We start from the raw sequence: 57,671 nt of genomic DNA, 5'->3' as shown, positions 1-57,671 counted from the left end.
CACCGGCAAGCGGCTGAAATCCTGGGGCTTCAACACCGTCGGCGCCTGGAGCGACGACAGCATGAACCGCGTCAAGCTGCCGTACACGCGCATCGCCCACGTGAGCGGCCCGTTCGCCCGCCTCAGCGACGGTAACGACTGGTGGCAGGGCATTCCCGATGCCTTCGACCCCGCCTTCGGCCATGCCCTGGAAGCCACGCTGAAGAAGGAAACGGCCTCCAGCCAGGACGACCCCTATCTGATCGGCTGGTTCGTGGACAACGAACTGGGCTGGGGCAACGGCTCGGCCCCCGATCCGCTGGCCCGCTACGCACTGGCCTACTCGGCCCTGAAGATGGATGCCGCGCAGCCCCAGGCACACGCCAAGCGCGCCCTGGTGAAGCTGCTGCGTGAACGCTATAACGACGACGTGCAGGAACTGGCCCGCGTCTGGCAGCGGCCGCTGTCGGACTGGAAGGCCCTGGAAGCCGCCTGGCCTGCCGAGCGCCTGCCCGACGGCAGGAATCCGCAGGTGGCCGCCGACCTCTCGGCCTTCCTGCGCCTGCACGCCGAGACCTACTATTCGCAAGTGGCCCAGGCCCTGAAGAAACACGACCCGCACCACCTGTACCTGGGCAGCCGCTTCGCCGGCCGCACGCCGGAATCCATCGCTGCGTGCGCCCGCTGGTGTGACGTGGTGAGCTTCAATCTCTACATCCCGTCGCTGCGCGAAGGCTTCGAGGCTGAGGAATTCGCCCGCATCGACAAGCCGGCGCTGCTCACCGAGTTCCATTTCGGCTCCAGCGACCGGGGGCCGTTCTGGCCCGGGGTGATGGTGGTGAACACCGAGGCCGAACGCGGTCCGGCCTACCGGAAGATGCTGGAGTCGGTGCTGGCCAACCGGCAGTTCGTGGGCGCGCACTGGTTCCAATATCTGGATCAGCCGGTGACGGGCCGCTGGCTGGATGGCGAGAATGGCCACCTGGGGCTGGTGGGCATCACGGACGTGCCATGGCACGATTTCGTGCTGTCGGTGGCGCGGACGAACCGGGATGTGCTGGGGCAGCTGCGGCGGGAGGCGGCGTCCGTCTCTACGTCGGGCAAGTCCAGCGACTGAACAGGAAGGGGAGTGCCTGACAGAAGACGGCTTCGTTGAAAGCCTGTGCCTGATGGAAGACGACTTCGTTGAAAGGCATGTGCCTGATGGAAGACGGCTTCGATGGGGGGCGCCCCGTGACCGGGTACCCTCCTCGGCTCATGCTGTCCGCTTCGCTTCCAGAAATCGCCTGTGGGGGCACCCGCTCCCGGTGCGCTTCGGTTCGTGTCGGTTGCCGCTCTGTTTGGGTTGTCTTTGTTGGAGGGCATGCGCCTTTGAGAAGACGGTTTCGACAAGAGCCCCCAGGCTCTCGCCCCCCGCAAGCCGAGAGGCCAAGGGGGCGGAGGTATCTGCCGACGAATCCATTACCGCTTGCGGTTGTGAGGAGGTAGATGCCGCAGTCCCCTTGGCCGGTCGTGGCATGGAAGGGTTGCTACACGAAGACTCCCCTTTCCACCTCCCCTGGCCGCTCGCGGCGTACCAAAGCTTCTATACGAAGACGCTCCCCTTCACCCCACCCGGAAACTGTTAGAATCAAGGGTTACCCTGAACAACATTTCAACACACTCAGATGGATGCCGAGCGCTTGAATCAGCTTGAGGCCCGCCTGGAGAACCTCGGCCAGCGGCTGGAGGATCTCAGGGGGTATCTTTGACTTCGACGAAAAGAAAAATCGCCTGACCGAAGTCAACTCCGCCCTGGAAGCCCCCGACATCTGGAACGATGCCGCTGCGGCGCTGGAACTGGGCAAGGAAAAACGCGCGCTCGACAACGTGGTGGGCACCATCGAGCAGCTCACCGGGTCACTGTCCGATACCCGCGACCTGTATGAAATGGCGGTGGCCGAGAACGACGATGCCACGCTGGAAGAGCTGGAGCGCGAATCGCTTGGTATCGAGAAGGGTGTGGAGGGGCTGGAATTCCGGCGGATGTTCTCCAACCCGGCTGACCCCGGCCCCTGCTTCCTGGAGATCCAGGCGGGCGCCGGTGGTACCGAGGCCTGCGACTGGGCGGCCATGCTGCTGCGTCAGTACCTGCGCTACTGCGAGCGGCGCGGCTTCACCACCACCCTGCTGGAAGAAAGCGAGGGTGACGTGGCCGGCATCAAGGGCGCCACGCTGAAGGTGGAAGGCGAATACGCCTACGGCTATCTGCGTACCGAGACGGGCATTCACCGGCTGGTGCGCAAGTCGCCGTTCGATTCCAGCGGCGGACGGCACACGTCGTTTGCCTCGGTCTATGTCTACCCCGAGGTCGATGATTCGATCGAGGTCGACATCAACCCGGCTGACCTGCGCATCGACGTGTACCGTGCCTCGGGTGCGGGTGGTCAGCACGTGAACAAGACCGAATCGGCCGTGCGTATCACCCACCTGCCCACCAATACCGTGGTGCAGTGCCAGAACGACCGTTCCCAGCACCGCAACCGCGACGAGGCCATGAAGATGCTGCGCGCGCGACTCTTCGAGCTGGAGCTGCGCAAGCGCCAGGCCGAACAGGACAAGGTGGAAGCCTCCAAGACCGACATCGGCTGGGGCCACCAGATCCGTTCCTATGTGCTGGACCAGTCCCGCATCAAGGATCTGCGCACCAACTTCGAGACCAGCAACACCAAGGCGGTGCTCGACGGCGACCTGGACGACTTCATCGCCGAGAGCCTGAAGCAGGGCGTCTGACCCCGTCCGGCCACCGGATGCCTCTCACCCGCGCATCCGGTGCTCCATCGCCTGCCAGGTTGCCAGGAACGCCTGCAGCTTTCCACGTTCTGCCCCGAAGGCTCCGCACCCGCTCCGGTCCAGCCTTCGTTCATCTTTTACTTGATCCCTTTTTCATCATGTCCGACACCCGCCCGCAGGAAGCCGCTCCGGCAGCCGGCAGCGACACCGAGCTGCCCATCGACGAGAACCAGATCATTGCCGAGCGGCGCGCCAAGCTGGCGGCGCTGCGTGAAGCAGTGGCCGTGCCCTTCCCCAACGATTTCGTGCCGGCCGACCGGGCAGGTGCCCTGCTGGCCGCACACGACGGCAAGACCCGCGAGGAACTGGAAGCCGAGAACATCTCGGTATCCGTGGCGGGCCGGATGGTTCTGAAGCGCGTGCAGGGCAAGGCAAGCTTTGCCACGCTGCAGGACGCCACGGGCCGCATCCAGCTCTGGATGAACGATGACGGCGTGGGCGCCGAAGCGCATGATGCCTTCAAGCATTGGGACCTGGGCGACATCGTGGCCGCCGAGGGCACGCTCTTCAAGACCAAGAAGGGCGAGCTTTCCATTCGCTGCAACATGGTGAGGCTGCTCACCAAATCGCTGCGACCGCTGCCTGACAAGTTCCACGGCCTGGCCGACCAGGAAATGCGTTACCGTCAGCGCTATGTGGACCTGATGAGCAACGAGTCCACGCGCCAGACCTTCATCATCCGCAGCAAGGCCATCGCCGCCATCCGCCAGTTCATGGTGGACAACGGCTGCCTGGAAGTGGAAACGCCGATGCTGCAGCCCATTCCCGGCGGTGCCACTGCGCGCCCCTTCCAGACGCACCACAACGCGCTGGATCAGGCCATGTTCCTGCGCATCGCGCCCGAGCTGTACCTGAAGCGCCTGATCGTGGGCGGCTTCGAGCGCGTGTTCGAGATCAACCGCAACTTCCGCAACGAGGGACTGAGCCCGCGGCACAACCCCGAATTCACGATGATGGAGTTCTACGCGGCCTACACCGACTGCCGCTGGATGATGGACTACACCGAGCAGGTGATCCGCCACGCTGCGCAGGCCGCGCGCGGCAGCACCGTGCTGGAGTATCAGGGCCGTCCGGTGGACCTGTCCAAGCCGTTTGCACGGCTCACCATCGTGGAAGCCATCCGCACCCACGCGCCCGAGCTGCCGGCCGAGAAGCTGGATGACGCCGCCTGGCTGCGTGCCGAGCTGGCCAAGCATGGCGTGGAGCCCCCCGCCAACGCCGGCGTGGGCGCCCTGCAGCTGGCACTCTTCGAGGAAGTGGCCGAAAGCAAGCTCTGGGATCCGACCTTCATCATCGACTACCCGGCCGAAGTCTCGCCGCTGGCCCGCTCGTCGGACCATGACCCCGAAATCACCGAGCGCTTCGAGCTGTTCATGACCGGCCGCGAATTCGCCAACGGCTTCTCCGAGCTGAACGACCCCGAAGACCAGGCCGAACGCTTCCGCAAGCAGGTGGAAGCCAAGGAAGCTGGCGACGATGAGGCCATGTATTACGATGCCGACTACATCCGCGCACTGGAATACGGCATGCCTCCCACCGGCGGCGTGGGCATCGGGATCGACCGCCTGATGATGCTGCTGACCGACAGCCCCACTATCCGGGACGTGATCCTGTTCCCGGCGCTGAAGCGCGAGCAATGAAGGTCCGAGGGCTTGCACGTCGACCCGTGCAAGCCTGAGACTGCACCTTCGGCCGGGACCGGCGGCAGGCGCCGTTCACTCCCGGTCGAAGCCCCCGCATGATGGGGCGCGACACCACACACGCGGTCGCTCCGGTGTTATCGTTGCACGAAGACACCGACCAGATGCAGCGATGAACGAAGGGACAAGACACCGGGCGGCCTGCCTGTGGGCACGCACCGGGCCAGAGGGAAAACTGCTGTTGGCGGCCATGCTGGCCGCATTCATGACCGGTTGCGCCGGCGTGCACGATGACGCGCCGGTCGTCCGTCAGGTGCGCCCCGGTGATTATCGCGCTGCCACCACCGCCCGGCCCGCGCGGCCGTCGCGTCCTGCCCCAGCATACTGTGTGTTCACGCCCAGCCACGGCATGGCCAGCGGCGAGACGGTTCCGCCCTCGTATGCCTGCATCCGGCTCAGCCAGCGTCAGTATGCGGCAGGCCACTGCGCCGAGGTGGCCGGCTATGAGCGCGACGATGGCATCTTCATGCCTGGCCATACGCGCTGTCTGGTGGACCCGCTGACGCCCGGGCTGTCGGATCAACCCCCCATGGCCTCGGGTGGCACCTCGGCCCCTGTGCCCGGGTCTGCGCCCCTACCGCCTCCCATGCCGGGTGGGCCGGCGTCTGCGTCAAGCGCCCTGCCCTCGACGGCTTCCGGCAGGACACTGCCTTCTGCCACGACCGTGCCCCAGACAGGGACCCCGGCACGAAGCTCCGCCGAAGCGGCCCACTCCGTCGTCCGCCGTCGGGGTAATGAACTGATCCTGCCGACCGGCGATCCGACAGGCATCGACCAGGGCAACGGCACCTTTGTGAGCCCGATCCAGGCCCCGGGGGATGTCAGCAATCGGGCGTATTGAGGGGTGCCGAGATATGCCTATCGATCCTGGAGGACACGTAATGCACGTTGTACCGTTCCATGATGCCCGTCACCGACTGGCATTGCTGATGGATCAGGTTGTAACCGAGAGTACGGCTACGCTCATTGTCCGCAATGGTGGCAATGCGGTTCTGATGTCCGAGTCTGCCTACAACGGCCTGCAAGAAACCCTGTATCTGTTCAGCAGCCCCAAAAATGCCGCACGGCTTCTGGAAACCGTGGCCCTGGATCGCAAGATGCAGGAAACCGAAAGGATCCCCTGACAGCCTCGCCCATTGACCCGGGCTCACGGGCCTCAGTGATCTTCCTTCGCGTGGTTGATCGTGTATTTGGGGATCTCGATCACCAGCTTGGTGTCGTCTTCCAGCTTCACCTGGCACGACAGGCGTGATTCGGGCTCCAGGCCCCAGGCCATATCCAGCAGGTCTTCCTCCACGTCGGAGGCTTCGTTCACGTCGTCATAGCCTTCGCGCACGACGACGTGGCAGGTGGTACAGGCGCAGGACATGGCACAGGCGTGCTCGATCTCGATGTGCTGATCGAGCAGTGCCTGGCAGAGGGAGATGCCTGCCGGGGCCTCGAAGGTGGCGCCTTCGGGGCACAGTTCTTCGTGTGGCAGGACCGTGATGGTGGCCAAATCGTTCTCCTTGGCGGGTTCAGGAAGTGAGGCCGTCGATGGTCTTGCCGGCCAGGGCACGCTGGATGGCCTGATCCATCCGCAGTGCGGCGAAGTGTTCGGTGACTTTCTGCAGATTCATCCGGGCGTCCAGAAGGCGGTCACGCACGGCCAGAAGAGTAGCCTCCTCGGGTGAGCCGTCCAAGGCCTGGGCCTCGTCCAGCACCTTCTGCAGGCTGGCCATGGCGTCGTCGATCTGCTGGCGCTCGGCGGCGTCCAGCAGCCCACCGTCCTCGGCCAGCGCGTTGTGCGTCATCTCGCGCAGCTGCGCGGCCTCGATCTGATGTTCACGCAGGGCGCGCCACTGCATGTCCTCGCGAGCGCTGGTGATGGACTCCTTCAGCAGCCGCTCGATCTCGGTGTCTTCCAGGCCGTAGCTGGGCTTGACGGTGACGGAGGCGGCCACGCCAGTGCTCTGCTCGGTCGCCGAGACCGACAGCAGCCCGTCGGCATCCACCTGGAAGGTGACGCGGATGCGGGCAGCGCCCGCCACCATCGGTGGAATGCCGCGCAGCTCGAAGCGGGCCAGCGAGCGGCAATCCTTCACGAGTTCGCGTTCGCCCTGCACCACATGGATGGCCATGGCGGACTGACCATCCTTGTAGGTGGTGAAGTCCTGGGCGCGCGCCAGCGGGATGGGCGAGTTGCGCGGGATGATCTTCTCGACCATGCCGCCCATGGTCTCCAGGCCCAGCGAGAGCGGGGTCACGTCCAGCAGCAGCCAGTCGTCCTCGCCGTCGCGGCGCTGACCGATGAGCTGGGCGGCCTGCATGGCAGCGCCCAGCGCCACCACCTGGTCGGGGTCCAGACCGGTATAGGGCGGCTTGCCGAAGTGGCTGGCCACGGCCTGGCGAATGACGGGCATGCGGGTGGCACCGCCCACCAGCACCACGCCGTCGATGGCCTGGGCCGACAGACCGGCATCGGCCACGGCGGTGTCGGCGATCTTGAGCGTGCGCGCCACCAGCGGCTGCACCAGTTCCTCGAAGCGCGTGCGCGTCAGGGTGGAAACGAGCGTGGCACCGCCATTCTTCTCGCTGGAATTACCTGCGCTGGCCCCGGACACGTCATGACCGTCCTGGCCCGCGACCTGAATGGCCCCTTGGCCGGCGTCAGCGTCAAAGCGCATCGTCACCGTTTCGGCATCGGTCAGGGCCTCGCGGGCCTGACGGGCCATCAGCAGCAACGCGCGCCAGCGTTCGGGGTGTTCTGCCGCCAGTCGGGCCGGTTCGCCCAGGTTGTGCTCGCGGGCAAAGTCGGCGGCAATCCGCGCATCGAAGTCGTCACCGCCCAGGGCCACGTCACCCGCCGTGGACTGCACCTCGAAGACGCCCCGGGTCAGCTTGAGCACCGACACGTCGAAGGTGCCACCGCCCAGATCGAAGATGGCGTAGGTGCCCTGCTCGCCTTCGTCCAGACCGTAGGAGACGGCGGCGGCGGTGGGCTCGTTGATGAGGCGCAGCACATTCAGCCCGGCCAGCCGGGCCGCATCCTTGGTGGCCTGGCGCTGGGCATCGTCGAAATAGGCAGGCACGGTGATGACGGCACCCGCCAGCGCGTCCTCGTCGATGTCGAGCGTAGCCAGTGCGCGGTCACGCAGCACCTTCAGGATCTCGGCCGACACTTCCACGGGCGAGACGGCCCCGGCCGCGGTGGCCACGGCCACGGCGCGGTCGTTGCCGGCGGCGGAGGCATCCGCGGCTGCGTCCGAACCCGCAGCCACCACCCGCAGCGGCAGCCCCTGCGCCTGGGCATCGGCCAGACCGCGCCCCATCAGGCGCTTGACCGAGCTGATGACGTTGCCCGTGTCGGACAGCAGCGCCTGCTGGGCGGCGTGGCCCACCACGGGCGCAGCACCGGCGCGGTAATGCACGACCGACGGCAGCAGCTTCCGGCCCTGCTCGTCAGGCAGCGCGTCGGGCATGCCCGAACGGCAGACAGCCACTAGCGAATTGGAGGTTCCCAGATCGATACCGATAGCATACCGGCGCTGGTGAGGATCAGGACTCATGCCAGGTTCGGAAATCTGCAGCAGCGCCATAGAAGATGTAGAAAGAAGAATAGTGGTTGAAACGAAAGCGCACCGGACCAAGAAACGGCCTCACCTGAAGGCTGGCCGGCTCACACCACACTGCGGCGTTCTGCCCGCCACTTACGTGGCCACCATGCTGTGCTCAGGACAGGCGAAAGACGGCCTCAGGGAGACAGGGCTCGCCCCGGAAGGCTGCCCGAAGGCCGGGCCTCAGCCCTGCCCCATCTGTCGTACCACGTCGGCAAGGTTCGTGCGCAGCCGCTCGAAGAACATCAGCTGCCGTACCTGCATGGCCGCGGCCGGGTAGTCGCCCTGTTCGTCGATCAGCGTTGCGATGCTATCGATGACGCGATTGCGCTCGGCCTCCAGGCGTGCCTGCAGACGGTGTGCCGCCTCAAGGTCGCCCATGTCGCGCACTTCATCGATGTCCTCGCGCCAGGCCATCTGCTCGACCAGGAAGGCCGACGGCATGGCCGTGTTGCGCTCGGCGTCCACCGATGCTCCGTGACGTTCGCACAGGTAGGCCGCCCGCTGGCACGGATCGGACAGGACCCGGAACGCCTCATTGCCCTGGGCTGCCAGCTGCAGCGCCAGCCGCCGGTCATGGTCCGAGCCGCCGACGTGCCGGTCAGGATGCACGACGGCCTGGAAACGGTGATGGCGTGCTTCCAGGTCGGCCGGATCGAGCGCGAAGCGCTCGGGCAGACCCAGCAGCTCGAACAGCGAACGGTCAAAGGCAGATCGGGCCGTCATGTCGGTCAGTGCGTGGAGTGTCGAGAGGGATCAGATGTTGAACGACTCGCCGCAGCCGCATTCATTGCGCACGTTGGGGTTGTTGAACTTGAAGCCCTCGTTCAGTCCCTCGCGCACGAAATCCAGCTCGGTGCCGTCGATGTAGGCCAGGCTCTTGGGATCAATGAAGACCCGCACGCCATGGCTCTCGAACACCAGGTCGGATTCCTGCTGGCTGTCGGCGTACTCGAGCTTGTAGGACAGGCCCGAGCAACCGGAGGTCTTCACCCCCAGGCGCAGACCGATGCCCTTGCCCCGACGGGCAATGTAACGGTCGATGTGCCGGGCTGCTGCTTCGGTCAATGTCACGGCCATGATCTTGGCTCTCCTGCTCAGACGGATTCGGTGCAACGCGAATGGGGAACGCCCGTCCGTGCGGACGGACGCAGGTCGGGGGAAATCAGGCCTGGGTTCCCGCGGCCTTGTCGCCCCCCAGCTCGGGATGCTTGCTGCGGTAGTCCTCGACGGCCGCCTTGATGGCGTCCTCGGCCAGAATGGAACAGTGGATCTTGACCGGCGGCAGCGCCAGCTCCTCGGCGATGGCCGTGTTGCGGATGGCCAGCGCCTCGTCCAGTGACTTGCCCTTGACCCATTCGGTGACCAGCGACGACGACGCGATGGCCGAGCCGCAACCATAGGTCTTGAACTTGGCGTCCTCGATCACGCCGTTGGCGCCCACCTTGATCTGCAGCTTCATCACGTCGCCGCAGGCAGGCGCGCCCACCATGCCGGTGCCCACCGAGGCATCGGCCTTGTCCATGGAACCCACGTTGCGGGGGTTCTCGTAGTGATCCACAACCTTGTCGCTATAAGCCATTTCAATCTCTCCTGGATGCGCCCGCCGTCAGGGTGGGCCGCAAAGACATGTATCGGGTGTCGGTGGCGCGTGGGGTGCCAAGGAGGCGTCCGCAGTCCTCGAACATCAGCTGCGCCGGGAATCAGGGGGTCAGTGGGCGGCCCACTTGACGGTGTTGAGGTCGATTCCTTCCTGCACCATCTCCCACAATGGGGACATGGAGCGCAGCTTTTCAACCTGGGTCTTCATCACGCCGATGGTGAAATCGATTTCCTGCTCGGTGGTGAAGCGGCCGATGGTGAAGCGGATGGAACTGTGTGCCAGCTCGTCGCTGCGGCCCAGGGCACGCAGCACGTAGGACGGCTCCAGGCTGGCCGAGGTACAGGCCGAACCGGAAGACACCGCGATCTCCTTGATGGCCATGATCAGCGACTCACCCTCGACATAGTTGAAGCTCATGTTGAGGTTCTGCGCGACCCGGTGTTCCAGGCTGCCGTTCACGTAGGTCTCGGGGATGGCAGACAGCCCTTCCAGCAGACGGTTGCGCAGCGCCAGCGCGTGGGCGTTGTCCTTGGCCATTTCCAGGCGGGCAATGCGGTAGGCCTCGCCCATGCCGACGATCTGGTGGGTGGGCAGCGTGCCCGAACGCATGCCGCGCTCGTGCCCACCACCATGCGTCTGCGCCTCGATGCGCACGCGGGGCTTGCGCCGCACGAACAGCGCACCCACGCCCTTGGGACCGTAGGTCTTGTGCGCCGAGAAGCTCATCAGGTCGACCTTCAGCTTCTGCAGGTCGATCTCGACCTTGCCGGTGGCCTGGGCCGAATCGACGTGGAAGAGGATCTTGCGCTCACGCAGCATCTCGCCGATGGCGGGGATGTCCTGGATGACGCCGATCTCGTTGTTGACGTACATGACCGAGACCAGGATGGTGTCGGGCCGGATGGCGGCCTCCAGGTCCTTCAGGTCGATCAGGCCGTCTTCCTGCACATCCAGCAGCGTCACCTCGAAGCCCTGGCGCTCCAGCTCGCGCATGGTGTCGAGCGTGGCCTTGTGCTCGGTCTTGACGGAGATGAGGTGGCGACCGCGCTCCTTGTAGAAGTGGGCGGCACCCTTGAGCGCGAGGTTGATCGACTCGGTGGCACCCGAAGTCCAGACCAGCTCGCGCGGATCACAGTTGACCAGCGCCGCGACTTCGGCACGCGCTTCCTCCACGGCCTTCTCGGCCTCCCAGCCATAGGCGTGGCTGCGCGAGGCGGGGTTGCCGAAGAGTTCGCAGAGATAGGGAATCATCTTTTCCGCGACGCGGGGATCAACCGGGGTCGTGGCGGAATAATCGAGATAGATCGGTCGGGTCATCGAAGTGGGGCAGCGTGGCTGCGCGATGAAGTCTGTGGGAAAGAGTGGTGAATTCAAGGGAAAAAGCGTCAGAGCGTCAGTGAGGGATCAGGCAGGGAAAGATACCGGCATCCGATCCCGGGATGCCTGGCCCCACGGGCAGCTCGACATGTCCGGCTGGCCGCGGCCAGGCCGGCGACCAACGGAAGACGAGACGACAGCAGGATTCCGGAAATCAGGGACAGCGCGAAACCCGTTCAGGCCCGGGTGCCGTTGCTGTCGATGCTCTGCAGAGAGGACGTGGGCAGTTCAAGCGCTGCCTTGTGCTCGCGGGTGATGGAGATCTGACGGGTGGCGGGCTGCTGCTCGCGCATGCGCTGCTGCTCGACCAGATCCTGCAGGCTGACCGAATCCAGGTAGTCGATCATCCGCTTGTTGAGCGAGGTCCAGAGCTCATGTGTCATGCAGGGGCCGTCCTCGAAGCAGTCCTGCTTGCCGCCGCACTGCGTGGCATCCAGCGGCTCGTCCACCGCAAAGATGATGGACGAGACGTTGATGTCCTGGCTGGGACGGGCCAGAGAATAACCACCCCCAGGGCCCCGGGTGCTTTCGACCAGCTGATGGCGGCGCAGCTTGCCGAAGAGCTGTTCGAGATAGGACAGGGAAATCTTCTGCCGCTGGCTGATGCCCGCCAGCGTGACCGGCCCATTGTGCTCGCGCAGGGCCAGGTCGATCATGGCGGTCACGGCAAAGCGGCCCTTGGTGGTCAACCTCATGACAACACTCCGATGTCAGGAATCCGAGTACGGAGTATACCTGATTACCCGAGTTTATTAGTCGAGAAAGTGTGAACCGAATAATTCAAGGCGTGAATAGCAGAAGATAGGCGCGGAAGGTCATGCGTTATCCGAATGATGACCCGTCCGGACGAATGATACCCCAAACCCGGCACTCATTCCGTCCGGACAGCTGGTATGGCGCCTTCAGGCGGCCGCCACCTGCGTGGCGCGACGCCGCACGATCTCCAGCAGGCCCGAACAGGCGTCCTCGACATAGTCCAGCGCCTGCTCGAAGGCCTGGCTGCCGCCCTGGTAGGGATCGGGCACGGTGGCCGATTCGTGGTCACCGGCAAAGCGCATCAGCATCTGCAGCTTGTGATGGAAGCGCTTGGGTGCCTGATTCTGCAGCAGGCTCAGGTTCTCCCAGTCCATCACCAGGATCATGTCGTAGTTCTCGAAGTCTTCCATCGTGATCTGGCGGGCGCGCAGATCGGCAATGTCATAGCCGCGCCGCGACATGGCCATCTGGGCACGCGGATCAGCCGGCTCGCCCTGATGGAAGGCATGGGTCCCGGCCGAGCCGACGCCGACCACCGATTCCAGCCCTGCCTGACGGACCTGATGGCGAAACACCCCATGCGCCATCGGCGACCGACAGATGTTGCCCATACAGACGAACAGCACTCGAGTGGCCATCGCCATGGCCAGTGGTTCTCTCTTTCCCATTTTGACTACCTGATATCTATCTGGATGAAATGTTGGTGTTCTGGTCGCTATTCAAGGCCCGGCCTCGCGGCCGACACCGGGATTCCTGATGTTTCCGCGGGCGGGCATCGTCCGGAAGCCCGGATCATGAGGGTTGGCCTCCGGAGCCGAACAGCAGTTGCTTGAGGGCCGCCAGCTCGTCGCGTACCTGGGCGGCCTTCTCGAAATCGAGGTTGCGGGCATAGGTGGCCATCTGCTTTTCCAGCCGGCGGATCTCGCGCGAGACCTGGGCCTCGTTGCGGGTGTCGATGCCCTGCAGCTTCTCGGCCGTGCGCTCGAGCAGGGCATCGTCCACGCCACCGAGGCCATGGCCGGGCGCGGCGCCCGGGGCAGCCGGCCGCGACTCGGTACCGGAGAGGTCGTAAACACCATCGATGAGCTCGCGCACCTGCTTGACCACGCCACGCGGCACGATGCCGTGCTCGGCATTGAAGTCGAGCTGCTTCTGGCGGCGGCGCGCCGTCTCGTCGATGGCACGCTGCATGGAGCGGGTGATCTGGTCGGCGTACAGGATGGCCTTGCCTTCCAGGTTGCGGGCCGCACGCCCGATGGTCTGGATCAGGCTGCGCTCGGAGCGCAGGAAGCCCTCCTTGTCACCATCCAGGATGGCCACCAGCGACACCTCGGGAATGTCCAGGCCCTCGCGCAGCAGGTTGATGCCCACCAGCACGTCGAAGACGCCCAGGCGCAGGTCACGGATGATCTCGACGCGCTCGACCGTGTCGATGTCGGAATGCAGGTAGCGCACCCGCACCTGGTGATCGGCCAGGAAGTCGGTGAGATCCTCGGCCATGCGCTTGGTGAGCGTGGTGACCAGCACCCGATGCCCCCGGGCCACCCGGGCCGTGATCTCGGAGAGCACGTCGTCGACCTGGGTGGTGGCCGGCCGTACCTCCACCTCGGGGTCGACCAGGCCAGTGGGACGCACCACCTGCTCGACCACCTGGCCGGCGTGGGTGGCCTCATAGTCGGACGGCGTGGCCGAGACGAAGATGCACTGGCGCACCTTCGACTCGAATTCCTCGAAGGTGAGCGGCCGGTTGTCCAGCGCCGAAGGCAGCCGGAAGCCGTACTGCACCAGCGTGTCCTTGCGGGCGCGGTCGCCACGATACATGCCGCCCAGCTGGCCGATGGTGACGTGGCTCTCGTCGATGAACATCAGCGCATCGGGCGGCAGGTAATCGATGAGCGTGGGCGGCGGCTCGCCAGGCCGTGCACCCGACAGGTGCCGCGAGTAGTTCTCGATGCCCTTGCAGAAGCCCAGCTCCTGCAGCATCTCCAGATCGAAGAGCGTGCGCTGCTCCAGGCGCTGCGCCTCGACGAGCTTGCCCTCAGCGTGGAAGAACGCCAGCCGGTCCTTCAGCTCGGCCTTGATGGTGTCGAGTGCGCGCACGATGGTGGCGCGCGGCGTGACGTAGTGCGAGGCCGCATAGACGACGAAGCGCGGGATCTGCTGGCGGATGCGCCCGGTGAGCGGGTCGAAGAGCTGCAGCATCTCCACCTCGTCGTCGAACATCTCGACGCGCAGCGCCAGCTCGGCGTTCTCGGACGGGAACACGTCGATGGTGTCGCCGCGCACACGGAAGGTGCCGCGCGCGAAGTCGGTGTCGTTGCGCTTGTACTGCATGGCCACCAGCTGCTTGAGCAGGTCGCGCTGTGCGAGACGATCACCCTTGCGCAGCACCAGTCGCATCTCGAAATAGTCGGCCGGGTTGCCGATACCGTAGATGCACGAGACGCTGCCGACGATGACGGTGTCACGCCGCTCCAGCAGCGACTTGGTGGCCGACAGGCGCAACTGCTCGATGTGCTCGTTGATGGCGGAATCCTTCTCGATGAAGAGATCACGCTGGGGCACATAGGCTTCCGGCTGATAGTAGTCGTAGTACGAGACGAAGTACTCGACGGCATTTTCCGGAAAGAAGTCGCGCATCTCGGCGTAGAGCTGCGCCGCCAGGGTCTTGTTGGGTGCCAGCACCAGCGCCGGCCGCCCCAGCCGGGCGATGACGTTGGCCATGGTGTAGGTCTTGCCCGAGCCCGTCACGCCCAGCAGCGTCTGGAACGAAAGGCCGTCCTCCACGCCCTCGACCAGCGCGTCGATGGCGCCGGGCTGATCGCCTGCCGGCGGAAAGGGCTGATGCAACCGGTAGGGACTGCCAGGATAGGTGACGACCCGCGGACCGGGCGCAGCGGGTGCGGCCGATGACGCAGGCGCCTTTTCAGCCGCCTTGCGCTTGCCTGCCCTGCCCTGTGCTTGACCGGTCTCTGACAACATGCCTTCCGTCCGTCCTGTGCCATCCGGGCCATGCCCGGAACGCCTTTCCTTCGCCGTTCGTGCCCTGCTTTCCTGCAACGCCGTCGCTATCGCTGGCGCTGACCAGGCCAGGGACCCAGAAGTGTATGGAAATGTAAGCGCATCCTTGCATCCTTTGACAGGCTGGACGCGACATGCGTCATGCTGCCCTGCAGCATGACATCCGGCCGCCCCGAAAGCCGCGCGCAAGCGGGCTTTGGGCCTGGCCATGCACGTGCCGGGCATGGCTGTCAAAAGACGCAAGTCGGGCATTATGGACCGCTCATCGGGAAAAAAAAAGACTTTTCGGCAGTAACCGACAGTTGCCTTGCGTGACCTTTCCGGGGGCTCCGTGTCGGTGCAATCAGGCCTGAAAAACGCCCTTCGACGCGCAGGAAGATGCGTCGCAACACAGGCACTTCATCGGATTTCTCAAGTCATGAAGCCAGCCTGATCGTAAACAATTGCAACACACCTTTCCGTACACCGTGATCCGGCATGGAGGCATCACGCGTGAGCCATGCGCCGTCGCCGACCATGGCGATAGAATCGACAACATCGGCCGGGCACGCCGGCCCGGCTGGACGTCGGCACCCCGGGCCATTTGCGCAGGCGCATCCCCGGTCCGGCGTCCGTTCGCCCCAACCCTTTCCGGCCGCGGCGTCCCGGTGCCGGAAAGCCATCCAGGAGTGCCGCGCCGTGGCCAGTTCGCTGTTTTCCTCCGTCCCCCTCGCTCCCCGGGATCCCATCCTGGGCGTGACCGAAGCCTTCAATGCCGACACCCGACCCACCAAGGTCAACCTGGGCGTGGGCGTCTATTACGACGAGAACGGCAAGCTGCCGCTGCTGGACTGCGTGCGCCAGGCCGAAGACCAACTCAATGCCACCCATGCCCCCCGGGGCTACCTGCCCATCGACGGCATCCCCGCCTATGACCAGGCCGTGCAGAAGCTGCTGCTGGGCAAGGACTCGCCCGTCATCGCCGACAAGCGTGCCATCACCGCACAGGCCCTGGGCGGCACTGGCGGCCTGAAGATCGGCGCCGACCTGCTGCGTCGCTTCAGCCCCGAGGGCACCACCGTCTACATCAGCGATCCCAGCTGGGAAAACCACCGCGCCATCTTCGAGGCGGCCGGTTTCAAGGTGGAGACCTACCCTTACTATGATGCCGCCACCCACGGCGTGAACTTCCAGGGCATGCTGGACTGCATCAAGGCAGCCCGCCCGGGCTCGGTGTTCGTGCTGCATGCCTGCTGCCACAACCCCACCGGCGTGGACCTGGATGGCGCCCAGTGGGATCAGGTGCTGGCCGCGCTGCAATCGGCCGGCCAGGTGCCCTTCCTGGACATTGCCTATCAGGGCTTCGGTGACGGCATCGAGGAAGATGGCGCCGTCGTGCGCAAGTTCGCCGCCTCGTCCATCACCTTCCTGGTCTCCAGCTCGTTCTCCAAGTCGTTCTCCATGTACGGCGAGCGTGTGGGCGCCCTGACCGTCGTGCTGCCCAGCGCCGACGAGGCCACCCGGGTCCAGAGCCAGCTCAAGCGCGTCATCCGCTCCAACTACTCCAATCCGCCCACGCACGGCGCCCAGGTGGTCCAGCGCGTGCTCAACGACGAAGCCCTGCGCCAGGGCTGGGAAGCCGAGCTGGGTGCGATGCGCGTGCGCATCAAGGCCATGCGCAAGGCGCTGGTCGCCGGGCTGGCCGCAGCCGGCATCCAGCGTGACTTCTCCTTCATCGAGAAGCAGCGCGGCATGTTCTCGTACTCGGGTCTGACGGCCCCGCAGGTGGAGGCCCTCAAGGCCGACCACGGTATCTACGCCGTCAGCAGCGGCCGCATCTGCGTGGCTGCCCTCAACCAGAAGAACATCGAGCATGTGGCCAAGGCCATCGCCCAGGTCCTGAAGCAAGGCGCCTGATCGTTCCCGGTTGTCCAGTCCTTCACGCCGGAACGTGTTTTTTTGCAACTGTCGCGTGAAGGACTTGCTTTTTTCAAAAACCCACCTATAATCACGTCTTCACTTCCCCGATAGCTCAGTCGGTAGAGCGACGGACTGTTAATCCGCAGGTCCCTGGTTCGAGCCCAGGTCGGGGAGCCAGATTCAAGGCGTTGTCATCAAGAGATGACAACGCCTTTTTCGTTTCTGGTGCCATCAAGTACAACGGGGGGTATCCCACGCTGCGCCGACATGTTCGCAAGGCCCCTGTGCATCCGGTCTCTCGTGGGCCAGCAAAGGCCATCAGAGCGTGCCGTCGCCAGGATTCCACATGCCCTCTCCTGCATGCCTGAAGAAATCATGACCAGCTGTGGCTTGGCTGCCAGTCATGGGGAATTTTCGTAACATCAGGATATCGCCACCCATGAAGCAGGAGACCCTCTCATGTCGCATCCCCGCGCCGGCAAACCGGCTCTGCCCGAAGACCTGATCGACGTGGCCAGCCTGGTCACCGCCTACTACACCCGCAAGCCCGATCCTGCCGTGGTGGAACAGCAGGTGGCCTTCGGCACATCCGGCCACCGCGGCACCAGCTTCAAGACCTCCTTCAACGAGGATCACATCCTCGCCACCACGCAGGCCATCTGCGACTATCGCCAGGCCCAGGGCTTTGACGGCCCGCTCTTCATCGGCCGCGACACCCACGGCCTGTCGGAACCGGCCTGGGCCAGTGCCCTGGAAGTGCTGGTGGCCAATGGTGTGGACGTGTGTGTCGATGCCGCCGACCGCTACACCCCCACCCCGGCCGTCTCGCATGCCATTCTCACCGCCAACCGGGGCAAGATCGGTGGCGTGAACGATCTGCCGGCCCACAAGGGTCTGGCCGACGGCATCGTGGTCACCCCGTCGCACAACCCGCCCACCGACGGCGGCTTCAAGTACAACCCGCCGCATGGCGGCCCGGCCGACACCGATGCCACCAAGTGGATCGCCGCACGCGCCAACGAATACATCAAGGCCGGCCTGAAAGGCGTCAAGCGCGTGCCCTTCGAGCGCGCCCGCAAGCAGGCCCGCCCCTATGACTACCTGGGCACCTACGTGAACGACCTGCCCAACGTGCTGGACCTGGACGCCATCCGCGGCGCCGGCGTGCGCATCGGCGCCGATCCGCTGGGCGGTGCGTCGGTCGACTACTGGGGCGCCATCGCCGAACGCCACAAGCTGAACCTCACCGTCGTCAACCCGTTGGTGGACCCCACCTGGCGCTTCATGACGTTGGACTGGGACGGCAAGATCCGCATGGACTGCAGCTCGCCCAGCGCCATGGCCAGCCTGGTGGCGCAGAAGGACAAGTACGACATCGCCTCCGGCAATGACGCCGACGCCGACCGGCACGGCATCGTCACACCGGATGCCGGGCTCATGAACCCCAACCACTACCTGGCCGTAGCCATCCAGTACCTGTTTGGCGCCCGCCAGCAGTGGCCCAAGGGCGGCTTCATCGGCAAGACCCTGGTCAGCAGCTCGATGATCGACCGCGTGGCCCAGTCGCTGGGGCGCCGGCTGGTCGAGGTGCCCGTGGGCTTCAAGTGGTTCGTACCGGGTCTCCTGGACGGCAGTGGCCCCTTCGGCGGCGAAGAATCGGCCGGAGCCTCCTTCCTGCGCCACGACGCCACCGTCTGGAGCACCGACAAGGACGGCATCATCCTGGCGCTGCTGGCCTCCGAGATCCTGGCCCGTACCGGCAAGAGCCCCAGCCAGCACTATGCCGAACTCACCGCCCGCTTCGGCAACCCCGCCTATGCGCGCGTCGATGCCCCGGCCAACCGCGAGCAGAAGGCGAAGCTGTCCGCCCTGGCGCCCGAGAACGTCAAGGCTGCCACGCTGGCCGGTGAGCCCATCGTGGCCAAGCTCACCGAAGCCCCGGGCAACGGTGCGAAGATCGGCGGCCTGAAAGTGGTCACCGAGAACGCCTGGTTCGCCGCACGGCCCTCGGGTACCGAGGACGTCTACAAGATCTACGCCGAGTCCTTCAAGGGTCCCGAGCACCTGGCACAGGTGCAGGCCGAAGCCCGCGAAGTCGTGTCTGCCGCCCTGCAGGGCTGAGGAAAGAGCATGAGTCAAGAAGAACTGGTCGTCTACAAGCGCATGCCGGTGTGGCAGCACGACACCGTGCCCGGTGGTTTCCTGAAGAGGCACAACACCAAGGAAGGCACCTGGGCGCAGCTGAAGATCCTCAAGGGCTCGCTGCAGTTCGCGCTGATGGACGAACATGGCAATGTCACCGCCGAAGCGACCTACGACACCGAGCACCAGCCGCCGCGCATCGAGCCGCAGGCATGGCACCAGATCGTCTCGATGAGCCCGGACATCCAGTGCCAGCTGGACTTCCTGTGCCGCCCGGCCGACTACTTCACCAAGAAGTACGACATGACCGCCACCCATTCCGAAGTGGTGGAGGCTGCCGAACAGGTGCCGGTGGGCCGGGCGCTGGACATCGGCTGCGGCGGCGGCCGCAATGCCCTGTATCTCGCCCGGCGCGGCTTTGCCGTGGACGCCTGGGACTGGAACGGCGGCAGTCTGGCCAACCTGCAGCACATCGCCGACGCCGAGGGACTCAAGGACATCCGCCTCGCCGAGGTGGATCTGAACCAGGTGGAATCCCTGGAATTCGACGGTCCCTACCAGTTCATCCTGTCCACCGTGGTGCTGATGTTCCTTCATCCGGCCGTCATCGTGCCGCTGATGACCCGCATGCAGCAGGAGACCGCTCCCGGCGGCTACAACCTGATCGTCAGCGTCATGGACAGTGACGACTATCCGTGCCGGGTTCCCTTCCCGTTCCGCTTCCAGTCCGGCGAGCTGAAAGCCTTCTACGCCGACGCCGGCTGGGAAGTGCTGAAGTACAACGAGAACCCCGGCAAGCTGCACCGCACCGACGAGAACGGCAACCGCATCGAGATGCGCTTTGCCACCTTGCTGGCGCGCAAGCCGGACTGACGATTCTCCGGAACACCTCCCGCCCCCCGGAAGGGGATGGCGGATCTCCAGGGCCCGGGCGGTGCAAGCCGCTCGGGCCCTGCCTTCTTCAGACGAGCAGGCCGCCCACCAGCACGGCACACAACAGGGCCTGCAGTCGTGCCGTGTCCTTGAGCTGCTGGTTCAGCGCCCGGCCCTCGCGCTGCCCGAAGCGGCGTATCAGCATGATGGCCATCGGCACCAGCAGCAGCGGCACGACGCCCAGCCAGGGTTTCCCCAGGGCCATCGTCAACGGCAGCAGGATGGCGAAGGGCAGCAGCAGAAACACCGCATACAGCTGCTGTGCCCGCTGCCGACCCAGCAGGCAGGCCAGCGTGGTGCGCCCGGCCCGCCGGTCCTGCAACAGATCGCGCGTGTTGTTGACCAGCAGCACCGCCGCCGCGTACAGGCCAGGCACCACCCCGAAGACCAGCGCCAGCACCGAGAAGCGCCCTGTCTGCAGGAAGCAGCTGCCTGCCACCGCCACCAGCCCGAAAAAGAGCAGCACGCAGGACTCCCCCCACGGCGTGTGCGACAGCGGCCTGGGCCCGGCCGAATACAGCCAGCCCGCCAGCAGCGAGGCCAGCCCGATGAGCAGGATCACCCCGCCGTTCCACCAGGTCAGCAACAGGCCACCGGCCAGCGCCAGCGCGAAGCACAGCCTTGCTGCCCGCCGCACCTCTGCCACCGAGGCAAGCCCGCTGCCCACCAGCCGCACCGGTCCCAGCCGATCGGCACCGTCGGCGCCCCGTGCCCCGTCTCCGGCATCGTTGAACAGGTTGGTTCCGGCCTGGATGCACAGCACGCAGAACGCCGCCACCAGGAACGACGCCGGATCGAAGGAGCCTCCCAGGCGTACCCCCAGCGCCGTGCCCAGCAGTACGGGTACCAGAGACAGGCCCAGCGTGGGTGGACGGACCCCCAGCCACCAGCGGCGCCAGCCCGAGGGCGGATCAGTCGTATTCATCGTCAAGAGGTCCTCGGGTTCGTTGTGCTGTCCAGGGCCTGCCACAGCGCCTGCTGGCTGGCCGGAGTGCGCACCCCCAGCCGCACCCAACCGGGCAGCCCGAAAGAACCGGCATCACGCAGCTTGATCCCCCGCGTTCTCAGTCCTGCCAGCCAGCCCGGCAGCTCAGGCAGCGGCACCGGTGGTCGGGCACAGCAGAAGCTGGCCAAGCTGGGCATCAGCTGCCAGCCCCGCTGCAGCAGCCCGGCCTCCAGCGTCGCCTTCCAGCCTTGCAGCGTCTTGCGGCTCTCGGCCAGCCATTGCTGCACACCGGGCTCCATCCAGGCCTCCAGCATCGCCTGCCCATGCCCCCCCAGGGGCCACGACGGTGCCAGCCGCGCCAGACGCACGGCAAGATCAGGCAAGCCCCGCACCTCCGGCAGCACCAGATAGGCCCCACGCACCCCCGTCAGCCCCAGTGCCTTGTTCGGTGAAAAGAGCCGACACGCACGCGCAGCCAGCACCTTGGGCAAGGCGTCAGCGCCATAGGGCGGCCCGGAGCGAGCGTCCCCATCCAGCCGCAGCGGCGCATAGGCCATGTCCAGCACCACCACATCCTTCGGGGTCAGAGCCCCGACCAGACCTGTCAGCGCAGGCGGCATGTCCCCCTGCGGGCTGGCCGGCCAGGTGACCCAGACAAGCCGCGCTTGCCGTTCGGACGGCCGGGATGGCACGCCCGCGGCGAAGGCCTGCGAGACATGGCTGCGGTCCTCGGCTTCCCAGGCCTCGACCGTCAGCCCCCAGGCCTCGGCGGCACGGCGATAGTCGCCATAGGCATGGCGCGGCACCCAGACGGAAGCCATCTCAGGCAGTACCGCCGCCGTGAGCCGCATGATGAGTTCGCTCGCACTGGCTCCCATGACGATGCGCGCAGGTGTCACGTCATCCCAGCGGGCCAGTTGCGTGCGCAGCGACACATAGGCCGGGTCCGGATAGGTATCAGGCACCAGGCACTGCAGCCGGTGCAGCACAGCCGGACATGGGCCGGCTGCGTTGGCATTGGTGGAGAAATCATGCAGCGGCACGCCGTCTGCGTCAGGTCCCCCGTGGTTGTATGCGCCGCAAATCTCCATGGCAAAAGATTATGCCCTGAATGAGCCGGACACGTCTGCGACGGCAGCCGCCGGAGTCTGACATTCGGGCACGCACGCGCCCAGCACATGGCAGGCCGCCGCATCCCCCGAGCCGCCGCACCGAAGCCGCTCCTGCGGCGGGCGCCATCCGCCAGGTCTCCACGCCCGAAGAACGCAGAAACTCAGCTTCGAAGCGCCTGACTGCTTCGGAAGGCAACCATCATGCCCAAGGCTCCACCAGGGCAACGGCGCCGGCACACAGCGCCACCGCCAGCCAGGCCGCCCGACGGGCTCGGCGCAGCGCCTGCCACGTGTGGGAAGCCTGCGGAGCCAGCGCCTGAGCATTGAGCCGGTAGACCCCCGGCTTGCCCAAACTGACGCCCAGGCGCAGCGCCATGGCTCCCATGGGCCAGCCCCCGTTGGGCGATGGGGTCAGCGCAGCCTGCGCCGGCAGCGCCTGCCAGAGCATTCGACGAGCCCCCAGCATCAGCAGCCCGGCCGTGAGCCGGGCGGGCAGCCAGTTCAGTACATCGTCAGCGCGTGCCGCCCATTTGCCGGCCCATTGCCAGTGACGGCCACCATGCGCGCCCGGATAGCCCCACATCGCATCGGCCGTGTTGGCAAAGCGATAGAGCGCAGCCCCCGGCAGACCCAGCAGCGCAAACCACAACAGCGGCGCCACCAGCGAATCACTCAGGTTCTCAGCCAGCGTCTCGATGGCGGATTCGCGCACACCGGCTTCATCAAGCTGCTGCACATCCCGGCTGACCAGATGCGCCAGCTGTTCCCGCCCGGCCTGCAGCCCCTGCCCCAGCGCCGCTTCCACCTGGGCCACCAGGTCGCGCAACATGGTCCAGGCAAACAGCGGCTTCAGGCACAGCGCCAGCAGCGGCACGGCCAGCCAGACAGGCAACTGTCCCAGCGCCCCCTGCACGCCCCAGGCCAGCGACGTGGTCACGGCAGCACCCAGCAGCCAGGCCAGCGCCCCCAGGCGGAACTGGCGACGGGCATCCTGAACGGTCGTGGTCCCGCCCGTTTCCGACAGACTGAACCGCTCTTTTCCGGCGATTCGGGACGCATTCGCATGCCTGGTCTCCCGCAAAGGTGCCGCATCCACGACGACCGATGGCGCGATCCGCTCGCCCGCCCACTGCAGATACTGCCCCATCCACACCACCGGATGCAGGCGGACGGGCGGCTCCCCGAAAGCCACATCCAGCCCGAAGGCCAGCAGCGGCACGGCGGCAGGTGCCCAGGCAGCAATCTCGATCATGGTGTGCAGGCTTCAGCGAAGCGCCCTCAGCCCTCGCTGCCTTCCTCGGCAGGCGGCTTGCGACGCGATTTCGAGACCTCGGGTTGCGGCAGCGGCTCAGCCAGTTTCTGCCGAATATAGTCAGCCGGCAAACGATAGTGCTCCGCCAGAGCCTCTGCGGTTTCCCCGCCAGCGTGCGCCGCATGCAGCGCATGCAGCCAGCCGTCCAGCCCGGTGGACAGCGAACGGCCCGAGCGCTCGCCCCCCTTCAGACCGTGGTCGCCCGTCACGTCGTACTTGTTGGCATAACCGCGTGGCGTGATCATCAGGCCATGGCGCATGAAGGTGTTGCTGTTGCCGATCAGGACCGTGGACAGCATGCCGATGTCGGCCTCGGCCATCTTTGCCAGCGTGGTAAGCACGATGTTCTGGCGACGGCGGTAAGCACTCTTGACGATGGCCACCGGTGTTTCCGGATCACGATACCGCAGGAAAAGCTGCTGCGCCTCGACGATCTGCCGGGTACGCCGCCCGCTCTTGGGGTTGTAGAGTGCCACCACGAAGTCCGCCGCTGCCGCCGCATCCAGACGACGGGCAATGGTGGGCCACGGCGTGAGCAGGTCCGAGAGCGAGATCGAGCAGAAATCATGGGTGAGCGGCGCCCCCACCAGGGCGGCACAGCTGTTGATTGCCGAGGCTCCGGGAATGATCTCGACCTCGATGCCGTCACCGACGATGCGCTGCTCGTTGCCCGCCTCGTCGGTCTCGACGGTGACTTCGGGTGGCGTCCAGCCAGCCTGCATCAGCACCTCGAAGGTAGGGCCTCCCATGCCGTAGACACCGGCATCACCCGACGAGATCAGCGCGACCTTCTTGCCCTCGCGAGCCCGGGCCAGCGCCTCGATGGCACGATCCAGCTCCTCGGTCATGCTCTTGCGGATGATTTCCTTGCCATCCAGCAGGTCGGCCACCAGCTTGATGTAGGTCACGTAGCCGATCACCGTGTCGGCCTCGACAATGGCTGCGCGGGCGCGGGCCGTCATGTGTTCGGCGCTGCCCGGGCCAATGCCGACCAGCATGATCTTTCCATGGGACATGAAGGGAATCACTCCAGAATGCTCTGCCGCAGCAGAATGTTGATCGAACGAAGGGGGCCAGAGCGTGTCATGAACGCGCTGGTCCCCGCACACTGGCCCCGGCCCTGTGCCGACCGGGCATACCGCGCAGCCAGGGCCGGCCGCCCTGGCCATCGGGGCAACACGGGCCTGCGGGCATCACGCCTGCTGGCCGTGCACGTTGCCCAGCCATTTTTCATCGAAGGACAGCTGCTGCCATCTGGCGGGTTGCAGTTTGCCCGACTGCAGCCTGCGGCCCAGCAGCACCAGGCTGATGGTCAGCACCGGTTCGAGCACCACCAGCAGCACATAGGAGGCAGCAAACCGGGCCCAGTCGGCCAGCGGTGCGGGATCGGTGCTGATGGACAGCCAGAAGCCCACCATCAGGGTGACGCCCGTGTAGTAGAAGGCATCGAGCGTGACGAGGTTGGTGAGTCTGAGTTTCTGCAGGTGCCGGCCATAGGTGGCATGCACCACCACCAGTGGCACCCCCAGGCTCAGGAAATTCACCGCCAGATGGAGCATGTCCTGCGGCTCGAAAAAGAATGCCTGCAGGAACAGCCCCAGCATGAAACCGAACAGCGTGGGAATGTACCCAAACAGCAGATAGATGGGAATGGCCCCCACCAGATGAAGTTCCGACGGGCCGACCGGCAGGTGCCAGAGCTGCATCAGAATCGAGAAGAATACGGCGGCCAGTGCGGTGCGCAGCCAGTTGGCGGGGTTGGTCAGCAACGGTTTGGCGTGGACGGCCAGCAGGCCGGTGGCGGCCACGGCGGCCATCACCAGTTTGTCCTGTGGCAGGATGCCGATTTCGATATGCATGCTTCTTCCTCCTGTCCCTTGCGGGACGTTTTTACCGGGCCGGATTGCCTGGGTATTTCGATGGTGTCATGGTGCTCGCCGGTGGCGTGTTTCGTTCATGGACAGGACAGCGCAGGATGCTGCAGCCTGGTCGCTGCAGGATGTCGCCGGGGTTCATGTATGGCGACCGGTCTCCGGGAGGAGCCGGGCCATTTCGTCGGCTCGCGCTACCGACACGGTGGCATTGCGGCCATCGGGGCCGCGCAGCTTGTGCTTTTCGATCAGCAGCGCAGACATCGGGGCGGGCACCGGCAGGGAAACGGAACGCTGTGAAACCGGTACGGGCGCCTCCTGGGGTGCGTGGGACGGCGGGACAGGGACCCTTGCCGGCGCATGGTCCGGTACGGCATGGGCAAGCGCCTGCGCAACATCCCCCGCAACCAGCAACGCGGCGGCCTCGCTGACCGACGGCGTGCCGGTATATTTGCGCACCGTCTCGCTGGGGTTGGGCACCGGAACCTGTGCCAGCCAGGTGGCGGGGTAGAAATGGATGGTGTGCCCCCGCTGGCGCTGCAGTTCCTGCATGGCGACTTCGTCGGCCTTCAGGTCGATGCTGGCCACGGCCCGCACGTCGGCCCACGACGCCTGCAGCTGGGCCAGTGCCTCGTCGATCACCTGCGCCAGCGTGGCATAGGGGGTGTTGCGGTCGCAGCCGATACCGAGGACCAGATCCCGGCTGCCCGCCAGGCCGGAGGCCGGCACAGGTATCTGCGTTTCTGCCGTGCCAGGCCGGTTGTGTGGCGTCGTCGTGTTCACGATGCGGTCGTGCTCCCTGCCATGGCCGGGGTCGGGCGTTCATCGGCGCCCTGCCCCGCGGGCGGACGGTAGACGATCAGATGTTCGGGCCACTGGCGCCACAGGTCTTCATCGAGGGGGCGATGGGTGATCAGCAGCAGCGCGCGGTGATGGCCGGGACGCACCTCCGTCATGTCATTCAGCACCTCGATGTGGCGGGGCAGCGGTGTGCTGCGCGTCCACCAGTGACGGCTGCCGGCCTCCTGCACCAGGGCGATGGGCTCCTCGTTGACCACGGCAGCCGCCACGCGGATCAGGTTGATTTTCGGGGCCTCCACCTGCCAGCCCAGCGCCCGGCCCAGAATGTCGACGGCCAGCGAGCCCCGCGCATCGGAGGCGGTGGTCAGCACCGGCGTGGCACCCAGCAGACGGGCCACCTGCTCCGCCCACACATTGGCGCCCCCCACATGGCCCGAGAGCAGCGGCACCACGAAGCGCGCGGCATCGTCCACGGCAATCACGCCGGGATCGGTTTCCTTGCCCTGCAGGTGAGGCGCCACGAGGCGGATGATGGCCCCCACCGACACGAAGCACACGAGCTGGTCGTACTGCCGGAATATTTCGCCCATCTGTTCCTTCACACCACCAGAATAAATGCGTTTATCATTCGGCAGCGAATCGAATGTGGCAGCAAATTTCTGCGAGGTGCACAGGGTGGCCTCGGGCAGTTGTGCAGCCAGCCGGGCAGCCTGTTCCGCGCCGCCCTTCGTGATGGCGATGAGGATGACACGTGGCGCAGAGACCGCATCTGCAGTGGCAGTGCCCGATGGGGTTGCGGCTTGCTGTGCGGTGCTGGCGTGGGCGACGCGGGACGCGCCGGTCGCCGTGGACGCAGCCTGTTCGGCCTCCGTCTGCATCGGGCCCTTTTTCAGGCAGCCACGCAGACGCTCGCCGCGCACACGGTGATGGGAGCGCACGATCATCAGCGACAGATAGCTGACCTTTTCGCCCCGCAGCTGGCGCAGCGCCTCGCCACTGACGACACGCTCGCCTTCCACGCCGGCCTTTTCGATGAAATGGGCGTCGGCCAGCAGATGGCGACTGTCCAGCCAGTCGATGATGTCGTCGAGCTGCGGCTTGATTTTCATCAGCACCAGCGTGTCGAACTCCGGCAGCAGCCGGTCGAGCATCGTCACACCATAGGCGGCGGGTACCACGGCAATGGTGTCATCCTGTTCGCCCAGCGTGGTGCCGGCTACCGACGCTGCACCGGTATAGGAATTGACGCCGGCAATGATCGGCGTTTCGATGCGTTCATCCACACTGCGCACGGTGCGTGCCAGATGGCTGAAGGTGGAATAGGTGCTGGCATCGCCTTCCACCAGAAACAGCACGTCCTCGCCGGCCTGCAGCCAGGGCAGCACGGTGTCGGCAGCCTTGAGCCAGGCACGACCCAGTTTTTCGGCATCGTAGGTCATCGGAAACACGATGGCCTCGACATGGGAGACGGGTTCGATGCCGGCCCGCTGCACGATGCCATGGGCGTAGCCATCGCTCTTGCCGCTGCGCACCGGATAGACCCAGCGGGTGTCGCGGCGTTGCAGCTGCGTCCAGGCTGCGCGGGTGATCAGGTCCGGATCGCCGGGGCCAAGGGAAACGCCAATGAGTTTTCCGGGGGAGGGTTGCATGGAGGCTTGGTGGGTCGAAAACGGTGAAAGAAAAAAGGTACGTCCTGCCAGGGTATGTCCTTCGGGATTTCGGTAGCCACGTTCATGGCGCGCGCGGCGGATTCATTCGTCCCCGGTCTGCTGCCAGCAGGCCGACACCAGCCAGACCGGGTTTTCGGCAGCCAGCCGGTTCATGTGCAGAATGGGTTTGCTGCGGGCAGCCTGCAGCTGCAGCACGTCCCAGTGCAACGTCCCGGTGCCCGGCCGCGATGCCGGATGGATGTCCAGGGTGGCGCTGTATGCTTCTGAAACAGACGGCGACGAGGCAAGAGCCGGTTCGTGTGCGGGGGAAGTCTGACTTCCCGCCCGGGCGGGACTGGCGGCATCCGCTGCAGGCTTCTCTGCATCTGCCGAAGTTTTCTCTGCATCTGCCGCCGTTTTCCCTGCATCCCCAGCCAGCGCCTTCAGGGTTTCCAGCGCCGTGGCCAGATTTTCCAGCGTGACGAAATTCATCACCAGATGCCCGCCGGGACGCAGGCGGCGCAGGATCAGCCGGATCAGCTCGGCCAGCTCGCCGCCACTGCCGCCCACGAACACGGCATCCGGGTCGGGCCAGGCCTGCATGCCGGACGGTGCCCTGTCGTGCACCAGCGTGTAGTTGGCCACGCCGAAGGCATCGTGGTTCTGGCGGATGATGTCCACATCGGCTGCGTTCTTTTCGATGGCAAATACGTGACCATGCCGGCAGAGCCGTGCGGCTTCCAGCCCCACCGAGCCACTGCCGGCACCGATGTCCCAGACGATGCTGTCGGTGCGCAGCTGCAGGCGGGCCAGTGACACGGCACGCACCTCCTGCTTGGTGATCAGCCCGCCGGTGCCATCGCCCTTCGGGCGACGCTGGGCGTAGGTGTCGTCGTTCAGACCCAGCAGCACCGGATTGTCACGCGGCTGGATGCGCCACAGCACCACGACGTTGAGCGGGGCGAAGGTCATGGTGGCGGCCGTGTCGATATCGAGCAGCGGATGAATGCGCTCTTCCGGCTGCAGCAGGTTCTCGGCCACGGCCATCTGCATGGCGCCGGCCAGTCCTTCGATTTGCAGCAGCTGCGCAATGCGGGCCGGTGTATTGCCGGGACTGGTCAGAATGACCAGGCGGTCGTGCGCGTGCACGGCCTGCGCCAGCGCATGCAGACCATGGTCGGGGCCCGCGCCCCGCTGCCAGGGGCCGGCATCCTTTGCATGCACCGAAAAAAGTTTTGCATCCTGCCACGGCATGCCCAGCCGTGCGCAGGCCAGCTGCAGCGTGGACACATTGGGCAGGATGTCCAGCGCCTCCGTGCACAACCGCGCCGCCAGATAGGGGGCAATGCCCCAGCAAAGCGGGTCACCGGTGGCCAGCACCACGCAGCGCTGTCCGGCCTCGCGCGCGGCACCGATCCAGCCGGGCACGGCCTTGAGCTGGCCGGTGAGATCACGCGTGGTGGCCCCCGGTTTGAACTGGCTTTCGAACAGCGCCAGCGTGCGCGGCGCACCGACGATCACATCGGCCGTGCGGATGTGGGCCAGCGCGGTGGGCGTCAGGCTGGCGGGGCCATCGTCCAGTACACCGATGATGCGGCAGGGATTGGGGTCGGTCATGGAGAAATGCAGGGATGAAAATCAGGAAACGGCGTCTGCCCTGCCCCGTTCAGTCCGGGTTTCAGTCCGGATGACTGGGTACGGGCGGAAAATCCTCGTCGGTATCGAAATCGGCGGAATGGGTGTGGGAGATGCCGGTGCGGCCGGCGGTTTCCGGGCGCGGGCGGTCCTCGGCCGGTGCAGACCAGACATCGGCCAGCATGTTGCCCTCACCATCGCAGACCATGATGCGGATCTGAAAGGCCCGCCCATAGCGGTCCGGAGCCTGCAGCGTGGCCATGGCGGTTTCGGCCAGTGTTCTGTGAAAGATGTCCCCCAGCCCCCGTTCCACCATCAGTTCGGCACCGAACCGTGCGGTTTTGGCGGCAGCAATGGCGGCACAGTCTTCTTCGCTGGCGCCGATGCGGCGGGCTACCTCGGCCACCACATCGGTATCGACCACACTGCGGTTGGCGTGGGTGATGGTCTCGCCCTGGGCAATCTTGGTGAGCTTGCCGACCATCAGACCAAAGACCACCAGCCGGATGCCCTGCGCCACGACCTCGTCCAGCGCGTAGCGCAGAAAATCGCCCATCTGCACGAAGCAGGCGGGCGGCAGTTCGGGACGATCACGGCGCACCTCGCGCATGGCAAAGGCCTCGCTGCGCCCGCCGGTGGTGAGCACGACGATGTCGTTGCCGGTGATGGCCGCCACCTGAATGCCCTGCACCACGCTGGCCCGCCAGGCACTGGTGGAATACGGCCGCACGATGCCGCTGGTCCCCAGAATGCTGATGCCCCCCAGAATGCCCAGCCGGGCATTGGTGGTCTTTCTGGCCATGACCTCGCCGTCGGGCACGCTGATGGTGACTTCCAGCCCATGCTCGGCCAGCAGGCTGCCGGCCACTTCGTGCAGGTTCTCGGCAATGTTGCGACGGGGCACCGGGTTGATGGCCGGGCCACCCACCTCCAGCCCCAGGCCAGGCAGCGTGACGGTGCCCACGCCGGGGCCGGCACGATAGCGCACCTCGCCCGCCTGTCCGGGCAGGATGCGCAGATCCACCGTCAGGTGGGCGCCATCGGTGCAGTCCGGGTCGTCACCGGCAAATTTCTGCACATAGCCATGAGCGGTACGGTTCAGGCCCTCGCCTTCGACCCGGCCGTCATGAATGGTGAAGGTGTAGCGGCGGCCATTGGCCAGCAGGCTTTCCACGGTGTCGGGCACCTGCCCGGTGACGAGGCCGATGGCACAGGCGCGGGCGGCCGTGGCCGAGCATGCCCCGGTGGAAAAGCCGGTACGGGTGCCACGCGCCGGCTTGCTGGCCCGAACCCGGGCTGCACGTTCGGCACCGGATTCTGCAGGTGCTGCCTTCGATGGCCCTTCCCCCGCGGGCGGTGCCGCCGGGATATCGGCGCATGCCTGCACCGGGTTGGCGATGTAGCCCTGCCCCGCGTCCGTCATGCCTGCGCCGCAGCCTTTTTCTGTTCGGCCTCGGCCAGCGCCAGCAGCGCATGCAGGGCAGCCACCACCAGCGTGGAGCCGCCCTTGCGGCCCTCGATGGCGATCCAGGGCACCTCGGTCACATCGTCGAGCAGCGCCTTGCTCTCGGCCGCCGACACGAAGCCCACCGGCATGCCGATGACGAGGGCCGGACGGGCATTCTCTTCGCGAACCATGCGCACCAGTTCGATCAGCGCGGTGGGGGCATTGCCAATGGCGATGATCTGGCCGTCGATCAGACCCAGCCGCTGCGCCTTGCGCATGGCCTGCACGGCGCGGGTGGTGTCTTCGGCCTTTGCCCGTTCGATCACGTCATCGTCGCTGATGAACTGGTGGGTCTGCACGCCGAAGTGTTTCAGCCTCGGCGCCGACAGACCCACGCAGATCATCTCCACGTCGGCCACGATGTGGGCGCCGCCCCGCGCCTTCGCACCGAGCAGCAGATCGATGCCGGCGCGCACGGCATCCGGGTGGAAACGGGTCAGGCCGTTGAAATCGAAGTCGGCATTGGCGTGGATCATGCGCCGCACGATCGGCCACTGTTCATCGGTGTAGGCGTGCGGACCGGCTTCCTCGTCGATGATGGCGAAGCTGCCGTGCTCGATGGCCTGGCCGGCACGGGTGAGCTGCTCGGTGATGGTGTTGACGGTGCTCATGGGTTCTGGCGGTCGGGAATGTCGAAAATGAAAGGATGGGGCGCGGATGACGGTGAATCAGCCGACACTCAGCGGCCAAAGCGTGAACGGGGGAAGAAGGGACGCCCGGGCAGGCCGGGTTGAATCGCCTTTCCTTTCGGGAAGGCCGACTGCGGCCCCAGCGGCTTGCCCTGCGGAACGGCACGGGCAACTTCCGGAATTGAACGACCCTGATTCGGGTCATTCATGATCTGATGATCGTTGCCCTGAGGGACGGGTTCCACACGGGCATGATCATGATGCTGCTCATGGTCATGGTCATGGTCATGGTCAGGATCGTGCGCATGGTCGCGATCGTGTCCAGGCTCGGCGTCATGACTATGGCTGTGCCCATGTTCGTGGTCATGGTCATGATCATGGGCGTGGTCGTGCTCGTGACCGTGCGGATGGTCATGCGCATGGTCCGGATGGGCGTCATGGGAATGATCATCCCCATGATCGTGCGCCTCATGGTCGTGCCCGTGCCCATGGCCATGACCATGACCATGATGATCATGGCCGTGGTGATGATGGTGGTGGTACCCCTCGCTTTCGCGGAACGGATCGGGGCGCATCAGCCGATCCAGATCGATGGCGCCCACTCCTTGCTTCAGGGCATGGACGCGCTCGTCCAGCATGCGGGCGATCTCGGGCTCGAAGCCGAAATAGCTGGTGTGTGCAAAGCGGACCTGCGGATACTGGGCCGCCAGATTTTCCATCTGACGCCCGATGCGCTTGATGAGCGTGCCGGTGAACAGGTAGTACGGCATGACGACGATCTGCATCATGCCCAGCGCCACCTGGTCGCGCACCACTTTCTCCAGGCGCGGGAAGGTCACGCCGGTGAAGGCCAGGTCCACGCGCTCGTGATCACCAATCTCCCACAGCCAGCGGGCCATGCGTGCCACGTCCCCATTGGCCAGCCGGTCGCTGGAGCCGCGCCCCAGCAGGATGACGCCGGTGGTACGGGGATCCGGCACGTCCAGCTGCAGCATGGCCTGACGCAGGAAGCGCTTCAGGATCCGTAGCAGCGGATCGCTGACCGCCAGGTGCGGGGCATAGAGGAACTGGACGTCGGGATGACGTTTCCGGGCGCGCTGGATGGCACTCGGGATGTCCTGACGAACATGGCCGGCGGCGTTGAGGATGAGCGGCAGCACCAGCACACGCCCGCTGTTGCGTGCCGCATGGTTCAGGGCCGGATCCAGCAACGGATCGGCAAACTCGATGAAGCCGACGTCGATGCGCCAGTCGGGGTGACGGGCACGCCAGCGTTCCGCAAACAGCAGGATCTCGGCATTGCCGGAGGCCTCGCGTGAGCCGTGGCCGACCAGCAGGATGGTGTCATTGGAGGTTGTCATCCGAAGCCTCGTCGGAAAGAGTTGTTTTCGTCTGGTCTTCCGGCACCCGGGTCTCGGAGCGCGGATTCAGCTTGCCCACCGCCATGTCGACAAGACGTTCCTCGCTGGCGCGACGGAAGCGGTGGGTGAAGCTGGCATCGTACAGCCGTGACTTGGTCAGGGTGCTCCACTGACGCGCGCCGATGGTGGGACTGGCGATGATCATGGCCTGGCTGACGATCTTGGCCTGCCGGCAGGCCTCCTTCACGTCGGCCAGCGTGGTGCGCACGATCTTCTCCTCGCCGGGCCAGCTGGCCTTGTGCACCACCAGGATGGGCGCGTCCTCGGGCCAGCCCGCGGCGCGCAGGTCGCGCTGGATGCTGGACAGCAGCGTGATGGACAGGAAGATGCACAGCGTGCTGCGATGCCGGGCCAGCGAGACCAGATCCTCGCCCTCGGGCATCGGGGTGCGACCCGCCACGCGCGTGAGGATGACGGTCTGCGTGACCTCGGGCAGCGTGAGGCTCTCCACGCCCGCGGCGGCGGCGGCGAAGGCTGAACTCACCCCGGGCACCACTTTCACCGGCACCCCGGCATCGTCCAGCGGCTGCACCATCTCGATGAGGGCGCCATAGAGCGAGGGGTCGCCGGTCTGCAGCCGGATGACGGTCCGGTGCCGCAGCGCCCGGCTGGCCAGCCAGTGGCAGATCTCCTCCAGCGTCATGCCCTTGCTGTCGGCAATCTCGCAACCCGGCGGCGCCCAGCGCGTGGCGGCCTCGCTGACCAGCGAGCCGGCAAAGAGGATGGCGCCCGCCTGTGCGATCAGGTCGCGCCCCTTGACGGTGAGCAGGTCCGGATCGCCGGGGCCGGCCCCCACGAACCACACGGTGCCGGGTCCGGTCCCGTCCGTGCCTTCCTCGTCCGAGCGCCGGTCACGCTGCGCCGCGGAGTCGTTTCCAAATGCGGCCGGAGGCTGCCCGCCCGTGCCGACCATCGAATCGGACAGGCCGGACAGGGCGGCTGCCACGGACGGCAGTACCGGGTGAGAGGCGGCCGAGGAGGTGCCCAGCAAGGTCTCGACCAGCGTCGGGATGGCCTCGTAGGGCCGCTCCGTCGGAAAGGACGTCTGCGGAACGGCCGGCTGCGTCTCGCGCTTGAGCCACAACGGCTGGCCGGCCACCATCAGGCAGGCGCGCTGGCAGCGGGCCGCCACCTGCTGGTTCAGCCAGCCCAGCGCGTCCACGTAGGCCCGCACGCCGGCGCCCACCGGCACCACGCCCAGGCCGATCTCGTTGCTGACGAAGACCAGCGGCCCGCGGCTCTGCTCGATGGCGGTGAGCAGCGAGGTCATGGCCTCGCTCTGGCAGAAGTTCTCGGCCACCCCATGCCCTTTCCGGGGGACGACATCCTCGTGACGGGCCAGCTGGTTGGCCAGCCACAAGGTCAGGCAATCGATGACCAGCAGACGCTCGGGGCGGCTGTAGCGGCGGATGACCCGGTCCAGTGCCAGCGGCTCCTCGATCGTGCGCATGCCCGGCAGGCGGGCACGGCGCTGTTCCTGGTGACGTTCGATGCGATGCCGCATCTCGTCGTCACGGGCCTGGGCGGTGGCCACGAAGGCCGCCTTGCGCCCCGCGGCCCCCTTCAGCCACTGCTCGGCCAGCTGTTCAGCCCGCCGCGACTTCCCGCTGCGCTGCCCGCCCAGGATCAGCTCATGCCCGACAGGCGAGACGAGGGGCAAGCTCGATGAAGGACCAGAGGAGGATGTCTTCTTCCCGGATCCGTCCTTGTCGGAATCACCGGAATACCTGAGACTCAACATGTCGATTTCTTCGGCAGGAAAAGGGCTGCGGCACGGGTGGGCGCACTGGCGAACCAGGCGTGGAAATAGCTAGCCCGCACCTGTCGGTACCGATAGACCGCCTCGGTGTGCGGGTTGGCACCGGATGACACGGGGCGGCTGCTGTGTGCGACTTCCGGCAGCGGGGTGATGCAGCGCGAATAATGAAAGGTATGCCCCCGCAACGGGCCGAGGGTCTCATCGGCGGTCGTCGCATCGGAGGATTCGTCTGAAGCCGAGGCCTCGGGCGCAGGGCTCGGGGCCGGGGTCGGGGCGTCATGGTGGCGATCCGCCGCCGGCGCATTCAGGTCTGTGTCTGCCGACACGGGGGGCCAGACCAGCTGCTGCATGCCCAGGCCGGCCGCACGCTTGCCGAACTCGATGCTGCCCGGCAGGATGCCCCACATCGGCCAGTCGCGCTCGTCGTGGCGCATCTGCTCGAAGAGCGGCAGCATGCCGCCGCACTCAGCCCAGACGGGGCGGTCAGCCTCGATATGCACGCGCAGCGTCTCGGGCAGGCGGCGGCAGGCCGAGAGCTGCTCGGCATGCAGTTCCGGATAGCCCCCGGGCAGCCAGACGGCATCGCAGGCCGGCAACGGATCGTCAGCCAGCGGCGAGAAGAAGGTCAGTGTGGCCCCCAGGGCCTGCAGAACTTCCAGGTTGGACGGGTAGATGAAGGCAAAGGCAGCATCGCGGGCAATGGCGATGGTGCGACCCGCCAGCGGCTGCGAGGCGGGTGCGGTGTGTCCAGGGCCTTCGGGCGGCAGAAAGCACGTGTTCCAGCGCTGTAGGGTTTCCCGGTCCAGGCTGCCCAGCACGGTGCCTTCCAGCGCATCGGCTGCGGCATCCAGCTTCTGTCGTGCATCGGCCAACTCGTTGGCGGGAATCAGGCCCAGATGGCGCGCGGGCATGGCAAAGGCCGCGTTGCGGAACACGCTGCCCAGGAAGTCGGAACGGGTGCCCTCCCCGGTGCCGTCGGGCCCCTCTTCCGCGGGCGTGCCGGACGGCTGCAAGTCGGCCTGTCGGTGGGCGATGCTCGCCGGCTTCGAATCGTTCCCTGAATGGGCGTCCATCGTCGGCTGGTCAGCACCGGGACGCTGGCAGGCGCTGGCCAGCAGCTCGGCATGGCGGGGGCTGGCCACGCGGTTGGCCAGGGCACCCGCCCAGCGCAGGCCGGGCAGCCAGGTCCGCAGGCCATGGGCCAGGGCACCGAAGGTGCCGGTCATGGACGAGGCATCGATGACGGCCAGTACCGGCAACCCCAGGCGGTGCGCCATCTCGGCAGCACTGGGCTCACCGTCGTAGAGTCCCATCACCCCTTCCACGAGGATGAGGTCCGCCTGTCCCGCCGCGTCGTACAGACGCCTGCGAATGTCGTCCTCACCGGTCATCCACAGGTCCAGGTTGTGGACGGTGTGGCCGCTGGCCAGTTCATGCCAGGCGGGATCCAGGAAATCCGGCCCGGTCTTGAAGACACGCACATCCAGCCCGGCACGGGACAGGCGCCGTGCCAGAGCCGCCACTACCGTGGTCTTGCCATGGCCGGAGGCCGGCGCGCTGACCAGCACCGCTGGCGCAAGGCGGGCGGGCAGCTTGCTGCCGGCAGAACCGGAATGGGAAACAGCCAGTGACATCCGTGGGATCCGATCCGCATGCGGGGAAGCACGGCGGACAAGGTGTCGGGAAAGAACACAGGCCACGGGCATCCCCGCCCGATGGCATGCAACGAAGTGCCCATGCCGCAGGCGGCACGGACCAGACGCCAGGCGCTTGGGAGTGCCTGACATCCGGGGTGTTGGCCGGTATCCGGGCTGACGGCTGGGCCCGATGATCGCCTTCCCGGGCCGGATGAGACGGACGCGCCCATTGAAGGACACGACGCCGCATGACCGGAACCAGTGGCTGCATGGATCATCAGGCTGGACAGGGAAAGGCGCCGCAGGCATGCCCGACAACGCCCGGGCAGCTGCCCACACGTCCGGGCCGACCTGCATGGGTGGCGGGACATGGGCCTTCCCTGCCCGACCGCACGACCGTTGCGGGGGCAGCGCAGGTCAGGCGGACAAGACTGCTTGCCACGATCCACCGTGGCTGCATGCACGCATGCAGACGGCGAACGCCCTCCTGCTTCCCGTTGAACTGCAAGGCGAGGAAGCGCCCTGCGAGCACCAACCGGGCTATTCTACGGGGTCCGGAAAAAATTTTCCGCGTGGCAGCGCCTGCATTGAGCGTGCCTCTTCAGGCGGGGTGACCGGGAGTGAAGCGGGTCAAGCCACTGTCAGCCGGTTCCTGGAGATCGTGCGGGGCCGGGACTGCTCACACGGCATGGAGCCCGTGATCCGGGACGGGCGCCCGTCCCACCCCAACCAACGACCCGGGCACTGGAAGATACCCCCGGGTCGTGCCTTCGCGCGCGTCTAGCGCCGCTCGGCCACTGCGTAGGCAGCCTGCGTGGGCGAGCCGTGCTCCAGTGCCTCGATGTCGCAGCCCTCGTACAGCTCGAAGGGCTGGTGGATCCAGGGGCTGTCATCAAGGTTGCAGACGCAGTAGTCGGGCGTGTAGACCGAGACGGCCTTCTTCCAGAGCACTGCGGTGCGCAGCTCGGTGATCTCGGGATGGCGGCTGCGCATGACCGGCAGCAGCTTCTCCAGCGTGACACCGGTATCGACCAGATCGTCGGCCAGCAGCACACGACCGCGCGTGACGTCCTCGGCCGCGCTGATGGTGGAGCCAATCTTCAGCTCGCCCTGCTGCACGACATTGCCGGTGTGGCGATAGGAGCTGGTGGTGAGCACACCCAGCGGCTTGTCGAAGATGCGCGACAGCAGGTCGCCCACCCGAAGGCCGCCGCGCGCCAGCGCGATGACCGAGTCGAACTGCCAGCCGGAGCGATGGATGGAGAGCGCCAGGCGCTCGATGAGGCGATGGTATTCGGCCCAGTCAACGTACAGATGCTGCATGATTCAGCCTTCCTTCCTGCCAGGGTGCCGCAGCACGATGGTCTCTTCGCGGTCGGGACCGGTGGAGATGATGTCAATGGGGGCACCCGACAGCTCGGCCAGACGCTCGACGTAGCGGCGTGCGTTCACCGGCAGGTCTTCCCAGCGGCGTGCGCCCCGGGTGTTTTCCTTCCAGCCGGGCATTTCCTCGTAGACTGCCTGGCAGCGGGCGACGGCACCGGCACCGGTGGGCAGGCGCTCCAGGCGCTTGATGTTGCCCTTGGGCGTGGTCATGTCGTAGTGCGTGCAGATGCGCACGGTGTCCAGACCGTCCAGCACGTCCAGCTTGGTCAGGCACAGGGCGGTGACGCCGTTGAGCTCGATGGAACGGCGCATGGCCACGGCATCGAACCAGCCGCAGCGACGCGGACGCCCGGTGACGGAGCCGAACTCGTGGCCACGCTCGGCCAGGCGCTTGCCGATGTCGTCATGCAGCTCGGTGGGGAACGGACCGCTGCCCACGCGGGTGGTGTAAGCCTTGGCGATGCCCAGCACGAAATGCAGGTTGCCCGGGCCGATGCCGGAGCCGGCTGCCGCTGCACCCGCCACGCAGTTGCTGCTGGTGACGAACGGATAGGTCCCGTGATCGATGTCGAGCAGCGCGCCCTGGGCGCCTTCGAACATCAGCGACTCGCCCCGTGCCAGCGCGTCGGCCAGCAGGCCGGCCACGTCGTGGACCATCGGGCGGATCTGCTCGGCCTGGTCCTGCAGCTCATCCAGCATCCTGGCCACGTCGATGCGCGGGGCGTGGTAGTAGTTCTCGAGCAGGAAGTTGTGCAGCTCGGCGGCCTCGCGCACGCGCTCGGCCAGCTGGTCGGGCACATACAGGTCTTCCAGCCGCAGGCCGCGCCGTGCCACCTTGTCCTCGTAGGCCGGGCCGATGCCACGGCCGGTGGTACCGATGCGGGCGTCGCCCCGGGCCTGCTCACGCGCCTGGTCCAGCGCGATGTGGTAAGGCAGGATGAGCGAGCAGGCATAGCTGATGCGCAGACGGTTGCGCACGTCGACACCGGCGGCCTCCAGCTCGGCGATCTCGGACAGCAGCGCCTGCGGCGAGAGCACGACGCCATTGCCAATGTAGCAGGTCACGTCATCACGCAGGATGCCCGAGGGAATGAGGCGCAGCACCTGCTTGCGCCCTTCGATGACCAGCGTGTGGCCCGCGTTGTGACCGCCCTGGAAGCGCACGACTCCCTTGACTTCGTCGGTCAGCAAGTCGACGACCTTGCCTTTGCCTTCGTCACCCCACTGGGTGCCGACCACCACCAGATTCCTGCTCATGATTCCTTCCCTGCAAGCCGCCATTGGCCGTGGATGAAGCCGATCATCCGATCGGCGGAAACGCCGGCCAGGCGCTGGGCATCCTGGCCGGGCAACAATTGCAATACGGTCTCGCCCTGGGCGCGCAGCGTGTCGATGAACGCCAGCAGCGCCGGGTCGTCGGACCAGGGAGCGACGATGATGGCCGGCGGCGTGTGCCGGTCGCGTCGCAGCTCGACGAGTTCCCGCAGGTCGAGCGAAAAGCCGGTGGCCGGGCGGCCGCGCCCGAAGGCGGCGCCGATGCCGTCATAGCGTCCACCGCGCCCCACGGCCCGGGCATGACCTTCGACGTAGGCCGCAAAGCCCAGCCCGGTGTGGTAGCGAAAGCCCTGCACGTCAGCCAGATCGATGGCCAGCGACACCTGCCCGGCATGGCGTGCCAGCCGCAGCGAGCCCAGGACGGCATCCAGTGCGTCGAGATGGGGGGTGGCCTGCGGCCACGGGGCCAGCACGGTGCGCGCACGGGCCATGGCCGATTCGGCCGGGCCGAAGCACTCGGGCAGAGCAAGCAGCGCGGCCGCAGCGGGCTGTTGCGACCACGGGGCAAGCAGCTCGCGCAGGCTGGGCAGGTCGCGGGCCTGCAGCAGCTGCAGCACGGCCTCCTCGTCGACCCCTTCCAGCTCGGCCAGCAGCAGGCTGGCCAGCCCCAGATGGTTGATGTCCAGGCGCACCGGACCCAGTTCGGCCAGTGCCAGCGACTGCAGCAGCAGATCGATGACCTCGATGTCGGCCTCGATGCCGGCATGGCCGTAGACCTCGGCACCGATCTGGATGGGCTCGCGCGAGCCTTCCTGGCCGCTGGGACGGGTGCGCAGCACCGAGGCGGCGTAGCAGAGCCGGTTGATGTCACGCTGCTGCAGCAGATGCGCGTCGATGCGTGAGACCTGGGGCGTGATGTCGGCCCGGACCCCCAGGCTCTGCCCGGAGAGCTGGTCCACCAGCTTGAAGGTCTTCAGGTCCAGGTCGCCGCCGCTTCCGATGAGCAGCGAGTCCAGATATTCGACGAGCGGGGGCAGTACCAGCTCGAAGCCGTGGCGACGATAGGTGTCAAGCAGCGCACGGCGCAGACCTTCGAGGTCCTGCGCCGCATCGGGCAGCAGGTCCGAGATGCCTTCGGGAAGTAGCCAGCGGTTCTTCATGCCAGGGAAACGAAAAGCAGGCCGGCAAGTACCAGCATGAGACCCACGAAACGCAGCTGCCCATCACGCAGGGCAGCCATCTGCTGCACCGCGTTGCGCCAGCCACCCGGCAGCAACAGGGGCATCAGCCCCTCCAGGAGCAGCACGAGCCCCAGGGCGAGCAACCACGGCGAGACGGCGGGATCATCCATGGGGACAGTGAATGCGGGACCGTGAATCCAAAAAAACACCGCCCTCGTGGCAGGAGACGCATCCGCCCTGCCCTGGGGCCTGGCGGGTTGCGCCGTCCTAGCCGACGAAGGCAGGACAGATGGGAAGGAACTTTCCGTCACGCCGTCCCGAAGGACGGGCGTGGCGGAGAACTTACGTTCCTGTGTCTGATTTTAACGGCATTTTTCGTCCGGACACCGGTCCGGCGCATTTTCTTTCGGACTCAGTGCGCGCTGCCCGCCGCAGCCGGGGCTGCGGGGGCTTCCTTGAAGGGTGGCGTGGGCTGACGACCCGAGGCGGCCGGCGCCGGCTCTGCCCCCTGGAAGTAGCGGAAGAAGTCGGACTGCGGATCCAGAACCAGCATGTCGGCACGGTCGGCAAACGAGGCGCGATAGGCTTCCAGACTGCGATAGAAGCTGGCGAACTCGGGGTTGCGACCGAAGGCCTTGGCGTAGAGGCGGCTGGCCTCGGCATCCCCGGCACCCCGCTCGTTCTGGGCGTCACGATAGGCCTTGGCGATCAGCACCTCGCGCTGGCGGTCGGCATCGGCGCGGATGCGCTCGCCTTCCGCGGCGCCCTTGGCGCGGCGCTCGTTGGCCACCCGGGTACGCTCGGAACGCATCCGCTCATAGACCCGTTCGGCCACCTCGGGCGCGAAGTCCACACGCTTGAGGCGCACGTCGACGATGGTGACGCCGATCTTTTCCAGCTCGACCGACATCACCTTCATGACCTGCTTGACCAGGGTCTCGCGCGCCGAGGAGATCACGTCAGCCACGGAGAGCCGGGCAATCTCGTTGTTGAGCGCCGAGCGCAGCTGCCGGCCGATGCGGTCGTCGGCGGCCAGCGGGCTGTGGCCAACCGACACGAAGAACTGGCGCGGATCGGCAATGCGCCACTTCACGAAGGAGTCGACCTGGATGTTGATCTTCTCGGCGGTGATGAAGCGGTCGATCTCGTCGCTGTCATAGGTGAGCGTGCGCTTGTCGAAGTAGCGCACGTCCTGCAGCGGCGACGGCAGCTTCATGTACAGGCCAGGTTCGTTGATGACGCGCTTGATCTCGCCGAGGGCAAACACCACGGCGTACTGGCGCTGGTCAACGACGAACAGGCAGGAAAAGGCGAGGACGATCAGCACGCCCAGCGTGATGATCAGCGCGAGCACACGATTCATCGGAGGCTCCCGTCGATGGCGTTGGCGAAATGGGCGTTGTCAGAAAGGGGCAGATGCGAGGGAAACGGGCTCATCGGGCGTAGCTCCGATCGCGGCTGCGCAGCGCGTTGAGCGAAGCACCACGGCTGTCGGCATCCTGCGCGATGCCGGTGCCGCCCGCGTTGGCCGGCTGGGGCGTCTGCACGCTGGCCGGTGCCTGCTCGACCGCGCGCTCGGCGCGCTCGCCCGTCAGCGACGGCTTGCCACCCTTGCCCTGGTTGCGATCCAGGATGCGATCGAGCGGCAGATACAGCAGGCTGCCGTTCTTCTGCGAATCCAGATACACCTTGGAGGTGTTGGACAGGATCTGCTGCATGGTCTCCAGATACATCCGCTCGCGCGTGACCTGCGGCGCGTTGGCGTACTGGGTGTAGATCTGGTCGAAGCGCAGCGCATCACCCTCGGCCTGGGCAATGACCCGTGCCCGGTAGCCCTGGGCCTCCAGCACCATCCGGTCGGCGGTACCCTTGGCGCGCGGGATCACGTCGTTGGCGTAGGCCTGGCCTTCGTTGATGAGGCGCTGGCGGTCCTGATCGGCCTTGTTGGCGTCCTCGAAGGCGGCCTGCACCTGCTCGGGCGGCTGGGCCTGCTGGATGGTGAAGTCGACGATGCCGATGCCGAGCTTGTAGCGATCCAGGATGGCTTGCGTGAGCGTCTGGGCATCCTCGGCCACCTGCGCCTTGTCCTCGTAGAGCACCTGGTCGGTGGTGCGCTGGCCCACCACCTCGCGCATGGCCGATTCGGCCACCTGGCGGATCAGCTCCTCGGAGCCGGAGGACAGGTTGTTCTGGAAGAGGAAGTCACCCGGATTGTCGATGCGGTACTGCACGGCGTACTGCAGGTCGACGATGCTCTGGTCACCCGTGAGGATGAGCGACTCCTTGGGCACCTTGGTACGCACCGAGTTGCGGTAGCCCACCTCGATCTGGCGCAGCCGCGAGCGGTCGACGATCTCGTGCGTCTCGATGGGGTACGGCAGGTTCCACTGGATGCCGGCCTCGTGCGTGAGGTAGCGGAACTGGCCAAAGCGCAGCACGGCAGCCACCTGGCCTTCCTGCACGATATAGAAGCCGCTGCCCAGCCAGGCCAGGCCGGCCACGACGCCGACGATGGCCAGACCCGAAAGCAGGCTGCGTCCGGAGGGGGCGGCATTGCGGCCACCACCAACGGGCATGCCGCCGCGGCCGCCCTGGCCGCCACGCTTGCCCCCCAACAGGCCGTTGAGCTTGCTGCTCAGGTCCTGCCAGAACTCGTCGAGATCGGGCGGGCCATCGGACGGACGCTGCGGCTGCGGGCGCTCGGACTGCCACGGCGAAGGCGACGCAGCAGGCGGACGCGCCGGGGGTTGCTCATCCGCGCCACGGGTGCCACCGGCCTCGGGCGACCGGCCGGAAGGGGTCGGGGATGCAGCAGGAGGCGGGTTCTGGTCCTGGCCGGATCCGGCACTTCGGCCCCAGCCCGAATCATCAGGGGTAGACATGGTTTGACTGTACCTTGAAAGGGTGGCAGTTGCCCGAAGCAGGAGGGCGGCGTTCAGGAAGACGGATGATCCGGCCCGTCTTCATCCGCGGACGGATCAGCCTCATCGGATACATCGGAGGGGTCGGGAGCCTCGGCGGTAAAGGCCTCATCGCCGTACCAGGCGGTCTCGTCGACAGCCTGGGCCCGCGCCTGGGCACGTTCCCGCAACAGGTCGCGCAGTGCATCGACCCCGGCGCCCGTGCCAGCGCTCAGCGCCAGGCCGCTGATCCTACCATAGGGGTCGAGCCGCACCTCGGGCACATTTCCGGTCAGATCGATCTTGTTGTAGATCATCAGCTGCTCGACCTCGCCTGCTCCGATCTCGGCGATGACTTGGTTGACGGCCTCGATCTGGCGTTCGCGGTCGGGCGAGCCGGCATCGACGACGTGCAGCAGCAGGTCGGCCTCGGCGGTTTCCTCCAGCGTGGCGCGGAAGGCCGCCACCAGACCGTGCGGCAGGTTGCGGATGAAGCCCACCGTGTCGGAGAGCACCACCTCCAGACCGTTGCCCAAGCCCAGACGGCGGGTGAGCGGATCCAGCGTGGCAAAGAGCTGATCGGCCGCCAGTGCCCCGGCCCTAGTGAGCCGGTTGAACAGCGTGGACTTGCCGGCGTTGGTGTAGCCGATAAGCGAGACGCGCAGGGCCTCGCCGCGCTGACGGGCGCGACGGCGGGTGCGCCGCTGGCGATCGACCTTCTGCAGGCGCGTGCGCAGCCGACGGATCTTGTCGTCGAGCATCCGGCGGTCCAGCTCAAGCTGGGTCTCGCCGGGGCCGCCGCGCACGCCGATGCCGCCGCGCTGACGCTCCAGGTGCGACCACATCCGCACCAGGCGCGAGGCCTGGTGCTGCATGCGTGCCAGTTCCACCTGCAGCTTGCCTTCGGTGCTGCGGGCGCGCTGCGAGAAGATCTCGATGATCAGCTCGGTGCGGTCAGCGACCTGCACCTTCCAGAGGCGCTCGAGGTTGCGCTGCTGGATGGCGCTGATGGCGTGGTCGAAGAGGACCAGACCGACACGCTCGGTGCGCAGCTGGTCGGCGATGCGCTCGGCCGCTCCCGAGCCCAAGTAGAGCGCGGGATCGGGGCGATTGCGCCGCAGGACCTCGCGCAGCACCGGCTGCAACCCGGCCGAACGCGCCAGGGCGTCCAGTTCATCCAGATCGTGAGCCTCCAGGCGTTCTCCCTGGGTGGCCACGGCCAGCAGCGCGGCCCGCTTGGGGTCGGGCGCGTTCGGGTCGTGCTGGCGGGCGACGTACTGGTGCTTCAGTGGGAACCGCCTTCAGACTGGAATTCGATGGCGCGGCTGGGCACGACAGTGGAGATGGCGTGCTTGTAGACCATCTGCGTGACGGTATTGCGCAGCAACACCACGTACTGGTCGAAGGATTCGATCTGGCCCTGCAACTTGATGCCGTTGACCAGATAGATGGACACCGGCACATGCTCCTTGCGCAACTGGTTCAGGAAGGGATCTTGTAATTGTTGGCCTTTGTTGCTCATGGTTCTTCTGAGAGATACTGAAATTCAGGGTGCAGTCCGGGATGCGGCTGGTCTGGGCCATGCGAAGACCACGACACGCCCGGACAGCCCGAGCCATGCGGCCCGGGCGCTCCTGATTGCACTTTAACCTATATGGGCGCTTTACGCATTTTTCCAGCCCTACCGTTGACAACGGCACACGTTCGGGCCGATGAACGGCGAGAAGTTTCGCCGTTATCTCCTCACCTGGCTTACTTCCCCCGGTTGGCGTAGGGGTTGGCGCCCGTGCGGAACTCGATGCGCAGCGGCGTGCCCTGCAGCGCCAGACGCTCGCGGAACCAGCCTTCCAGGAAGCGTCGGTAGCTGTCGCCCACCTTGTCGAGCGAGCTGCCGTGGACGACGATGACGGGCGGGTTCTGTCCCCCCTGGTGCGCATAGCGCAGCTTGGGCCGGAACGGGCCGTTGCGCGGCGGCTGCTGATGCAGCACGGCCGCATGCAGCATGCGGGTGAGCTTGGGCGTGGACAGCTTGCGGGTAGCGGCGGCACGGGCCTCGTCCACGGCCTTCATCAGCTTGTCCAGCGCGCGGTTCTTCAGTGCCGAGATGGTGAGCATCGGCGCCCAGTCCAGGAAGTACAGGCGTCGCTGGCATTCCTGCAGGACGTTGCGGCGCTCATCGGCCGGCACGGCATCCCACTTGTTCAGCGCGATGACCAGTGCCCTGCCCGCTTCCAGGATGTAGCCGGCAATGGCACTATCCTGCTCGGAGATGCCGTCGGCCGCATCGATCATCAGCACGGCCACGTTGCAGTCCTCGATGGCCTGAAGCGTCTTGACCACCGAGAACTTCTCGACGGTCTCATGCACCTTGCCCCGGCGACGCAGGCCGGCGGTGTCGATGAGCTGGTAGTCGCGGTTGCGATAGCGGAAATCGACGGTGATCGAATCCCGCGTGGTGCCGGGCTGATTGAAGGCGATGAGGCGTTCCTCGCCCAGCAGCGCGTTGATCAGCGTGGACTTGCCGCCATTGGGACGACCGACCACGGCCACGCGGACGGGCTTGCGCTCGTCGGCCTCGGCGTCGCCCTTGCCGGCAGCCCCCTCGGCAGCCTCTCCCGCACGTTTACCGTTTGCCGGGCGTCCGTCCTGGTCGGCCTCGCCGTGTGCTCCCGCGTCGTCAGCGGCCGCATCCGCGGGACCTTCAGCCTCATCAGCCATGCCGGCATCCGCTTCGGCAGCCTCGGCCAGCAGGCGTTCGCGCTCGGCGCGCCAGTCCTCCAGGCATTCCTCCATCAGCGCGTGCACGCCGTCACCATGAGTGGCGGAAATGGGCATGGGCACGCCCAGCCCCAGCGCATGGAACTCGGCGGCAGCCACCGGGCGCGAGATGCCCTCGCACTTGTTGACGGCCAGCACCACCTTGCGGGCCGTGCGGCGCAGCTCCTGGGCGATCTCCTCGTCACGGGCCAGCAGGCCCTGACGGCCGTCGACCACGAAGACGACCACGTCGGCCTCGATGACGGCCTGGCGGGTCTGGCGAGCCATCTGTTCGGCCACGCCGGTGGCGGCCACGGGCTCGAAGCCACCGGTGTCGATCAGCACGACACGCTGGCCGTCGAGCGTGGCCGAGCCATAGTGCCGGTCACGGGTGAGACCCGGGATGTTGGCCACCAGGGCGTCGCGCGAGCGCGTCAGGCGGTTGAACAGGGTGGACTTGCCCACGTTGGGCCGCCCCACCAGCGCAATAACCGGTACAGATGGATTCATGGTCAGCGCAGCGCGATGGCCGCGATCGTTCCTTCCTGGGTTTGCACATAGGCCTCGTCACCCGCCAGCAGCGGCGGCGTGGCCAGGGCCGAATCGTCGATCTCGATGCGTGCAAGCGTCTGGCCGTCGTTCATCGACAGCAGCGACAGGTTGCCGAAGCGGTCGCCAAAGAGCAGGCGCTTGTCGGGCACGATGACGGGGGCGGAGACCCCGCGGCGCACATAGCCGTCCTGCCGCCAGACCGTACCGCCACCCGGGCGCAGCAGCTGGATGACCTCGGAAGCATCGACGATCACCAGATCCCGGTCGTCGGCCGCGATGCCGACGGAGGAGCTGAGCGCCCGACTCCAGGCCAGCTCGCCGTCGGTCGTGCGCACGCAGGCCACGCGGCCCTGATAGGCCACGGCACACAGGTCGGTGCCCATCAGCACCGGCGCACCCACGATGTCGATGAGGCGCTCCAGCTCGGTGGCCCCCAGCGACGAGGCAATGGCCACATCCCAGCGGGGCACGCCAAAGCGCAGATCCAGCGCCACCAGCTTGGCATTGGGCAACCCCACGTAGACGGTATCCACGTCCGTCACCATGGGCGAACTCTGCCAGAGGTTCAGCAGTGCGGTGGGCGCCTTCCAGCTCCAGCGCGTGGAACCGCCACTGCGCTCCAGCGCCAGCACCCGCCCCTCGATGGTGCGCACGAGCACGGCCGAATCGGCCAGCACGGGCGCGGTGGCCACCTCGCTGTCCAGGCGTGCTTCCCAGCGCTGTTCGCCCTTCGGGGACAGAGCCTTCACGGTACCGTCACGGCTGACCAGCACGACCAGTTCGTCGTCGGCAGCCAGACCGGCAATGGCCTTGCCGGCCTTGAATTCATGCTCGACCCGACCGTCCTTGCGAGACAGGCGCCGCACGCGGCCTTTCTGATCGACCACCCACAGGCTGTTGCCGCTGATGGCAGGCTGAAAGCCCACCAGGGCATCGCTACCGCCGGTGTTCTTCCACAGAAGGCGCATGCCCTTCTCGTCACCCAGTCTGGGCACCGGGTACGGCGGCGGCTCGGCGGCATCGTCACCGAACATCGAGCAGGCCGACAGCGGCAGCAGTGCTGCCCCCATGGCCAGCGAGCCCAGCAGCCGACGACGCGATGGCTGGATCAGCCCAGGCGCCTTGGCGGACACGGACGATGCCGAGGCCACGCCTTCAGCGGACATGTCGCCGCGAGCCCGGGAAGCCCCGTCCGCATGGGCGGACAGGAACGAAGGAAACGGGAACGAAGTGCGTGCGCCCCGCATCAGTCAGTCACCGCGTCGAGCTTGTACTGCACCAGCGAGCGCAGCTGGTTGTGCCGGGGCAGCAGTTTCAGCGCCTCTTCCCAGGCCGCCTTGGCGTCGGACGCCTTGCCCTGGGCCGCCAGGATGTCGCCGCGGCGATCGGCCACGCTGGCCGCCATCTCGCCCGAGACGGGGCCGATATTGCCGGAGTCGATGGCCTTGGTCGCTTCGTCGTACTTCTTCTGGTCGAGCAGCAGACCCGCCAGGCGCACGCCGGCAATCGGCTTGAAGCCCGGCTCGGTGCTGTTCTTCATGACGCTTTCCAGCGCAGCCACGGCGGCATCGGGCTGATTGGCCTTGGCAAAGGCCTCGGCCGCGCGCAGACCGGCCATGCCGGCATAGACGCTGCTGCCATAGCCTTTCTGGATGGCGTCATAGCGCTCGCGGACCTGCTCGATCTTGCCGGAGTCGGCCGCCGACAGCAGGCCAGCGTACTCGCGGGCAGCATCCTGGGCCTGGCTGTCGTGGTACCAGTTCCAGGCACGCCAGCCGGCAAAGACCGCCAGCGCGATGACGGCCAGCCACATCAGACGGTTGCCGTTGTTGGCCCAGAACGCCTTCAGTTCGTCGATCTGTTCCTGATCCTGAAGGTTGTATGCCATGAGATCTTCCTGTTTCTGTTCGATGTAAGGTGGGCGGCGCCGTGTCGCAGCCGCCGCTCAGTCCTCGTCGGTCTGGCCCAGCAGGGCACGACCCACGGCCTCGGGCGCGTCGTCGAGACGGATGCGCACCTGCCGGCCGCCCTGCCCGGCTTCGCCCTCGCGCAGCCATTTCAGGGTTGCCTCGCCGGCCTTCAGCTCGTCTTCGCCGATGACCAGCGCCAGGTGGGCCCCGCTGGCCCCGGCCCGCTTGAACTGCGACTTGAAGCTGCCGCCGCCGGCGTGCATCAGCACCTCGATGCCCCGGGCACGCAGCGCCTCGGCCGTGTGCAGCGCAGCCGCCATCGTGCCGTCGCCGCTGCTGATGAGGTAGACGTCGGGCGCATCACCCTCGCCCAGGCCGCCGGCCTGCTCGACCAGATCCAGCAGACGCTCGACCCCGATGGCAAAGCCGCAGGCAGGGGCCGGCTTGCCGCCCAGCATCTCGATGAGCGCATCGTAGCGACCGCCGCCACAGACCGTGGCCTGCGCGCCCAGCCGATCGGTGACCCACTCGAAGACGGTGCGGTTGTAGTAGTCCATGCCGCGCACGAGACGCGGATTCAGCGTGGCCTCGATGCCCAGCCGCGCCAGATAGCCGCGCAGCTGCTCGAAATGCTCGCGCGACGGGCCTTCCAGGTAGTCGATCAGGCGCGGCGCCTGCTCGATGATCTCCTGCATGGCCGGGTTCTTGCTGTCGAGAATGCGCAGCGGGTTGGCGTGCAGCCGTCGTTTGGCCTCCTCGTCCAGCAGTTCGGCATGCTTCTCGAAGTGGTCGATCAGGTCCTGACGATGGCGGGCGCGCTCGGGCGCATCGCCAATGGAGTTGATCTGCAGCTGCAGCCCTTCGATACCCAGGTCATCCCAGAGACGCTGGCCCATGGCGATGACTTCGGCATCGACTTCGGGGCCGCCATAGCCCAGTGCCTCGACGCCCACCTGATGGAACTGGCGATAGCGGCCGCGCTGGGGGCGCTCGTGCCGGAACATGGGCCCCAGGTACCAGAGGCGCCGCGGACCATCATAGAGCAGGTTGTGCTCGATGACGGCACGCACCACGCCGGCGGTGCCTTCGGGACGCAGGGTGAGTTCCTCACCGTTGAGGGCATCGCGGAAGGAGTACATCTCCTTTTCGACGATGTCGGTGACGGTGCCCAGGCCCCGGGCGAACAGGGGGGTGGGTTCGACGATGGGCGTGCGGATCTGGCTGTAGCCATAGCTGCGCGCCCAGGAGGCGACGATTTCCTCGAAGCGCTGCCAGCGCGCCGAGGTCTGCGGCAGCAGGTCGTTCATGCCTTTGACGCCGGCGAGTTTTTGAGCTGCCATAGGGGTTGTGCGGGTTCCTGCGCGCAAGGGTTGCGCGGCTTGTCAGTGTGGAAATGCAAGGCAAGCTCGACATTCTAGCGGAGAATGCCGGGGAAGACGGCTTCGTCGCGGGGGTGTGCTTTTTGCAGGACGGCTTCGGTGGGGGACCGTGCTTTTTGCAGGACGACTCCGCTGAGCGGCGCTCCGGGGCGGGGTGCCTTCCTCGGCTCATGCTGTCCGCTTCGCTTCCAGAGCGCCTGTGGAGGCACCCCACCCCGAAGCGCTGCGATTGCTGGAGGAAGACTTCGATGGAAGACGCCCTACTCCCCGGAAAGCGCTTATGCCTTGGCGCCGTAGCGGCGCTCGACGTAGTTCTCGACGATGGCCTGGAACTCTTCGGCGATGTGGTCGCCCTTCAGGGTCACGGTGCGCTCGCCGTCGATGTAGACCGGCGCCACCGGGGACTCGTCGGCACCAGGCAACGAGATGCCGATGTCGGCGTGCTTGGACTCGCCCGGGCCGTTGACGATGCAGCCCATGACGGCCACGTTCATGTTCTCCACGCCCGGATACTGCGTGCTCCAGACCGGCATCTGCTCGCGCAGGTAGCGCTGGATGCGGTCGGCCAGTTCCTGGAAGAATGTGCTGCTGGTGCGGCCGCAGCCCGGGCAGGCCACCACCATGGGGGCAAACGAGCGCAGGCCCAGCGACTGCAGGATCTCCTGTGCGACCACCACTTCCTTGCTGCGGTCGCCGCCCGGCTCAGGCGTGAGCGAGATGCGGATGGTGTCGCCGATGCCCTGCTGCAGCAGCAGCGACAGCGCGGCGGAAGAGGCCACGATGCCCTTGCTGCCCATGCCGGCTTCGGTCAGGCCGACGTGCAGCGGGTAGTCGCAGCGGCGGGCCAGTTCGGTATAGACGGCCACCACGTCCTGCACGTTGGAGACCTTGGCCGACAGCACGATGGCGTCGCCGGGAAGGCCGATGCGTTCGGCCTCCTGGGCGCTTTCGATGGCAGAGGTGACAAGCGCCTCGCGCATAACGGCCTGGGCGTCCCAGGGCTGGGCGCGGGCCGAGTTGGCGTCCATCAGGCGCGCCAGCACGGACTGGTCAAGCGAGCCCCAGTTGACGCCGATGCGCACCGGTTTGCCGTGACGGCAGGCGGCCTCGACCATGGCGCGGTAGTTGTCGTCACGCTTGGCGCTGCTGCCCACGTTGCCCGGGTTGATGCGGTACTTGGACAGTGCCTCAGCGCACTCGGGGAAGTCGTGCAGCAGCTTGTGGCCGTTGTAGTGGAAGTCGCCCACCAGCGGCACCTTGCAGCCCATGCGATCGAGCTGTTCGCGGATGGCGGGGACTTCGGCTGCGGCGGCCGGGGTGTTGACGGTGATGCGGACCAGCTCGGAGCCGGCCTTGGCCAGCGCGCGGGTCTGGATGGCCGTGGCGATGGCCTCGGCGGTGTCGGTGTTGGTCATCGACTGCACGACCACCGGTCCGTCGCTGCCGATCAGGACCTGGTTGTCATCCCAGCGCACCACCACCTGGCGGGTGCGGCGGCGCTGTCCGGGGCCTACCGGCATGGGATCGGGATGGGTGGTCGAGGGCCTTTCTTCGCCTGCGTGTGCAGTCATCTTCCAGTCTGGGTAGCTTCACTCCGAACCTGCCGCACCGGCGGCAGGTGCCTGCTCTGCGGGCGCCCAGCTCCAGGTGACCGGCTCGGTGACCTTGCCGGAGGCGCGACGCACAGAAGGCGATGATTCTACCGGCTTGTCGGCCGACATGAAGCCATCGAGCCACTGGCGGGGCTGCCAGTGCCCGTTGTCCATGCTGCCATACCAGACACCCAGGGCCACCACGGCCGCCAGGCTGGCCATGCCCCAGAACCAGCGGCTGGCGCGGCTGCGGTTGGCGGGCTCGTACTCGGCGCCCATGTCGGCCTGCAGGGCCGCCTCGGAATAACGCAGTCGCACGGTGAGCGGCGCCGGCTCGGCATGGCCGCCGATGGTGGCCAGCAGCGGCGTGGCATCCATCTCCAGCACGGCGGCGTAGTTGCGCAACGCTGCGCGCACGAAGGCGCGGCCGGGCAACTGGTCAAAATGGCCTTCTTCCAGTGCAGCAATCTGCCGCACCTGGAACTTGGTCAGACGGGCCACGTCCAGCCGGCTCCAGCGGCGCGCCTCGCGGGCGGACTGCAGATCAGCGGGAAGGGTCACACGGGGCAGACCGGCGCGCTCGGGCGCCGGCACGTCGATCCTCGGCTCGGCCGACATGTCACTGCCCGTTCTCGGGATCATGCGGGCCATTGCTGGACGGTGCCCCGCCCTGGTAGGTCTGCGGCTCGTTGTCGCCCCCCTGCTGCCCCAGACGCGTTGCCTCGGGCGACTGCGGGTAGCGCCGGCGCAGCTGATCGATCAGCTGGTGGGCATAGGCCGTGTTGTTGCCCAGACGAGCCACGCGAATGCCTTGCCACAGCGTCTCGGCCGTGGGCTGGTAGGTGGCCAGCAGGCGGTCGGAATAGAACTTGGCGCGATCGTAGGTGCCGCGTTTCAGGTACAGCTCGGCCAGGTTGTACATGGCCACGGCGTTGGACGGATCCACCTTGAACGCGCGCAGCAGATAGCCCTCGGCGCCGCTCTCGTCACCCATCTGCATCAGGCAGATGCCGGCGTTGTGCAGCGGCTTGGCAGGCGTGGTGTAGGCGTGATCGGCAGCCGCCACGTCGAAGTAACGGATGGATTCACGCTGACGGCCCGTCTGGCACAGGTACCAGCCGTAGTTGTTGTTCAGCTCGGGATCCTTCGGCGACAGCTTCAGGCCCTGACGGAAGTTGGCGTCGGCCTTCTCGGAATCGTTCATGGCCGCATAGACCAGACCGCGCATGCCATGAGCGGCTGCGTAGTCGGGGTCGATCCGGATGGCCTGGTCGATTTCCTGCAGCGCCAGCGGCATGTTGCCGCCCTGGTAGTGGTTGACGGCCAGCTCCAGACGGATGCGGGCACGACGGCGCTTCTCTTCGGCCGGCGAGACCTGGCTGCTGACCGAAGAGACGCCTTCGGCCGCCGTTCCGCCGGCAGGACGGCCACCGCCCTTGTTGTCGACGGTCTCGGTGGTGACGCATCCGGCCAGACCCAGGCCCAGAGCCAGCACCAGGGCCACCTTGCGACCCGCCAGGGCACGTCGAACGCGCATCGTGGTCATCGTGCGGGCGGCTGCCATGCCCGTTCCGGCCAGGTTGTCGGTTCCGATCGATTGTGCTTGTTGCTTCATGGTCCTATCCGAGAAAAATTTCGTTGCGTCCTGCCGCTGCACCCTGCGCACCTGGTCCAGGCCCTCAAGCCGGCCGGCACACGACGCCCGGCCCGGACCGTCGAGCTCCGGCCCAGCAGCCTGCCCTGACCCGAGCAGCAGTCACGACCGCGTTCAGGCCCGTGCCGGCTGCCCGTTTCCGCCAGGCCGCCCGCCCTGACGTGCTGCAGGCCGGTGGAACTGCACCGTGCGCTCGCGCAGCCGCGTGCGGTCGACCACTTCGCCTGCCAGCTGCCCGCAGGCGGCATCGATCTCGTCGCCACGCGTGCGTCGCACCGTGGTGACGATGCCTGCCCTCAGCAGCACATCACCGAACTGGCGGATGGTCCGGTCGGAAGACCGCGACAGCCCGGAGTTCGGGAACGGGTTGAACGGAATCAGGTTGAACTTGCAGGGTACATCAGCCACCAGCGCCGCCAGTTCCCGGGCATGCGCCACCGAATCGTTGATGTCCTTGAGCATCACGTATTCGAAGGTGATGAAATCCCGCGGCGCCACCTTCAGGTACCGCTGGCAGGCAGCCAGCAATTCCTTCAGAGGATACTTGCGATTGAGCGGCACAAGCTGGTCGCGCAGCGTATCGTTGCTGGCATGCAGCGAAACTGCCAGTGCCACCGGGCAGTCTTCCGACAGACGGTCGATCAGCGGCACCACACCGGAGGTGGAAACCGTGACCCGGCGGCGTGAAAGCCCGTAACCGTGGTCGTCCAGCAACGCCCGCAGGGCGGGCAGCAGCGCGTTGTAGTTCAGCAGCGGCTCGCCCATGCCCATGAAGACGATGTTGCTGATGGGGCGCAGCGCGCCGGCATCGTCGACGTCCTCGTCGAGCTGGGCCATGTCGTCGGCGCCGCCCCAGCGGGGCTGCGCACCGGGCTGGCGCAAGAGCTGGTTGGCCAGCCAGATCTGACCGAGGATCTCGGCCGTGTTGAGGTTGCGCGAGAAGCCCTGCTTGCCGGTGGAGCAGAAGCTGCAGTTGACCGCACACCCAGCCTGCGAGGACACGCAGAGCGTGCCGCGACGGGCTTCGGGGATGAAGACGGCCTCGACGGCATTGCCGGCCCCCACGTCGAAGAGCCACTTGCGTGTGGCATCGGGGGCGGTGTGATCCTTCAGCACCGACGGCGCCTGGATCAGGGCCTTGTCCTGAAGGCGCTCGCGGAAGCTGCGGGCCAGATCGGTCATGGCTGACCAGTCGGCCACGCCACGCTGGTGCACCCAGCGCATGAGCTGGTGGGCACGGAAGGGCTTTTCGCCCATGCCCCCGCAGAAATCCAGGAAGCCCTGGCGATCGAGCCCGAGCAGATTGACGGGCCCGGCGGGCGCCCTGGCCGCGGAGGTGGGCGCTGCTGGCGCCGTGGTGCCCTCCCCGGGCGCGACGGTCACGGCCGGCTGCACCGGCGTGCCGCCCTCCTGTCCGCCCTGCGGCGAAGCGGAGGGATCCAGAAAGGCGGAAGCGGGTTCCGGGCGGGTTTCCCGCTGGGCCAGGGGGGCTTGCATGCAGTATCTCCTGACATCAGACCCGGACGCCCGCACCTTGCGCGACGCCGGGAGACCGGGTGACCGGATCACCCCGGCAAGGATGAAGCGATGTGCTCAGCGCGAGCAGATCTGCATCGAGGGGAAGAAGAAGGCGATTTCGTTGGCAGCCGTTTCCGGAGCGTCCGAACCGTGCACGGCGTTGGCGTCGATGCTGTCGGCGAAATCGGCACGGATCGAGCCTTTCTCGGCTTTCTTCGGATCGGTGGCGCCCATCAGCTCACGGTTGCGCAGGATGGCGTTCTCGCCTTCCAGCACTTGCACCATCACGGGACCGGACACCATGAAGGCAACCAGATCCTTGAAGAAGGGGCGCTCCTTGTGGACGGCGTAGAAGGCCTCGGCCTCGGCCTTGGAGAGCTGCATCATGCGGGCAGCCACGATCTTCAGGCCGGCGGACTCGAAACGGGCGAGAATCTGGCCGATGACATTCTTGGCCACGGCATCGGGTTTGATGATCGACAGGGTTCTTTCAACAGCCATGGTGAGCTCCGTTGTGCCAACGCCGAAAAGCGCAGGCAAATGAGGGTTGTGCGAGGGCACGAATGCCATTCGCAGGGTCAGAACAATCGTCCATTATAGCGGATTGGCGGCCGATGGAAGGTGGTTTTCGGGCGAACACCGGTTGCCTGACCATTCTGGCTGCCACCCTTGCAGCAAGGCCCGTCCGCCCTCACCTGAGCCCTGATGACGAAAGGTCGCCCCGACAGGCCGGAAAGCGCATTCCGTCAACCGAAACAACCACTCGGACGTCTATAATCCGCAACGGCCCATTGTCCGTCCGTGGCCCCCTTCCCTTTCCGGAGACCATTCAATGGCGATCGACCAAATCTCACCCCAGTACCAGAACACCGCCGTCGGCACCGAGACCCGCAATCGCGTGCTGCGCAACACCTACGGCCTGCTCGCCCTGTCCATGATCCCCACCGTCATCGGTGCCTGGATCGGCGTGGCCACGCGCTTCACCTTCTTCGCGGGCAGCCCGGCCATCAGCTTCATCGCCTTCCTGGCCATCGCCTGGGGCTTCATGTTCGGCATCAGCCGCTACCGCAACAGCAGCGCCGGCATCCTGCTGCTGCTGGGCTTCACCTTCTTCATGGGGCTGATGCTCTCGCGCCTGCTGGGCTTCGTGCTGGGCATGAGCAACGGCGCCTCGCTGGTCATGATGGCCTTCGGCAGCACCGCCGTCATCTTCGGCGCCATGGCCACCATCGCCACCGTCTCCAAGCGTGACTTCTCCGGCATGGGGCGCTGGCTCTTCGTGGGCATGATCGTCATCCTGCTGGCGGCATTTGCCAACATCTTCCTGCAGATCCCGGCGCTGATGCTCACCATCTCGCTGCTGGCCACGGTCGTCTTCTCGCTGTTCATCCTGTTCGACCTGAACCGGGTCGTCACCGGGGGCGAGACCAACTACGTCATGGCCACGCTGTCGGTCTACATCAACCTGTACAACGTGTTCAGCAACCTGCTGGCCCTCTTCGGGATTGCTGGCGGCAACAACGACTGATCTCTCTCCGCCGGTCTGCCTCTTGGGCAGACCCCCTTCAACCGGCCCCGCACCTCTGCTGGGCCGGTTTTTTCATGCCTCCAGCAGCGCAATCGACTCCACATGTGCCGTGTGCGGGAACATGTTGGCCACGCCGGCCATCCGCACCCGCCATTTGCCCTCGTTCACCATCAGGCCCAGGTCGCGTGCCAGCGTGGCCGGGTTGCATGACACATAGACCATCCGGGCCGGGCGCTGCTCGGGCGGCAGTGCCGCCAGTACCCGGGCCACGGCCAGCGCGCCGTCGCGCGGAGGATCGATCAGCAACCGGTCCACGCGCCCCAGCGCCTGCCAGGCCGCCCGGTCGAACTCGAACAGATTGGCCACGCGGAACTGCACCCCGTCGTTGCCGGGTGGCGCCAGCAAGGCATGGCGGTTGGCCAGCGCATTCTGGCGGCCACGCTCCACCAGCGCCTTCACCCCTTCCACACCGATGACCTGGCGTGCGCGCGTGGCCAGCGGCAGCGTGAAATTGCCCAGGCCACAGAAGAGATCCACCACCCGGTGCTCGGGCCGAGGGTCCAGCATCTGCACCGCACGGCTCAGCAGCTGACGGTTGATGCCGGCATTGACCTGGGTGAAGTCGGTGGGACCGAAAGGAATGCGGATGCCGAATTCGGGCAGTTCGTAGGCCAGTGCCGACGTGCCATCGGTGCGCCCTTCGGCGTCGCACAGCAGGCGCGCCGTGTCCGGTCCGCCCGGTTGCTGCCAGATCTCGGCGCCATGCTCGCGGCCAAAGGCAATCAGGCGGTTGCGGTCCTTGCCGCTCAGCGGCAGCAGCGTGCGGAACACCAGTGCCAGCGGATGCCGGGGGGGCCGCTGACAGTCGCCCACCGCCACCTCGATCTGCGGCATGCGGTTGCGGATGGACAGCGACTCGACCAGCGCCTTCAGGGCCGGCAGCAGCACCGAGACCTGCGCCGGCAGCACCGAACACTCGTCCAGATCGGCCACGTAGCTGGACTTCTTCTCGTGAAAGCCGATCAGCACCCCGCCGCGTGACGGCACGTCGCGCACTGCCAGCCGGGCGCGAAAGCGGTAGCCCCAGGTGGGGCCTTCGATGGGCGCCAGCATCTGCGCTGGTCGCACCCGCCCCAGGTGCCAGAGCGTGTCTTCCAGCACCCGCTGCTTGAAGGCCACCTGCGCACGCAGGTCGGCATGCTGCAGGTTGCAGCCGCCACAGGTGCCGTAGTGCGGGCACCGGGGTGCCACGCGGTTCGGATTGGGGCGGCGGATGGCCGCGATCTCGGCCACGTCGTAGCGCGGCTTGCTGCGCACCAGGCGCGCCTCGATCTCCTCGCCGGGCAGCCCGCCCTGCACGAAGACCACCTTGCCGTCCCGGTGCGCGATGCCCTGCCCATCCAGGTCGACCGACTCGATGTGACAGCGGACCGGCTCGGCCGGGACGGCGCTGGCAGACGGTCTGCCAGACGTTTCCAGAAGGGTGTTGCTCAAGGACGATGAAAACCCATGAAGGAGGACATCAACGCTTGGGCAGCACGCCAGCCGGATCCACCGGCTTGCCGCCCTGACGCACCTCGAAGTGCAGCGCAGGCTGGCCATTGCCGGCATCGCCCAGCTCGGCGATCTTCTGACCGCGCGTGACCTGCTGGCCTTCCTTCACCGCCAGGCTGCGGTTGTGGGCATAGACCGACAGCATCTCGTTGCTGTGCTTGATGATGATCAGGTTGCCATAGCCCCGCGGGCCCTGGCCGCTGAAGATCACCCGGCCATCGGCGGCCGCCAGCACGGCGTCACCCACCTTGCCCGACAGCAGCAGGCCCTTGTTGGAGACGCCATCGAAAGGCTGCACCACACGGCCACCCACCGGCCAACTGAAGCGCACGCCATCGAAATTGCGGGTGGCTGACGGCACGGGCGGC

48 protein-coding genes, 1 tRNA gene and 3 pseudogenes (2 of these 52 only partly in view) are annotated in these 57,671 nt (G+C 66.6%); 10 read left to right on the top strand and 42 right to left on the bottom strand.

What is annotated here, in order from left to right:
* From EL249_RS08985 to EL249_RS08965, 5 genes are all read left to right on the top strand, one after another.
* Window positions 1-1,096 carry the final stretch of a cell envelope integrity TolA family protein gene (locus EL249_RS08985; RefSeq protein ID WP_126348170.1) on the top strand. It extends 1,607 nt beyond the left edge of the window, so the window shows 1,096 of its 2,703 coding nt (coding positions 1,608-2,703); its start codon lies beyond the left edge, outside the window; its stop codon occupies window positions 1,094-1,096.
* A gap of 550 nt (window positions 1,097-1,646) precedes the next feature.
* Window positions 1,647-2,751, top strand: a protein-coding gene (gene prfB / locus EL249_RS08980) for a peptide chain release factor 2 (protein WP_126348168.1) whose coding sequence is annotated in 2 segments (ribosomal slippage) — window positions 1,647-1,727 and window positions 1,729-2,751 — 1,104 coding nt in all. Because the reading frame shifts where the segments join, the coding sequence is not laid out codon by codon here.
* 158 nt (window positions 2,752-2,909) lie between these two features.
* Entirely contained in the window at window positions 2,910-4,451 is a 1,542-nt protein-coding gene (gene lysS, locus EL249_RS08975) for a lysine--tRNA ligase (RefSeq protein WP_005672991.1), read from the top strand.
* Between the two features lie 250 nt (window positions 4,452-4,701).
* Window positions 4,702-5,352 carry a hypothetical protein gene (locus EL249_RS08970; RefSeq protein WP_126348166.1) on the top strand — a complete coding sequence of 217 codons (651 nt, stop codon included), beginning with the start codon at window positions 4,702-4,704 and terminating at the stop codon, window positions 5,350-5,352.
* Window positions 5,353-5,365: 13 nt separating this feature from the next.
* Window positions 5,366-5,635 carry a type II toxin-antitoxin system Phd/YefM family antitoxin gene (locus EL249_RS08965; RefSeq protein WP_169311661.1) on the top strand — a complete coding sequence of 90 codons (270 nt, stop codon included), beginning with the start codon at window positions 5,366-5,368 and terminating at the stop codon, window positions 5,633-5,635.
* Window positions 5,636-5,667: 32 nt separating this feature from the next.
* Here EL249_RS08965 and fdx read toward each other — a convergent pair whose 3' ends face one another.
* The 9 genes and pseudogenes from fdx to uvrB all read right to left on the bottom strand — a co-directional run bounded on the left by fdx (window position 5,668) and on the right by uvrB (window position 14,825).
* Window positions 5,668-6,009, bottom strand: coding sequence for an ISC system 2Fe-2S type ferredoxin (gene fdx / locus EL249_RS08960; protein WP_005672994.1), 342 nt, complete (start codon window positions 6,007-6,009; stop codon window positions 5,668-5,670).
* Between the two features lie 19 nt (window positions 6,010-6,028).
* The gene (gene hscA / locus EL249_RS08955) at window positions 6,029-8,089 is read right to left on the bottom strand and encodes a molecular chaperone HscA (RefSeq protein ID WP_005672996.1); all 2,061 of its coding nucleotides are present in this window, start codon (window positions 8,087-8,089) and stop codon (window positions 6,029-6,031) included.
* A gap of 201 nt (window positions 8,090-8,290) precedes the next feature.
* A complete protein-coding gene (hscB, locus tag EL249_RS08950) occupies window positions 8,291-8,833 on the bottom strand; it encodes a Fe-S protein assembly co-chaperone HscB (RefSeq protein WP_005672998.1) in 543 nt (180 codons plus the stop codon).
* 30 nt (window positions 8,834-8,863) lie between these two features.
* Window positions 8,864-9,187 (bottom strand): iron-sulfur cluster assembly protein IscA, encoded by a 324-nt coding sequence (gene iscA / locus EL249_RS08945; RefSeq protein WP_005672999.1) that lies wholly within the window; start codon window positions 9,185-9,187, stop codon window positions 8,864-8,866.
* 85 nt (window positions 9,188-9,272) lie between these two features.
* Window positions 9,273-9,689: a Fe-S cluster assembly scaffold IscU gene (gene iscU, locus EL249_RS08940; RefSeq protein ID WP_005673000.1), complete on the bottom strand. Its 417-nt coding sequence runs from the start codon at window positions 9,687-9,689 to the stop codon at window positions 9,273-9,275.
* Between the two features lie 129 nt (window positions 9,690-9,818).
* On the bottom strand, window positions 9,819-11,027 hold the full coding sequence (locus tag EL249_RS08935; protein WP_005673001.1) for an IscS subfamily cysteine desulfurase: 1,209 nt from the start codon (window positions 11,025-11,027) through the stop codon (window positions 9,819-9,821).
* A gap of 332 nt (window positions 11,028-11,359) precedes the next feature.
* Window positions 11,360-11,782: pseudogene (gene iscR, locus EL249_RS08930) on the bottom strand (Fe-S cluster assembly transcriptional regulator IscR); the annotation flags it as partial.
* 207 nt (window positions 11,783-11,989) lie between these two features.
* On the bottom strand, window positions 11,990-12,481 hold the full coding sequence (locus tag EL249_RS08925; RefSeq protein WP_040530911.1) for a low molecular weight protein-tyrosine-phosphatase: 492 nt from the start codon (window positions 12,479-12,481) through the stop codon (window positions 11,990-11,992).
* Window positions 12,482-12,635: 154 nt separating this feature from the next.
* The gene (gene uvrB, locus EL249_RS08920) at window positions 12,636-14,825 is read right to left on the bottom strand and encodes an excinuclease ABC subunit UvrB (RefSeq protein WP_005673005.1); all 2,190 of its coding nucleotides are present in this window, start codon (window positions 14,823-14,825) and stop codon (window positions 12,636-12,638) included.
* Between the two features lie 717 nt (window positions 14,826-15,542).
* On the opposite strand from uvrB, the gene EL249_RS08915 reads away from it, so the two are divergent.
* The 4 genes from EL249_RS08915 to tehB all read left to right on the top strand — a co-directional run bounded on the left by EL249_RS08915 (window position 15,543) and on the right by tehB (window position 19,778).
* Window positions 15,543-16,760 carry an amino acid aminotransferase gene (locus EL249_RS08915; protein WP_005673008.1) on the top strand — a complete coding sequence of 406 codons (1,218 nt, stop codon included), beginning with the start codon at window positions 15,543-15,545 and terminating at the stop codon, window positions 16,758-16,760.
* 104 nt (window positions 16,761-16,864) lie between these two features.
* Window positions 16,865-16,940: transfer RNA gene (locus EL249_RS08910), tRNA-Asn, on the top strand.
* Window positions 16,941-17,222: 282 nt separating this feature from the next.
* Window positions 17,223-18,884, top strand: coding sequence for a phosphoglucomutase (alpha-D-glucose-1,6-bisphosphate-dependent) (pgm, locus tag EL249_RS08905; RefSeq protein ID WP_005673010.1), 1,662 nt, complete (start codon window positions 17,223-17,225; stop codon window positions 18,882-18,884).
* A gap of 9 nt (window positions 18,885-18,893) precedes the next feature.
* Window positions 18,894-19,778, top strand: coding sequence for an SAM-dependent methyltransferase TehB (tehB, locus tag EL249_RS08900; protein WP_005673011.1), 885 nt, complete (start codon window positions 18,894-18,896; stop codon window positions 19,776-19,778).
* Window positions 19,779-19,866: 88 nt separating this feature from the next.
* On the opposite strand, the gene menA is transcribed toward tehB, so the two are convergent.
* The 31 genes and pseudogenes from menA to ndk form a co-directional block, all read right to left on the bottom strand.
* On the bottom strand, window positions 19,867-20,763 hold the full coding sequence (menA, locus tag EL249_RS08895) for a 1,4-dihydroxy-2-naphthoate octaprenyltransferase (RefSeq protein WP_005673013.1): 897 nt from the start codon (window positions 20,761-20,763) through the stop codon (window positions 19,867-19,869).
* A 2-nt stretch (window positions 20,764-20,765) separates the two neighbouring features.
* Window positions 20,766-21,827 (bottom strand): aminotransferase class I/II-fold pyridoxal phosphate-dependent enzyme, encoded by a 1,062-nt coding sequence (locus EL249_RS08890; protein ID WP_005673015.1) that lies wholly within the window; start codon window positions 21,825-21,827, stop codon window positions 20,766-20,768.
* Window positions 21,828-22,095: 268 nt separating this feature from the next.
* Entirely contained in the window at window positions 22,096-23,148 is a 1,053-nt protein-coding gene (locus EL249_RS08885) for a CobD/CbiB family cobalamin biosynthesis protein (RefSeq protein WP_005673017.1), read from the bottom strand.
* Window positions 23,149-23,174: 26 nt separating this feature from the next.
* Window positions 23,175-24,224, bottom strand: a complete 1,050-nt coding sequence (gene cobJ, locus EL249_RS08880; RefSeq protein WP_005673019.1) for a precorrin-3B C(17)-methyltransferase — start codon at window positions 24,222-24,224, stop codon at window positions 23,175-23,177.
* Window positions 24,225-24,401: 177 nt separating this feature from the next.
* On the bottom strand, window positions 24,402-25,067 hold the full coding sequence (locus EL249_RS08875) for an energy-coupling factor ABC transporter permease (RefSeq protein WP_005673021.1): 666 nt from the start codon (window positions 25,065-25,067) through the stop codon (window positions 24,402-24,404).
* A 153-nt stretch (window positions 25,068-25,220) separates the two neighbouring features.
* Window positions 25,221-25,862 carry a cobalamin biosynthesis protein gene (locus EL249_RS08870; protein ID WP_197721580.1) on the bottom strand — a complete coding sequence of 214 codons (642 nt, stop codon included), beginning with the start codon at window positions 25,860-25,862 and terminating at the stop codon, window positions 25,221-25,223.
* Window positions 25,859-27,529: a precorrin-2 C(20)-methyltransferase gene (gene cobI / locus EL249_RS13805; RefSeq protein ID WP_005673026.1), complete on the bottom strand. Its 1,671-nt coding sequence runs from the start codon at window positions 27,527-27,529 to the stop codon at window positions 25,859-25,861. Before cobI ends, EL249_RS08870 begins: the two co-directional genes overlap by 4 nt.
* A gap of 102 nt (window positions 27,530-27,631) precedes the next feature.
* The gene (locus EL249_RS08855; protein ID WP_005673027.1) at window positions 27,632-29,146 is read right to left on the bottom strand and encodes a bifunctional cobalt-precorrin-7 (C(5))-methyltransferase/cobalt-precorrin-6B (C(15))-methyltransferase; all 1,515 of its coding nucleotides are present in this window, start codon (window positions 29,144-29,146) and stop codon (window positions 27,632-27,634) included.
* Between the two features lie 61 nt (window positions 29,147-29,207).
* Window positions 29,208-30,587: a cobalt-precorrin-5B (C(1))-methyltransferase gene (locus tag EL249_RS08850; RefSeq protein ID WP_005673028.1), complete on the bottom strand. Its 1,380-nt coding sequence runs from the start codon at window positions 30,585-30,587 to the stop codon at window positions 29,208-29,210.
* Window positions 30,584-31,282 (bottom strand): precorrin-8X methylmutase, encoded by a 699-nt coding sequence (locus tag EL249_RS08845; protein ID WP_005673029.1) that lies wholly within the window; start codon window positions 31,280-31,282, stop codon window positions 30,584-30,586. Before EL249_RS08845 ends, EL249_RS08850 begins: the two co-directional genes overlap by 4 nt.
* A 68-nt stretch (window positions 31,283-31,350) precedes the next feature.
* Window positions 31,351-32,661, bottom strand: coding sequence for a sirohydrochlorin chelatase (locus tag EL249_RS13580; RefSeq protein WP_005673030.1), 1,311 nt, complete (start codon window positions 32,659-32,661; stop codon window positions 31,351-31,353).
* Window positions 32,645-33,634: a precorrin-4 C(11)-methyltransferase gene (gene cobM / locus EL249_RS13215; RefSeq protein ID WP_169311711.1), complete on the bottom strand. Its 990-nt coding sequence runs from the start codon at window positions 33,632-33,634 to the stop codon at window positions 32,645-32,647. The genes EL249_RS13580 and cobM overlap by 17 nt, the downstream gene beginning before the upstream one ends.
* A 180-nt stretch (window positions 33,635-33,814) precedes the next feature.
* Window positions 33,815-34,462: pseudogene (locus EL249_RS13210) on the bottom strand (bifunctional adenosylcobinamide kinase/adenosylcobinamide-phosphate guanylyltransferase); the annotation flags it as partial.
* On the bottom strand, window positions 34,456-36,114 hold the full coding sequence (locus EL249_RS13205; protein ID WP_005673032.1) for a nucleotide-binding protein: 1,659 nt from the start codon (window positions 36,112-36,114) through the stop codon (window positions 34,456-34,458). The gene EL249_RS13205 and the pseudogene EL249_RS13210, both read right to left, overlap by 7 nt.
* A 783-nt stretch (window positions 36,115-36,897) precedes the next feature.
* Window positions 36,898-37,440 (bottom strand): phosphoribosyltransferase, encoded by a 543-nt coding sequence (locus EL249_RS08825; protein ID WP_005673033.1) that lies wholly within the window; start codon window positions 37,438-37,440, stop codon window positions 36,898-36,900.
* Window positions 37,441-37,443: 3 nt separating this feature from the next.
* On the bottom strand, window positions 37,444-38,784 hold the full coding sequence (locus EL249_RS08820) for an adenylosuccinate synthase (protein WP_411431040.1): 1,341 nt from the start codon (window positions 38,782-38,784) through the stop codon (window positions 37,444-37,446).
* Window positions 38,757-39,938: an ATP phosphoribosyltransferase regulatory subunit gene (locus EL249_RS08815; protein ID WP_005673035.1), complete on the bottom strand. Its 1,182-nt coding sequence runs from the start codon at window positions 39,936-39,938 to the stop codon at window positions 38,757-38,759. The genes EL249_RS08820 and EL249_RS08815 overlap by 28 nt, the downstream gene beginning before the upstream one ends.
* Window positions 39,935-40,129: a DUF2065 family protein gene (locus EL249_RS08810; RefSeq protein WP_005673036.1), complete on the bottom strand. Its 195-nt coding sequence runs from the start codon at window positions 40,127-40,129 to the stop codon at window positions 39,935-39,937. The genes EL249_RS08815 and EL249_RS08810 overlap by 4 nt, the downstream gene beginning before the upstream one ends.
* A gap of 242 nt (window positions 40,130-40,371) precedes the next feature.
* Window positions 40,372-41,322 (bottom strand): protease modulator HflC, encoded by a 951-nt coding sequence (gene hflC / locus EL249_RS08805; protein WP_005673037.1) that lies wholly within the window; start codon window positions 41,320-41,322, stop codon window positions 40,372-40,374.
* A 70-nt stretch (window positions 41,323-41,392) separates the two neighbouring features.
* On the bottom strand, window positions 41,393-42,841 hold the full coding sequence (gene hflK / locus EL249_RS08800; RefSeq protein ID WP_005673038.1) for an FtsH protease activity modulator HflK: 1,449 nt from the start codon (window positions 42,839-42,841) through the stop codon (window positions 41,393-41,395).
* A 53-nt stretch (window positions 42,842-42,894) separates the two neighbouring features.
* A complete protein-coding gene (gene hflX, locus EL249_RS08795) occupies window positions 42,895-44,085 on the bottom strand; it encodes a GTPase HflX (RefSeq protein ID WP_126348164.1) in 1,191 nt (396 codons plus the stop codon).
* Window positions 44,086-44,144: 59 nt separating this feature from the next.
* Entirely contained in the window at window positions 44,145-44,381 is a 237-nt protein-coding gene (hfq, locus tag EL249_RS08790) for an RNA chaperone Hfq (protein WP_005673040.1), read from the bottom strand.
* Window positions 44,382-44,611: 230 nt separating this feature from the next.
* Entirely contained in the window at window positions 44,612-46,126 is a 1,515-nt protein-coding gene (gene der / locus EL249_RS08785) for a ribosome biogenesis GTPase Der (protein WP_005673041.1), read from the bottom strand.
* A gap of 2 nt (window positions 46,127-46,128) precedes the next feature.
* Window positions 46,129-47,334, bottom strand: a complete 1,206-nt coding sequence (bamB, locus tag EL249_RS08780; RefSeq protein WP_040529755.1) for an outer membrane protein assembly factor BamB — start codon at window positions 47,332-47,334, stop codon at window positions 46,129-46,131.
* An 80-nt stretch (window positions 47,335-47,414) separates the two neighbouring features.
* Complete coding sequence (locus tag EL249_RS08775; protein WP_005673044.1) at window positions 47,415-48,056, bottom strand: YfgM family protein; 642 nt, start codon at window positions 48,054-48,056, stop codon at window positions 47,415-47,417.
* 57 nt (window positions 48,057-48,113) lie between these two features.
* Window positions 48,114-49,385, bottom strand: coding sequence for a histidine--tRNA ligase (hisS, locus tag EL249_RS08770; RefSeq protein WP_232002003.1), 1,272 nt, complete (start codon window positions 49,383-49,385; stop codon window positions 48,114-48,116).
* A 350-nt stretch (window positions 49,386-49,735) separates the two neighbouring features.
* On the bottom strand, window positions 49,736-51,028 hold the full coding sequence (gene ispG, locus EL249_RS08765; RefSeq protein WP_005673047.1) for a flavodoxin-dependent (E)-4-hydroxy-3-methylbut-2-enyl-diphosphate synthase: 1,293 nt from the start codon (window positions 51,026-51,028) through the stop codon (window positions 49,736-49,738).
* Window positions 51,029-51,046: 18 nt separating this feature from the next.
* Window positions 51,047-51,691 carry a helix-turn-helix domain-containing protein gene (locus tag EL249_RS08760; protein WP_169311662.1) on the bottom strand — a complete coding sequence of 215 codons (645 nt, stop codon included), beginning with the start codon at window positions 51,689-51,691 and terminating at the stop codon, window positions 51,047-51,049.
* The gene (gene pilW, locus EL249_RS08755) at window positions 51,669-52,664 is read right to left on the bottom strand and encodes a type IV pilus biogenesis/stability protein PilW (RefSeq protein ID WP_050781813.1); all 996 of its coding nucleotides are present in this window, start codon (window positions 52,662-52,664) and stop codon (window positions 51,669-51,671) included. The genes EL249_RS08760 and pilW overlap by 23 nt, the downstream gene beginning before the upstream one ends.
* A gap of 228 nt (window positions 52,665-52,892) precedes the next feature.
* Window positions 52,893-54,005, bottom strand: a pseudogene (gene rlmN, locus EL249_RS08750) (dual-specificity RNA methyltransferase RlmN); the annotation flags it as partial.
* 291 nt (window positions 54,006-54,296) lie between these two features.
* On the bottom strand, window positions 54,297-54,722 hold the full coding sequence (ndk, locus tag EL249_RS08745) for a nucleoside-diphosphate kinase (RefSeq protein ID WP_040529760.1): 426 nt from the start codon (window positions 54,720-54,722) through the stop codon (window positions 54,297-54,299).
* Between the two features lie 331 nt (window positions 54,723-55,053).
* Here ndk and EL249_RS08740 point away from each other — a divergent pair, with 331 nt between their 5' ends.
* Window positions 55,054-55,749, top strand: a complete 696-nt coding sequence (locus tag EL249_RS08740; RefSeq protein ID WP_005673052.1) for a Bax inhibitor-1/YccA family protein — start codon at window positions 55,054-55,056, stop codon at window positions 55,747-55,749.
* 72 nt (window positions 55,750-55,821) lie between these two features.
* On the opposite strand, the gene rlmD is transcribed toward EL249_RS08740, so the two are convergent.
* Together rlmD and EL249_RS08730 are read right to left on the bottom strand one after the other, a co-directional pair.
* The gene (gene rlmD / locus EL249_RS08735) at window positions 55,822-57,243 is read right to left on the bottom strand and encodes a 23S rRNA (uracil(1939)-C(5))-methyltransferase RlmD (protein ID WP_005673053.1); all 1,422 of its coding nucleotides are present in this window, start codon (window positions 57,241-57,243) and stop codon (window positions 55,822-55,824) included.
* A gap of 28 nt (window positions 57,244-57,271) precedes the next feature.
* On the bottom strand, window positions 57,272-57,671 hold the 3' end of the coding sequence (locus EL249_RS08730; RefSeq protein WP_005673054.1) for a murein hydrolase activator EnvC family protein. Its footprint extends 563 nt past the window's final position; only the last 400 of its 963 coding nucleotides appear in the window; its start codon lies off the right edge, out of view — the gene reads right to left on this strand; it ends in the stop codon at window positions 57,272-57,274.

It is taken from the genome of Lautropia mirabilis (genome assembly GCF_900637555.1).
GTDB classification, from domain to species: Bacteria; Pseudomonadota; Gammaproteobacteria; order Burkholderiales; family Burkholderiaceae_E; genus Lautropia; species Lautropia mirabilis.
Note: the sequence above shows the minus strand (reverse complement) of the source record. Positions and strands in the feature narration are given on the sequence as shown.

Coding starts and splice junctions, on each gene's coding strand:
- tehB (WP_005673011.1), top strand. CDS start 18,894: ATGAGTCAAGAAGAACTGGTCGTCTACAAGCGCATGCCGGTGTGGCAG.
- EL249_RS13580 (WP_005673030.1), bottom strand. CDS start 32,661: ATGACAACCTCCAATGACACCATCCTGCTGGTCGGCCACGGCTCACGC.
- menA (WP_005673013.1), bottom strand. CDS start 20,763: ATGAATACGACTGATCCGCCCTCGGGCTGGCGCCGCTGGTGGCTGGGG.
- ispG (WP_005673047.1), bottom strand. CDS start 51,028: ATGACTGCACACGCAGGCGAAGAAAGGCCCTCGACCACCCATCCCGAT.
- EL249_RS08815 (WP_005673035.1), bottom strand. CDS start 39,938: ATGAAGAACCGCTGGCTACTTCCCGAAGGCATCTCGGACCTGCTGCCC.
- EL249_RS08875 (WP_005673021.1), bottom strand. CDS start 25,067: ATGCATATCGAAATCGGCATCCTGCCACAGGACAAACTGGTGATGGCC.
- EL249_RS13205 (WP_005673032.1), bottom strand. CDS start 36,114: ATGTCACTGGCTGTTTCCCATTCCGGTTCTGCCGGCAGCAAGCTGCCC.
- EL249_RS08855 (WP_005673027.1), bottom strand. CDS start 29,146: ATGACCGACCCCAATCCCTGCCGCATCATCGGTGTACTGGACGATGGC.
- hisS (WP_232002003.1), bottom strand. CDS start 49,385: ATGAACGACCTGCTGCCGCAGACCTCGGCGCGCTGGCAGCGCTTCGAG.
- EL249_RS08935 (WP_005673001.1), bottom strand. CDS start 11,027: ATGACCCGACCGATCTATCTCGATTATTCCGCCACGACCCCGGTTGAT.
- hscA (WP_005672996.1), bottom strand. CDS start 8,089: ATGGCGCTGCTGCAGATTTCCGAACCTGGCATGAGTCCTGATCCTCAC.
- bamB (WP_040529755.1), bottom strand. CDS start 47,334: ATGTCCGCTGAAGGCGTGGCCTCGGCATCGTCCGTGTCCGCCAAGGCG.
- cobM (WP_169311711.1), bottom strand. CDS start 33,634: ATGGTCGGCACGGGCGGGCAGCCTCCGGCCGCATTTGGAAACGACTCC.
- EL249_RS08850 (WP_005673028.1), bottom strand. CDS start 30,587: ATGACGGACGCGGGGCAGGGCTACATCGCCAACCCGGTGCAGGCATGC.
- cobI (WP_005673026.1), bottom strand. CDS start 27,529: ATGCAACCCTCCCCCGGAAAACTCATTGGCGTTTCCCTTGGCCCCGGC.
- EL249_RS08965 (WP_169311661.1), top strand. CDS start 5,366: ATGCCTATCGATCCTGGAGGACACGTAATGCACGTTGTACCGTTCCAT.
- hscB (WP_005672998.1), bottom strand. CDS start 8,833: ATGACGGCCCGATCTGCCTTTGACCGTTCGCTGTTCGAGCTGCTGGGT.
- EL249_RS08925 (WP_040530911.1), bottom strand. CDS start 12,481: ATGGCCACTCGAGTGCTGTTCGTCTGTATGGGCAACATCTGTCGGTCG.
- EL249_RS08740 (WP_005673052.1), top strand. CDS start 55,054: ATGGCGATCGACCAAATCTCACCCCAGTACCAGAACACCGCCGTCGGC.
- lysS (WP_005672991.1), top strand. CDS start 2,910: ATGTCCGACACCCGCCCGCAGGAAGCCGCTCCGGCAGCCGGCAGCGAC.
- pgm (WP_005673010.1), top strand. CDS start 17,223: ATGTCGCATCCCCGCGCCGGCAAACCGGCTCTGCCCGAAGACCTGATC.
- EL249_RS08775 (WP_005673044.1), bottom strand. CDS start 48,056: ATGGCATACAACCTTCAGGATCAGGAACAGATCGACGAACTGAAGGCG.
- EL249_RS08820 (WP_411431040.1), bottom strand. CDS start 38,784: ATGGCGGCTTGCAGGGAAGGAATCATGAGCAGGAATCTGGTGGTGGTC.
- der (WP_005673041.1), bottom strand. CDS start 46,126: ATGAATCCATCTGTACCGGTTATTGCGCTGGTGGGGCGGCCCAACGTG.
- iscA (WP_005672999.1), bottom strand. CDS start 9,187: ATGGCCGTGACATTGACCGAAGCAGCAGCCCGGCACATCGACCGTTAC.
- pilW (WP_050781813.1), bottom strand. CDS start 52,664: ATGAAGCAACAAGCACAATCGATCGGAACCGACAACCTGGCCGGAACG.
- cobJ (WP_005673019.1), bottom strand. CDS start 24,224: ATGTCCCATGGAAAGATCATGCTGGTCGGCATTGGCCCGGGCAGCGCC.
- hflC (WP_005673037.1), bottom strand. CDS start 41,322: ATGAATCGTGTGCTCGCGCTGATCATCACGCTGGGCGTGCTGATCGTC.
- hfq (WP_005673040.1), bottom strand. CDS start 44,381: ATGAGCAACAAAGGCCAACAATTACAAGATCCCTTCCTGAACCAGTTG.
- hflK (WP_005673038.1), bottom strand. CDS start 42,841: ATGTCTACCCCTGATGATTCGGGCTGGGGCCGAAGTGCCGGATCCGGC.
- ndk (WP_040529760.1), bottom strand. CDS start 54,722: ATGGCTGTTGAAAGAACCCTGTCGATCATCAAACCCGATGCCGTGGCC.
- iscU (WP_005673000.1), bottom strand. CDS start 9,689: ATGGCTTATAGCGACAAGGTTGTGGATCACTACGAGAACCCCCGCAAC.
- EL249_RS08845 (WP_005673029.1), bottom strand. CDS start 31,282: ATGAGCACCGTCAACACCATCACCGAGCAGCTCACCCGTGCCGGCCAG.
- EL249_RS08970 (WP_126348166.1), top strand. CDS start 4,702: ATGCTGGCCGCATTCATGACCGGTTGCGCCGGCGTGCACGATGACGCG.
- EL249_RS08825 (WP_005673033.1), bottom strand. CDS start 37,440: ATGCAGCATCTGTACGTTGACTGGGCCGAATACCATCGCCTCATCGAG.
- EL249_RS08760 (WP_169311662.1), bottom strand. CDS start 51,691: ATGATCCCGAGAACGGGCAGTGACATGTCGGCCGAGCCGAGGATCGAC.
- EL249_RS08885 (WP_005673017.1), bottom strand. CDS start 23,148: ATGATCGAGATTGCTGCCTGGGCACCTGCCGCCGTGCCGCTGCTGGCC.
- uvrB (WP_005673005.1), bottom strand. CDS start 14,825: ATGTTGTCAGAGACCGGTCAAGCACAGGGCAGGGCAGGCAAGCGCAAG.
- EL249_RS08810 (WP_005673036.1), bottom strand. CDS start 40,129: ATGGATGATCCCGCCGTCTCGCCGTGGTTGCTCGCCCTGGGGCTCGTG.